This window comes from Leptospira barantonii, assembly GCF_002811925.1.
GTDB lineage: Bacteria > Spirochaetota > Leptospiria > Leptospirales > Leptospiraceae > Leptospira > Leptospira barantonii.
Window position 1 is genome coordinate 154,795 of record NZ_NPDS01000009.1, and the last position, 55,695, is coordinate 210,489.

The 55,695-nt window shown below is 45.1% G+C and carries 48 protein-coding genes and 1 pseudogene (1 of these 49 only partly in view); 27 read left to right on the forward strand and 22 right to left on the reverse strand.

Annotated elements, in window-relative coordinates; translation table 11 throughout:
* The 4 genes from CH367_RS18580 to CH367_RS18595 all read left to right on the forward strand — a co-directional run.
* Window positions 1-214: the 3' portion of a hypothetical protein gene (locus CH367_RS18580; RefSeq protein WP_100763990.1), read on the forward strand. 875 nt of this gene lie to the left of the window's left edge; only the last 214 of its 1,089 coding nucleotides appear in the window; the start codon falls outside the window, past its left edge; the stop codon is at window positions 212-214.
* Window positions 205-717 carry a chemotaxis protein CheX gene (locus CH367_RS18585; RefSeq protein ID WP_100764044.1) on the forward strand — a complete coding sequence of 171 codons (513 nt, stop codon included), beginning with the start codon at window positions 205-207 and terminating at the stop codon, window positions 715-717. The genes CH367_RS18580 and CH367_RS18585 overlap by 10 nt, the downstream gene beginning before the upstream one ends.
* 91 nt (window positions 718-808) lie before the next feature.
* Entirely contained in the window at window positions 809-1,849 is a 1,041-nt protein-coding gene (locus CH367_RS18590; protein ID WP_100763991.1) for an alpha/beta hydrolase family protein, read from the forward strand.
* A gap of 305 nt (window positions 1,850-2,154) precedes the next feature.
* Window positions 2,155-3,657, forward strand: coding sequence for a DUF342 domain-containing protein (locus tag CH367_RS18595; protein ID WP_100763992.1), 1,503 nt, complete (start codon window positions 2,155-2,157; stop codon window positions 3,655-3,657).
* A gap of 192 nt (window positions 3,658-3,849) precedes the next feature.
* On the opposite strand, the gene mtnA is transcribed toward CH367_RS18595, so the two are convergent.
* Window positions 3,850-4,938, reverse strand: a complete 1,089-nt coding sequence (gene mtnA, locus CH367_RS18600; protein ID WP_100764045.1) for an S-methyl-5-thioribose-1-phosphate isomerase — start codon at window positions 4,936-4,938, stop codon at window positions 3,850-3,852.
* 109 nt (window positions 4,939-5,047) lie between these two features.
* On the opposite strand from mtnA, the gene CH367_RS18605 reads away from it, so the two are divergent.
* The gene (locus CH367_RS18605) at window positions 5,048-6,082 is read left to right on the forward strand and encodes a rhomboid family intramembrane serine protease (protein WP_100763993.1); all 1,035 of its coding nucleotides are present in this window, start codon (window positions 5,048-5,050) and stop codon (window positions 6,080-6,082) included.
* A gap of 150 nt (window positions 6,083-6,232) precedes the next feature.
* Window positions 6,233-6,700, forward strand: a complete 468-nt coding sequence (locus tag CH367_RS18610) for an LIC11177 family protein (protein ID WP_100764046.1) — start codon at window positions 6,233-6,235, stop codon at window positions 6,698-6,700.
* Window positions 6,701-6,857: 157 nt separating this feature from the next.
* Here the strand turns inward: CH367_RS18610 and CH367_RS18615 are convergent, their stop codons facing one another.
* From CH367_RS18615 to CH367_RS18625, 3 genes are all read right to left on the reverse strand, one after another.
* Complete coding sequence (locus CH367_RS18615; protein ID WP_100763994.1) at window positions 6,858-7,850, reverse strand: HpcH/HpaI aldolase/citrate lyase family protein; 993 nt, start codon at window positions 7,848-7,850, stop codon at window positions 6,858-6,860.
* Between the two features lie 103 nt (window positions 7,851-7,953).
* Window positions 7,954-8,889 (reverse strand): ornithine carbamoyltransferase, encoded by a 936-nt coding sequence (locus CH367_RS18620; protein ID WP_100763995.1) that lies wholly within the window; start codon window positions 8,887-8,889, stop codon window positions 7,954-7,956.
* Window positions 8,890-9,116: 227 nt separating this feature from the next.
* Window positions 9,117-9,437, reverse strand: a complete 321-nt coding sequence (locus CH367_RS18625) for a hypothetical protein (protein WP_100763996.1) — start codon at window positions 9,435-9,437, stop codon at window positions 9,117-9,119.
* Between the two features lie 149 nt (window positions 9,438-9,586).
* Between CH367_RS18625 and CH367_RS18630 the strand changes: the two genes are divergently transcribed.
* Window positions 9,587-11,194: a peptide chain release factor 3 gene (locus CH367_RS18630; RefSeq protein ID WP_244284632.1), complete on the forward strand. Its 1,608-nt coding sequence runs from the start codon at window positions 9,587-9,589 to the stop codon at window positions 11,192-11,194.
* 333 nt (window positions 11,195-11,527) lie between these two features.
* Here CH367_RS18630 and CH367_RS18635 read toward each other — a convergent pair whose 3' ends face one another.
* A complete protein-coding gene (locus CH367_RS18635; RefSeq protein WP_100763998.1) occupies window positions 11,528-13,618 on the reverse strand; it encodes a (Fe-S)-binding protein in 2,091 nt (696 codons plus the stop codon).
* Between the two features lie 331 nt (window positions 13,619-13,949).
* Between CH367_RS18635 and mqnC the strand changes: the two genes are divergently transcribed.
* Window positions 13,950-15,050 carry a cyclic dehypoxanthinyl futalosine synthase gene (mqnC, locus tag CH367_RS18640; protein ID WP_100763999.1) on the forward strand — a complete coding sequence of 367 codons (1,101 nt, stop codon included), beginning with the start codon at window positions 13,950-13,952 and terminating at the stop codon, window positions 15,048-15,050.
* A gap of 51 nt (window positions 15,051-15,101) precedes the next feature.
* Window positions 15,102-15,467 (forward strand): LIC11299 family lipoprotein, encoded by a 366-nt coding sequence (locus CH367_RS18645; protein ID WP_100764000.1) that lies wholly within the window; start codon window positions 15,102-15,104, stop codon window positions 15,465-15,467.
* Here CH367_RS18645 and CH367_RS18650 read toward each other — a convergent pair.
* The 3 genes from CH367_RS18650 to CH367_RS18660 all read right to left on the reverse strand — a co-directional run bounded on the left by CH367_RS18650 (window position 15,454) and on the right by CH367_RS18660 (window position 18,408).
* Window positions 15,454-16,686, reverse strand: a complete 1,233-nt coding sequence (locus CH367_RS18650) for a sensor domain-containing diguanylate cyclase (RefSeq protein ID WP_100764047.1) — start codon at window positions 16,684-16,686, stop codon at window positions 15,454-15,456. The two genes, CH367_RS18645 and CH367_RS18650, sit on opposite strands and share 14 nt — an antisense overlap.
* A 128-nt stretch (window positions 16,687-16,814) precedes the next feature.
* Window positions 16,815-17,654, reverse strand: a complete 840-nt coding sequence (locus CH367_RS18655; RefSeq protein ID WP_100764001.1) for a GerMN domain-containing protein — start codon at window positions 17,652-17,654, stop codon at window positions 16,815-16,817.
* Window positions 17,655-17,697: 43 nt separating this feature from the next.
* A complete protein-coding gene (locus CH367_RS18660) occupies window positions 17,698-18,408 on the reverse strand; it encodes an HAD family hydrolase (RefSeq protein ID WP_100764048.1) in 711 nt (236 codons plus the stop codon).
* 58 nt (window positions 18,409-18,466) lie between these two features.
* Here CH367_RS18660 and CH367_RS18665 point away from each other — a divergent pair, with 58 nt between their 5' ends.
* Genes CH367_RS18665 through CH367_RS18675 form a run of 3 tightly spaced genes read left to right on the forward strand, consistent with a single transcriptional unit; the run spans window position 18,467 to window position 21,534 of the window.
* Window positions 18,467-19,726 carry a KamA family radical SAM protein gene (locus CH367_RS18665; RefSeq protein WP_100764002.1) on the forward strand — a complete coding sequence of 420 codons (1,260 nt, stop codon included), beginning with the start codon at window positions 18,467-18,469 and terminating at the stop codon, window positions 19,724-19,726.
* On the forward strand, window positions 19,723-20,808 hold the full coding sequence (locus CH367_RS18670) for a D-alanine--D-alanine ligase family protein (protein ID WP_100764003.1): 1,086 nt from the start codon (window positions 19,723-19,725) through the stop codon (window positions 20,806-20,808). Before CH367_RS18665 ends, CH367_RS18670 begins: the two co-directional genes overlap by 4 nt.
* 9 nt (window positions 20,809-20,817) lie before the next feature.
* Window positions 20,818-21,534 carry an iron-containing redox enzyme family protein gene (locus CH367_RS18675; RefSeq protein WP_100764004.1) on the forward strand — a complete coding sequence of 239 codons (717 nt, stop codon included), beginning with the start codon at window positions 20,818-20,820 and terminating at the stop codon, window positions 21,532-21,534.
* Here CH367_RS18675 and CH367_RS18680 read toward each other — a convergent pair.
* The 4 genes from CH367_RS18680 to bfr all read right to left on the reverse strand — a co-directional run bounded on the left by CH367_RS18680 (window position 21,511) and on the right by bfr (window position 24,960).
* The gene (locus CH367_RS18680; protein WP_100764005.1) at window positions 21,511-21,855 is read right to left on the reverse strand and encodes a DCC1-like thiol-disulfide oxidoreductase family protein; all 345 of its coding nucleotides are present in this window, start codon (window positions 21,853-21,855) and stop codon (window positions 21,511-21,513) included. The genes CH367_RS18675 and CH367_RS18680 overlap by 24 nt on opposite strands.
* Before the next feature lie 250 nt (window positions 21,856-22,105).
* On the reverse strand, window positions 22,106-23,230 hold the full coding sequence (locus tag CH367_RS18690; protein ID WP_100764007.1) for an acetylglutamate kinase: 1,125 nt from the start codon (window positions 23,228-23,230) through the stop codon (window positions 22,106-22,108).
* Between the two features lie 15 nt (window positions 23,231-23,245).
* A complete protein-coding gene (locus CH367_RS18695) occupies window positions 23,246-24,496 on the reverse strand; it encodes a THUMP domain-containing class I SAM-dependent RNA methyltransferase (RefSeq protein ID WP_100764008.1) in 1,251 nt (416 codons plus the stop codon).
* Window positions 24,493-24,960 carry a bacterioferritin gene (gene bfr, locus CH367_RS18700; protein ID WP_100764009.1) on the reverse strand — a complete coding sequence of 156 codons (468 nt, stop codon included), beginning with the start codon at window positions 24,958-24,960 and terminating at the stop codon, window positions 24,493-24,495. The genes CH367_RS18695 and bfr overlap by 4 nt, the downstream gene beginning before the upstream one ends.
* 146 nt (window positions 24,961-25,106) lie before the next feature.
* On the opposite strand from bfr, the gene CH367_RS18705 reads away from it, so the two are divergent.
* From CH367_RS18705 to CH367_RS18725, 6 genes and pseudogenes are all read left to right on the forward strand, one after another.
* Window positions 25,107-26,225 (forward strand): thiolase family protein, encoded by a 1,119-nt coding sequence (locus CH367_RS18705; RefSeq protein ID WP_100764010.1) that lies wholly within the window; start codon window positions 25,107-25,109, stop codon window positions 26,223-26,225.
* 14 nt (window positions 26,226-26,239) lie between these two features.
* Window positions 26,240-27,271: a glycosyltransferase family 9 protein gene (locus CH367_RS18710; protein WP_100764011.1), complete on the forward strand. Its 1,032-nt coding sequence runs from the start codon at window positions 26,240-26,242 to the stop codon at window positions 27,269-27,271.
* Complete coding sequence (locus CH367_RS18715) at window positions 27,268-28,560, forward strand: aminopeptidase P N-terminal domain-containing protein (protein WP_100764012.1); 1,293 nt, start codon at window positions 27,268-27,270, stop codon at window positions 28,558-28,560. Before CH367_RS18710 ends, CH367_RS18715 begins: the two co-directional genes overlap by 4 nt.
* Window positions 28,561-28,754: 194 nt before the next feature.
* A pseudogene (locus CH367_RS18720) lies at window positions 28,755-30,827 on the forward strand (SpoIIE family protein phosphatase); the annotation flags it as partial.
* A gap of 264 nt (window positions 30,828-31,091) precedes the next feature.
* Complete coding sequence (locus CH367_RS21095) at window positions 31,092-31,304, forward strand: tetratricopeptide repeat protein (protein ID WP_341865111.1); 213 nt, start codon at window positions 31,092-31,094, stop codon at window positions 31,302-31,304.
* A gap of 264 nt (window positions 31,305-31,568) precedes the next feature.
* Window positions 31,569-34,178: a SpoIIE family protein phosphatase gene (locus tag CH367_RS18725; RefSeq protein WP_100764050.1), complete on the forward strand. Its 2,610-nt coding sequence runs from the start codon at window positions 31,569-31,571 to the stop codon at window positions 34,176-34,178.
* 42 nt (window positions 34,179-34,220) lie between these two features.
* On the opposite strand, the gene CH367_RS18730 is transcribed toward CH367_RS18725, so the two are convergent.
* The 9 genes from CH367_RS18730 to CH367_RS18770 all read right to left on the reverse strand — a co-directional run bounded on the left by CH367_RS18730 (window position 34,221) and on the right by CH367_RS18770 (window position 45,722).
* Window positions 34,221-35,402: a M20 metallopeptidase family protein gene (locus tag CH367_RS18730; protein ID WP_100764013.1), complete on the reverse strand. Its 1,182-nt coding sequence runs from the start codon at window positions 35,400-35,402 to the stop codon at window positions 34,221-34,223.
* A gap of 55 nt (window positions 35,403-35,457) precedes the next feature.
* Window positions 35,458-37,032 (reverse strand): FAD-dependent thymidylate synthase, encoded by a 1,575-nt coding sequence (locus CH367_RS18735; protein WP_100764014.1) that lies wholly within the window; start codon window positions 37,030-37,032, stop codon window positions 35,458-35,460.
* 94 nt (window positions 37,033-37,126) lie between these two features.
* The gene (locus CH367_RS18740) at window positions 37,127-37,387 is read right to left on the reverse strand and encodes a type II toxin-antitoxin system RelE family toxin (protein ID WP_100764015.1); all 261 of its coding nucleotides are present in this window, start codon (window positions 37,385-37,387) and stop codon (window positions 37,127-37,129) included.
* The gene (locus tag CH367_RS18745) at window positions 37,380-37,595 is read right to left on the reverse strand and encodes a hypothetical protein (RefSeq protein WP_100764016.1); all 216 of its coding nucleotides are present in this window, start codon (window positions 37,593-37,595) and stop codon (window positions 37,380-37,382) included. Before CH367_RS18745 ends, CH367_RS18740 begins: the two co-directional genes overlap by 8 nt.
* A 172-nt stretch (window positions 37,596-37,767) precedes the next feature.
* Window positions 37,768-41,100, reverse strand: coding sequence for an efflux RND transporter permease subunit (locus CH367_RS18750; protein WP_100764017.1), 3,333 nt, complete (start codon window positions 41,098-41,100; stop codon window positions 37,768-37,770).
* Window positions 41,101-41,282: 182 nt separating this feature from the next.
* Window positions 41,283-42,596 carry an MptA/MptB family glycosyltransferase gene (locus CH367_RS18755; protein WP_244284633.1) on the reverse strand — a complete coding sequence of 438 codons (1,314 nt, stop codon included), beginning with the start codon at window positions 42,594-42,596 and terminating at the stop codon, window positions 41,283-41,285.
* Window positions 42,597-42,745: 149 nt separating this feature from the next.
* Complete coding sequence (locus CH367_RS18760; protein WP_100764019.1) at window positions 42,746-43,456, reverse strand: glycosyltransferase family 2 protein; 711 nt, start codon at window positions 43,454-43,456, stop codon at window positions 42,746-42,748.
* Entirely contained in the window at window positions 43,453-44,811 is a 1,359-nt protein-coding gene (locus CH367_RS18765; RefSeq protein ID WP_165783334.1) for a multiheme c-type cytochrome, read from the reverse strand. The genes CH367_RS18760 and CH367_RS18765 overlap by 4 nt, the downstream gene beginning before the upstream one ends.
* A gap of 26 nt (window positions 44,812-44,837) precedes the next feature.
* Entirely contained in the window at window positions 44,838-45,722 is an 885-nt protein-coding gene (locus CH367_RS18770) for a sulfurtransferase (RefSeq protein WP_100764021.1), read from the reverse strand.
* A 235-nt stretch (window positions 45,723-45,957) separates the two neighbouring features.
* On the opposite strand from CH367_RS18770, the gene CH367_RS18775 reads away from it, so the two are divergent.
* From CH367_RS18775 to arsS, 3 genes are all read left to right on the forward strand, one after another.
* Window positions 45,958-46,452, forward strand: coding sequence for a DUF4395 domain-containing protein (locus tag CH367_RS18775; protein WP_100764022.1), 495 nt, complete (start codon window positions 45,958-45,960; stop codon window positions 46,450-46,452).
* 62 nt (window positions 46,453-46,514) lie between these two features.
* Window positions 46,515-46,853, forward strand: a complete 339-nt coding sequence (locus CH367_RS18780) for an arsenosugar biosynthesis-associated peroxidase-like protein (protein ID WP_100764023.1) — start codon at window positions 46,515-46,517, stop codon at window positions 46,851-46,853.
* 29 nt (window positions 46,854-46,882) lie between these two features.
* Window positions 46,883-47,926, forward strand: a complete 1,044-nt coding sequence (arsS, locus tag CH367_RS18785) for an arsenosugar biosynthesis radical SAM (seleno)protein ArsS (RefSeq protein WP_100764024.1) — start codon at window positions 46,883-46,885, stop codon at window positions 47,924-47,926.
* On the opposite strand, the gene CH367_RS18790 is transcribed toward arsS, so the two are convergent.
* On the reverse strand, window positions 47,875-48,966 hold the full coding sequence (locus CH367_RS18790; RefSeq protein WP_100764025.1) for a DNA-methyltransferase: 1,092 nt from the start codon (window positions 48,964-48,966) through the stop codon (window positions 47,875-47,877). The genes arsS and CH367_RS18790 overlap by 52 nt on opposite strands.
* A gap of 54 nt (window positions 48,967-49,020) precedes the next feature.
* Here CH367_RS18790 and CH367_RS18795 point away from each other — a divergent pair, with 54 nt between their 5' ends.
* From CH367_RS18795 to CH367_RS18820, 6 genes are all read left to right on the forward strand, one after another.
* Window positions 49,021-50,361, forward strand: coding sequence for a glycosyltransferase 87 family protein (locus tag CH367_RS18795; RefSeq protein WP_100764026.1), 1,341 nt, complete (start codon window positions 49,021-49,023; stop codon window positions 50,359-50,361).
* 259 nt (window positions 50,362-50,620) lie between these two features.
* The gene (locus tag CH367_RS18800; RefSeq protein WP_165783335.1) at window positions 50,621-51,169 is read left to right on the forward strand and encodes a helix-turn-helix domain-containing protein; all 549 of its coding nucleotides are present in this window, start codon (window positions 50,621-50,623) and stop codon (window positions 51,167-51,169) included.
* Between the two features lie 189 nt (window positions 51,170-51,358).
* Complete coding sequence (locus tag CH367_RS18805; protein ID WP_100764028.1) at window positions 51,359-52,795, forward strand: rhodanese; 1,437 nt, start codon at window positions 51,359-51,361, stop codon at window positions 52,793-52,795.
* Between the two features lie 98 nt (window positions 52,796-52,893).
* Complete coding sequence (locus CH367_RS18810) at window positions 52,894-53,253, forward strand: hypothetical protein (RefSeq protein WP_100764051.1); 360 nt, start codon at window positions 52,894-52,896, stop codon at window positions 53,251-53,253.
* A 65-nt stretch (window positions 53,254-53,318) separates the two neighbouring features.
* Window positions 53,319-54,266 carry a hypothetical protein gene (locus CH367_RS18815; protein ID WP_100764029.1) on the forward strand — a complete coding sequence of 316 codons (948 nt, stop codon included), beginning with the start codon at window positions 53,319-53,321 and terminating at the stop codon, window positions 54,264-54,266.
* Between the two features lie 158 nt (window positions 54,267-54,424).
* On the forward strand, window positions 54,425-55,695 hold a 1,271-nt coding region (locus CH367_RS18820), incomplete at its 3' end, for a sulfurtransferase (RefSeq protein ID WP_125226146.1).

A 55,695-nucleotide genomic window follows, 5' to 3' on the forward strand; every position in this document is an offset into this window, starting at 1 on the left:
CCGAATCGCATTTTTTATCTCCGCACAAGACTGGGACGTCTTCGGTAAAAATTTAAAGGAATTGATCGAATCCCTGCAAAAGGAAAGCCATCGAGTGGATCTCAACTTGGGAGTTTCCATTTTGGAAGAGAGTAGGGAAGAATGGGTTTCCAACGCGAGAAAGGCCCTCGCTTTATCGATCGAACAAGGACCGAATCGGTATATCTGTCTGTGAGCATCGATCCATTACTCGACGAAAAATTTATCCTTACGATCTCTCAGATCTTTCCGGAATATTTGGATAAGACCCTGAACGTCACCGCGATCCGGGAAGCGTTCGGTCCTTCCAAAAACGAAGGGCTTTGTTACGAGAACTGCACGATGGTCGAGTTCAAGGGAGAAATCGAAGGAAAGTTATTTCTTGCGATGGACGGCTATACGAAATTGAAATTGCTTCCGATGGTCGCTCGATCGTTTCATATCGATCCGACGGTGAGAGCGGACGCTCCTTCGATTCTGATGGAATTCGCGAATCAGATCTGCGGTCTTTTGATCTCCGAGATGAGACTCGGAAGATTCGAAACGGATCTTCTTCCGCCGGAGATTTTAAATCACAAACTCATACCGATCGATCTTGAATCGTATAGGCAGTATATTCTGATTTATTTCGTAAAGGATTCCCACGCAAAACAATATCTGGGAAGGGTCTATCTCATCCTATTGATGAAAAAATTTTAGAACGTAGAATCTTTTCGAATCTCGGATCTTCAAAAAATCACGAACCGGATAAAAATGTGGTAGAGATTTTTACCGGACTTTAAAAAATTTCATGCCGATGAATTCCTTCGACGTATTGCGCGGATTACCCTTTTTGATCGACTTTTCCGGAGTTAAAAAACCGAAACAAGCGCGCATAACGGAGATCCTTCTCCACTTACCGAACTCCGTTTCCTTAAGAACGAAAATTCTGGACCAAGGAAAAAATCCTTCGGCTCCGATCGTTTATCTACAACACGGAATGAGCTTTAAGGGAATCGACGATCCGAGAATTCTCGCACTCGGAAACAACCTCGCGAATCGAGGTTTTAAGGTTTATCTCCCCGAACTTCCCGAGGTGAAGGGATTGTTGATCCGTTCCGAAACCGTTTCGAATATACGATCCGCATTCTTACGAATTCATTCCTTGGAAAAAAAATCGGTGTCTTATGTTTCCGCGAGTTTTTCGGCGGGGATGGGCTTTGTCGCATTAGCAAACTCGGAATGTCAGGACGCACTTTCCTCGGCGCTTTTGATCGGCGGTTATTCCAACTTCGGAAAGACGTTCCCGTTCGTATTGAAGAATTACGAAATAGAAAGTTACGCGGTGAACGTGATGTTATACAACTACGTTCATCTGATTCGATCCAAGCCCGAAGGTTTAAAGGAATATTTTTTCGAATCCGCATTGGACAACGGATTGTGGAGAGAAGGGGACGCACTTCGAGGTCCGAAAATTCTTTCCTCATTGGGGGAAGACGATCGTGCCTTTGTTACCCGCTTCTTGGAAAGTTCCGATTTTAGAATGGAAGCCTCGCTCTCGATCAAGTCGGCCGTGGGAGAACCCTTTGTGGAAGAGACTTCTCCCGAATTCTTCGCAAATCGTTTTACAAAACCCTGTTTTTTACTTCACGGAGACGATGATCCGGTGATATCACCTCAAGAATCCAAGGATCTACGCGACTTAATTCTGAAGAATGGAAATCGGAATGTTCCCTTTTTAGAAACAAGCCTGTTGACTCATGGGGATCATCTTCCGTTTTACACCCGTTTGACGGAGATTCTTCCCATGGCCGAGTTTTGGGGAGATTATATTTTTTCCGCAAACCCCTGATTTTCACCGTGGTTTTTTCTTATAAGGTTCGTCTATTACCAGCCGAAACCGGCTTTGATCTTTTTGTTTCTACCGAAAGTCGGTTCTGCGACGGTTCAAAAAACGAGCAAGTTTTGTGAGGAAATTCCTAGCCGAGCTTGTTGATTCAGATGAGAGCCTATTTTTTTATTTATAATTCAGCGTATTATAAGTAAAAAAAAGTTTCATTTCAAGGGAACCTTATATACTACATTAAGTTCCTTCTCTTTAAGTCGAAGTTAAAAAGAGAAATGGACTTTGGTCTATGACTGAAAGATTGAAATATTATGAATGCGAACGACGAATCTATGAATACACCCACACCAGAATCTCAAATCTCTCCCGTTTCCGTTGAATCCGCTATTACCATAGGCGTATCACCGGATCAACTCTCCGCGATCATGACCGTCAGACCATACAATCTGAAAGGGGAAACCGTATCCAAGGATAAACTTTGGAGCATCATTCTCGATTGGGGCATTCACAGAGAACGGATGTTAGTCGAAGAGGTCCGAAGAGTTCTTATGCTTTTGGACGAAGCCGGTAAAAGAGGGGACTTCACTCCGATCAAGGTGGAAGTCGCAAAGGGTGTGGCCCCGACTCCCGGTGAAAACGGTTGGGTTCGTTTTTATCACCCGATGGCTAAGAGAGTAAAACTACTCGAAGACGGTAGAGCCGACTTCAGAAACATAGATCGTTATATCAACGTAAAGATCGGAGAGAAACTCGCGACTAAGTTCGAGGGAATTCCGGGCGAACCCGGCTTTGACGTATTCGGAAATATCATTCCCGCTCCGGCAATCAAACGTCCGAAACTCGTGATCGGAAAAAATATCGATGAAAGAACCGGTCTTGAAGAAGGAAAAGAACTTCAGGAATACTTCGCATCCAGCAACGGTGTGATCTTTGTCACCGAAACTTCGATCAACGTTTCGCCTGAACTTCAAATCGCGGGGAACGTAGGACTTGCAACGGGGAACATTCAGTTTGAAGGAAACGTAATCGTTCGAGGAGATATCGAGCCGGGTTCCATCGTGGAATGTACCGGTTCTCTTGTGATCTACGGAAATCTCGAAAGCAATACGGTGAAGGTCGGGCAGGATCTGATCGTTCACGGCGGAATCAAAGGAGCCGGAACCGATATCATTCAAGTTACGGGAAGAATTCAGGCGAAGTTTATCGAGAACGCCCATCTGGAAACGGAAGGTGATATCATCATCGAAGGTGCGATTCTAAATTCGAATGTGGATACGTTGGGTTCCGTGATTCTCAGCGGATCGAACGGCAACTTGGTTTCCAGCAAGGTAAGAACCAATGAAGGAGTTTCGGTCGTTTCCTTGGGTTCGAGCGCGGAGTTGGACGTTACGATTGAACTCGGATTTCATTTTAAGAATGATCGTTCCTTTCAAGAGATCAGCAGAAAGATTCAGATGGGTGAAAAGGAGATGGAAAAGATCCTCCCTAAGATCCAGCAAATCAAACACATGGTTCAACGTTCCCGAGGAAATCTTCCGGAAGACAAGAAGGCCGCGTTTAAGGCGGTGTTCGAGGACTATAACAAGAAATTAAAGATTTTGAATATGCTAAAATTCAAACAAGATACTTTGAAAAGTGCGCGTTTCAATCCGGGTTCGGTTCGTTTGGCCGTTCAAAAAGGAGCGTTTCCGGGTGCGGTGATCCACTACAGAAGACAGATCGAGAAGATTACCAAGTTTCAATCTTCCTTTATGATGGTCTTTGAACCCGGGCAAGACAAGGCGATGATGGTGGCTCTTCAAACGCCGAAGTGATTTGTTGTTTGAAATTGTGGGAGCTCCTACAAGATTCGGAGAACGATTTCGCTTGAAGGTATAATCGTTTTGTGATATAGGAATTTATCGCTCGTCGGCCACCACCCACCCCTCCACCCAAATCAGGGTGGGGCTCTTTGATTTACCGTAAGACCGCGGGAACTCCCACAAAGTCCCGAGACCAAATTCTACTTAACTAAAAATTCTTCTTAGATTCTCTTCCGTAACCGGAGAAACGATTCCTTTCTCCGTGATGATCCCCGTAATCAAGGAAGCTGGGGTTACGTCAAAGGAAGGATTGAGTGCCTTCATTCCCAACGGAGCGATCACACCTTCGCTCAAGAAAGGTTTACCGTCCGCATTCTTTAAAAAACCGAAAGACGTTACTTCTTCTTCCTTTCTCATTTCGATCGGGATATGACTTCCATCCGGGATTCTAAAATCCATACTCTTTTCCGTGGCCGCCACATAAAAAGGAACTCCATGGTGTTTTGCAACGATCGCAAGAGGATAGGTTCCGATCTTGTTCGCGGTATCACCGTTGGAAGCGATTCGGTCCGCGCCCACTACAACCGCGTCGATCTTTCTGGAAGACATGACCCAACCAGCCATGTTATCCGTGATGAGATAAGCGGGAATTCCTTCTTCCTTCAATTCCCAAGCGGTAAGACGGGCTCCTTGCAAGTAAGGTCTTGTTTCGTCCGCGAACACAGTCAAAGAATGTCCGGCGTCTCGGAGCGATCGTATAACACCTAACGCGGTTCCGTGTCCCGCGGTAGCGAGCGCACCCGTATTACAATGAGTGATGATGTTTAAGGAAGAAGGGGACTTCGGAAACAAGGACAAAGCGTTTTTAGAAAGAGTGAGATTGTTTCCCAGATCTTCTTCGAGCATGAAAAGAGCGAAATCTTCCGCTCCCTTTTGCAGATCCGACAAGCTAAAGGAAGAATAATCGGCTTCGGGAAAACGAGAACTGAACTCTTCGATTGCAAGTCTTAGGTTGACCGCGGTCGGTCTCGATTCTAAAAGTTCTTCGAGTTTTTTTTTCAGTTCGATCAACGTCGGTTTGGAAGAAAGTCCGTTCAAATACAAAGTGATTCCGAACGCGCCGGTGATCGCGATGGCGGGAGCGCCTCGTACGACCATTTCCCGAATCGCAAAAATACAATCTTCCATTGTTATAGCATGAATGTACGAAGTCGTGCCGGGCAGAACTCTTTGATCCAAAAGAATGAGTTCCTTGTTTTTCCAAAGAATTGGTTTTAATCCTGATTCCTGCATTTTTTTTCTTCCCGGCTCTAAAGGATGAGGCCTGATTTTTCGATTTAAAGAATGTGATTGAAAAATCATTCTCCTTCTCCCGGAGAATGAGGAAACCCGGGGTGAATTTTTGCCCCGGCTTTGCCTGCTTGACTCTCTGACCACAGTTCGTATTCTATCCAATATGGCAAAAAGAAAATACCGAAACGGATTATCGCTTTTCGGTTATTCCATTTTTCATCCGATCAATCTTATCTTAGTCGCAAACGTCCTCATTTATATTCTTCAGCTTTTTGCCGGCGGAACGGGAATCTTGGAATACTACTTCGCGTTAACCCCATCCCGCGTTTTTCACGGTTACTATTGGCAGATTTTTTCGTACGGATTTTTACACGAGGCGTACGGAACGCCCTTCATTCATCTTTTTTTCAACATGTATGTTTTCGTAATGTTCGGCGGTTTGATTTGTAAATACATTCCGGCTTGGAAGTTTACGATCGTATATGCGACGTCCGTCTTAGTGGGCGGCGTCACCGTTTTACTCGCGCCCTTGTTCGTGGACGTTTTGGGAATTCATTATCCGATGGACCTTTTTCAGACGACCACTCTCGGAGCGAGCGGAGGAGTTACGGGGATTCTCGTCCTTTTCGGAATCCTGTTTCCCGAAACCGAAGTCTTTCTTATCTTTTTTAGAATGAAGGCCCGTTATGCGGCTTGGATCTTTGTGGGCGGCGGATTTATCGCGGATATCATTTCGGTTTATTATTTCCATTCTCCCTTTGTAGTAAGCAACTCCTGCCATTTGGGCGGAGCGCTCGGAGCGACTCTGGTCGCGCCTTGGATCTTAAAGAGGAATTTTTTAGACTCCGGAAAGATTTTTCCAAAGCCGGAAACCGACGAAAGTGTTTTGTCGAAACCGCAAAGCCGTTCTTTGACGGAGGATTTGGATTCTCAAACGAGAAAGAACCGGGATCTGTTAGGCGAACTTTCAAAGAAGAATTCCTTTTCGGATAAGGAAACATTTCTGACTCCTTTGCAACAAACGAACGTAAATTTATGTCCTCCGCCGACGTTTCAACCAGAGGATCCTTTCTGTCTGCGTTGTGAGTGGCTTCCGAATTGTTCCTTACGCAAGCTCAGAATGGATCAGGAATCCGGGAATTAATTCTTTCCAAGATCCTTTTTTGCGGAACAGGATTAAAAGATACTTTTTTTCCAATAAAATCCGTCTTATAAAGTGTTAGTACTAGACGGGAGAACCAATTCTTCCGATAAGAAATTATAGATAGAACGAATTTAAAGATAGGGTGTGATCGTGACTCAGAATAAAAAGAGCGCTTTGTTTGATATCTTAAAACGCGAAAAACTCGAGAAGCTGTTAAAGAAGAATCCTTCTCCGGTAGCGAACGCGTCTAAAGAAAATTCTCAAGCTCAAACACCCGCGCCGGATTCCGGTTCCGAAAAAACTTCGAACAAAAAAGAATCCCAGGGTTCCAAAATCTATAAGGCCATGGACGAGGTGAAACTCGACATCCGTTATTATTTTTTAGAGGACGAATACAGGGAAAAAGTCGCTTCGATTTACATCAAAAATGAACTTCAGTTGGACCGACTCGGAATCGAACCGAGAAAGTATCTCGATTACGCTCGAGAAAGTTTTGATCGATACAAACAACTCGATAAGAAGATGCCTCTCGAACCGATGAACAAAAAGTCCTGGGAACACGTGGAAAAGAGTTTGAACGAACTCATCACAAAACTTTTAGAGAAGTTCGTTAAGTAACCTTAAGGTTGAATTCTTTCTCGCCGCCACCTTCCGCCGGGCATAACGGTGGAATCGTCCCTGATAACCTTCGAAAAAATCGAACGAATCAGTAACCAATAAAAAAGCCGCAATCTCTTGCGGCTTTTTTAATACTTTAGAAAATTCTAAACTAAGATTAGCTGAAGAATCTTTTGTTTGCTTCTTCGGAAATCGCGATTCCCGTAAGTTTCGCTTTTTGGATGATTTCCCAGAAGTATCTGTAAGTCGCACGGTCGTGAAGATCGCCCGCGTATTGGATCGGTCCCCATTCCGCGTTTTGCGCTTGGATGAGAATTTCAGCCGCAGTCTGAACTTCGCTGTAATCCGGAGCCATCGCGTCGAGGATCGCTTGGATCTGAGTTGGGTAGATGGACCACATTCTCAAGAAACCGAAATCGTCATGGGCGCGTTTTGCGTCCTTGTAAGTTTGATATTGATTTTTAAGATCGAGTGTTACGTTGTGCGCAGGGATCACTCCGTTTGCAAGAGCCGCCGCTACGAGGTTCGCTTTTCCTCTTCTTAAAAGTTCGTGGTCGAACTGACCAGGGCTTTTCATACAAGAAGCGGGAATCGCTCCGTGGTGTCCCGAGATGAAGTCCATTAAACCGAAGTCAAGAACTTGCAACCAAGGAAGAGCCGCGATCTTTTCGATTTCTTGAAGAGCTCCGTTGGTTTCGATCAATACGTGAATCGGAATTTCTCTTTTGAGTCCCGCTTTTTGAACCGCTTTTTGGATATAAGTGATCATTTCCTCAACCTGAGCCGCGCGTGTAGGTTTTGGAATGGTGATGTATGCGATTTTTTCTCCGGCGCCAGGAACGATGATGTCTACGTCTTGTTTCCAGAATGCGTTTGTATAGTCGTGAATTCTCACGCCGCTCATTTTGTGTTTGTTGAGCTCGCTGTTTTGAAGACGAACGATCAGTTCCGCGTGTTCTTTTTCTTTCCCGGTTTGTGCTCCGTCTTCGCAGTCCATAGTGATGTCGAAAAGACCGCCGAGTTTGTTCTGGAGTTCTAATGCTTTTGTGATTAGCTTTTCGGATCCTGCAAAGTGCTCACAGGCAGGAATGATAGGGAAAGGCTTTTCTCCTTCGAAGAGCGCCTCTCTTGGATGAGTCAATTTAGACATAGAGATACCTTTTATTCTTATTTCGAGCCTGCAAGTGAGGGTGAAAAGGCTCTAAATACAGGTTTCGAAAGAAGGGGCCTCTGGTAAACCGATTTTCCTGAGATCAAGCCTCAAGAAGTTTTAGAATGACCGCTTTTTGAGCGTCCAAACGGTTCTCGGCTTGTTGGAAGATGATGGATTTCGCGCTGAGAACCACGTCCCTTGTGATCTCGTAACCCGCATGGATCGGCATATCGTGCATCACTTTCGCGTTTGTTTTTTCCATCAGGGAAGAATTGATCTGATACGGCATCATCAGTTCCATTCTTTGTTTTTTCTTATCCGCGTACGAAGGATCGTTGAAGAATTCCATATCCAACCAAGTGTCCGTGTAGACGTAGTCCGCGTCTTTGACGGCCTTTTCCAGGTTGTTTTCCCAAGCGAGAGTACCTTTGGACTTCGCTCTTTCCACGGTGGGCTCGTGTATGTTTTCTTTTTCCGCAATCGGAGTCGCAAGAGTCAGATGAATTCCAAGAGCCGCGGTGATTCCGATGAGAGAATTGACTACGTTGTTGTGAACTCCGACGTAGGTAAGTCTTACTTGGTTCAAAGGACGATCTGGTTTATCGAGTGCGATCGTCATTACGTCCGCCAGAGATTGACAAGGATGAAACATATTGTCGCAACCGTTGATGACGGGAACCTGAGAACCGTTCTTCATTGAAAGAAGATCCTCGTGTTTTTTCAAACGGGCCATGATGACGGAAACGTTTCTGGAAAGATATCTCGCTTCCAGATCGATATCGGAAAGTTGAAAGTTAGACGCCATCCAATCCAAATAGATTCCATGTCCTCCCATTTCGGTCATCGCGACCTCGAAGGAAACTCTGGTTCTTGTGGAGGTTTTCTGAAAGAGCATCGCCAAGGAACGACCGCTGAGATGACCCGCGTAGTTGACGCGATTCTTCTTTACATGGATCGCAAAATGAAGCAGATCCAAAATCTCGGAATCCGACCAATCTTCCCAGGAAATGAGATGTTTCACGTTACTTTCAGACATACAACTGTATGTACAGAAAACAAAATGGAACCTGTTTCGTAAATGAAAATAGCTAAGCGCCGAATCGTAGGAAGGTGTTGCTCGAGTTAAAAAATAGGGGCTTGGAAGCCCCATAAAGGTTCATGGTTTTTCGGGGACAAATGCGGTGGAGAAGCTCATCGAACTCAGCGACGTCGCTTCCTATGGGGCGCGACGTCAGGAACAAATTCGAGAAGAGAAAGAAAGAATTAGGACGCGAGTTCTAACGCGATGAGCAAGTCCGGAAATCTGGTTTTTTGGGTGAATAGAATTCCGAGGATAAATCCTTTTCCGTCGGGACGAGCCACCTGTCTTTGAAGACTTCCTTGAAAACGAAACTGAAGATTCAAACCGGGAGAATCGATCTGACCGCTCACGGGAGAACCTTGGAGGAGGTTCAATTCTTCGGCGGAAGAAATCGTAATTCCTTCTTCCTTGAGTTTTAAGATCTCGAACGAATCGCTCAGTCCGTCTATTTGTAATTTTAATCTTTGAAGATCTTTTGATGGGCTAAGGGGAATCCCTTCCATACGTTCACCTGTTCTTTGAATATGGGAAGAATGTAGCGTATTCCTATTACATTCGATTTACCCGAACAATACGAACGGGTAAAAAGCTCGGTTTAATTGCTGACAGTCGGCTTCGGAAAGAAAACTTGGAAAGTGGGCGGAACAAAGCAGTGAGCGAGACAGTAACACAAAAACCGAATCAATCCATCGAGGAAGAAACTCGAAGAAGGAGAACCTTCGCGATCATCGCTCACCCAGACGCCGGAAAAACGACTCTTACCGAAAAGCTTCTTTTATACGGAGGTGCGATCCAACTCGCGGGAGCCGTTAAGGCGCGTAAGAATCGTAAGGCCGCAACCTCCGACTGGATGGAGATGGAAAAGGAAAAAGGAATTTCCATCACTTCCGCCGCGCTTCAGTTCGAATACAGTGGACATGTTCTCAATTTATTGGATACTCCCGGTCACGAAGATTTTTCCGAAGATACGTATCGTACATTGATCGCGGCCGATACCGCGGTGATGGTACTCGACGCGGGGAAAGGTGTGGAACCTCAGACGATCAAACTCTTTAAGGTTTGTCGCGATCGTGGAATTCCGATCGTAACGTTCATCAACAAGATGGACAGACCTACAAAAAATCTTTTTGTTCTTTTGGATGAGATCGAAAAAGTTCTCGGGATTTCTGCGGTGCCTATGGTGTGGCCGATCGGAACCGGTGTGGATTTTAGCGGAGTGTATTCCCGCAAAGATAAATCCATTCTTACCTATGATAAAACTCCGGGCGGAAGTCAGAAGTCTTCCTTTCAAACCTCGGGCGTCAACGATCCCGAACTCGATTCTCGTTTTGAAGACTGGGTCATCAAATCCTTTCGGGAAGAATTGGAACTCGTAGAAGGTGGGATTTCGGAATTCAGTCAGGAAGATTTTTTAGAATCGAAAATCACTCCGGTCTTTTTCGGTTCCGCGGTGAACAACTTCGGAATTCAATTGTTTCTCGACGAATTTATTAAGATCGCTCCGCCTCCGTTATTCTTTCCTTTGAAAGACGGTTCCCGTTTGGATCCGATCACAACTCCGTTCAGCGGATTTATCTTTAAGGTTCAGGCGAACATGAACCGTCAACACCGGGATAGAATCGCGTTCTTGCGCGTAACCTCGGGCAAGTTTGAAAGAGGGCTTAACGTGCTTCACGGAAGACTCGGCAAGTCCGTAAAACTTTCTTCTTCCTTCGCATTTTTCGGTCAAGATCGGAACACCGTGGACGAGGCGTATCCGGGCGATATCATCGGTCTCGTCAATCCGGGAACGTATGCGATCGGTGATATCGTCGCGACTTCCAAGGTTCCCGATCTCAAAGGACTTCCGGTGTTTGCGCCCGAGTTGTTCGCTACGATTTCCTCGTCCGATACGGCGAGTATGAAAAGTTTTCGAAAGGGAATCGATCAGCTTGCGGAAGAGGGGATTCTCCATTTATTTTCATCTCAGACGATCGGTGGTGGTTTGGCGATCATCGGCGCGATGGGTCAACTTCAGTTCGAGGTTTTTCGAAGAAGACTTTTGGACGAATACAACGCGCCTTCTAATATTACGATTCTTCCCTACGCGATCTCTTGTTGGATCGGGCAAGAGGATTTGGCGAAGGTTCCTTCCTCCGCAAACCTGGTTACGGACCGGGGCGGAAGGGCGGCGCTTTTGTTTGATACCGAATGGGACAAGGGATACTTTCAAAAGAAGAATCCGGAAATAACCCTTTTGGATTATCCACCGAGCTCATAAGCGCGATCGATTGCAAAGAATCTTCTTTTTACTTTTTTAAAAAAGTCGTCGGTGCGTAAGAATCTGATCCTTTTCGGAGTCTTACATTTTGTATTTGCACCAGATGTCTTTGAGGCGGAGAGACTTTTTTAGTCACTTCGCCTGTTTTTTTGTACGGACGTCGGTCGCGTCGATTCCGATCGGAACCGCCTTCATTTTCAGGTTTGAATGTTAAAAAAGAATAAAAAAGCCGGGCATAAATCCCGGCTTTTTTTGTGATTCCTTCAAAGCGGCGGTTTTGGTAACCGCCTACTTGGAAAGAATCTACTTTAGGTAATTCTAAATTAGAATTTGTTACTGTAGATTGTCCGCAACCAATTCCGCGATGTCTTTTACCTTTACTTCTTCGATCTTTCCTTCGTGTTTTACCCCGTCGGTAATCATGGTCACGCAGAAAGGACAAGCCGTTGCGATTGTAGTCGCTCCTGTATCCAGAAGTTGTTTGGTTCTCTTGACGTTGACACGGTCGTTGTTTTGTTCTTCCATCCACATCTGAGCTCCACCGGCTCCACAACAAAGACCCTTTGTGTGGTGATCGGAAGGCTCTGCGAGTTTTCCACCGGCAACTTTTTTAACCACGTCTCTCGGGTTTTCGTAGTTGTCATTGTAACGGCCGATGTAGCAAGAATCGTGATACGTGTATTTTCCGGAAGAAGCGTCTTCGGCGGTTTTAACGTCGAGTTTTTTGTCCTTAACAAGTTCGTTGATGAATTCGGAGTGGTGAACCACTTCGAAGTTTCCGCCGAACTGAGGATATTCGTTTTTGATCGTATTGTAGCAGTGTGGACAAGCGGTTACGACTTTTTTCACGTTGTATCCGTTCATCGTGTCTACGTTGGATTGTGCGAGAGTTTGGTAGAGATATTCGTTACCACCTCTTCTTGCGGAGTCTCCGGAACAGTTTTCTTCGGTTCCGAGGATACCGAACTTCACGTCCGCCTTCTGGAGAATTTTTACGAAAGACTTAGCGATGCTTTTGTTTCTTTCGTCGAAAGCGCCCGCACATCCGACCCAATAAAGAACGTCCACGTTGGAATCTTCAGCCATGGTCTTAACACCAAGACCGTCCGCCCAATCCGCTCTTGTGTGAGCTCCAACTCCCCAAGGGTTCGAGTTGTTTTCCATGTTTACGAAAGCGTTTTGTAATTCCACAGGGAACTTAGATTCCGCGAGAACCAAGTGTCTTCTCATTTCCATGATCGCGTTCACCTGGTTGTTTCCGACCGGGCAGGCTTCCACACAAGCGTAACAAGTAGTACAACCCCAGAGAGCTTCTTCGGAAAGACCTTCGTAGCTGTTGATGACTCCGGTGTCGAGGGCCGCAACTTTTTCAGCCGCCGCGCCTGCGTCGGTTTCTTCCCCTCTGATCTTAGCGACTTCCGGCATTTTGTCGAGAAGTGCGTGTTTCAGATCCGCGATGATCATCTTAGGGTTCAGAACCTTTCCGGTTCTGTTCGCAGGACACTGAACTTGGCAACGACCACATTCGATACAAGACATACCGTCGAGAAGGTTCGGCCAAGGAAAGTCTTCCACGCGGTTTACACCCCAGACTACATTCTCATCTTCCAAATTGATTTTGGAAAGAGCGCCTTTCGGAGTATCGGATTGTAGGAAGTAGTTAAACGGAGCGAAGATCAAGTGCGCGTGTTTGGAAGTCGGCACATAAAGCATAAATGCGAAAACGGAAAGAATGTGAACCCACCACATGATTTGAACGACCACGTCCGCAGTGGAATATTCCACACCGATGGATTTCCAAACCGCGCCGATTCCGGCCGCAAGAAAGGAAGCTGTTTCGGTAGGGCTATCGTAAACCGCTCCGACCGCTTTTGCACCTTCACCCAAAAGAGTGGAGATCATCAGAATGGAAATCATGGAAATCACGATCGCGGAAGCCGGAGAATGAACGTCCAACCCGTTTGCTTTTTGAATCCATCTTCTCCAAGCGAAGAAACCGAGACCGGTTAAAACGAGAAGGGAAACAACTTGAACGATGGACTCGTAAAGATGTCCCGCGTGTTCTCCGAATAAGAAACCTACTAAGGAGAATTTATACGGATCATCCATTCCGTATCCTGCGATACCGGCGATCATCTGGCTTGTCGTGTGGATGGTATACACGATAAAACCGTAGAAGATAAACGCGTGCATGATACCGCGAAGAGGTTCTTTGAAGTTCTTCTTTTGAAGAATCACGTTCTGAATAAAACTATTGATTCGGAACGCCCAGTTCGGGTTCTCTAAAAAGTTTTCGGTTCCAGCGGCTTTTCTCGCGCTGAAAATCAAGTTGAGGCGATAAAGAATCGCACGGATAAAAACTACATTCGCGACTACGAATAAGATTGTGAAGATTAGATGAAAGGCGATTTGCGAAATTGCCATATGGATGAGTTACCCTTTCTTTTGGATTGGTGAATGATTTACAGCGTAGGAATCGAGAAGCTCCCTGTCGAGGAATTTTCAAATCAAGGGTCAAAGGTAGAACGATCGTTCTTGAGATTGAAACTCAACGATGAGACGAGTTGAGACAACTCGGTGTTTGTATCGGAATGTAGGATCTACTACATTCTTCCTAAAAAAGGAGCTTGCATCTATTTGAGACAAAGTCTCTTTTAGATAAGAATCTTCAATTAAAAAGAAGATGCAAAATAAAGAATCAGTCCAAAGATTGAAGGGTGATCTTTTTAAAGTTCGCAACTCATAAGGAGTAACAGTGGCCTCTATCTTTTCATCGCAGCCAACCGACAAGATTTTAGAAAAAGCTTTGGACGGGAATCGGATTTCTCCGGAGGAAGCTCTGGCTCTTTATCGAGACGGGGATCATCTCAAGATCATGGCGGCGGCTCGGACTTTGAGAGAAAAAATTCTCTCCCATCAATACGCAAGTTATACGATGTTTCGAGTCGTGAATTATACGAACTACTGCAACGTAGAATGTAGTTTTTGTTCTTTTATGGACGAGATCGGAAACGGAAAGGGTTACGTTCTTTCCGCAGAAGAAATTTTGGAGAAGATGGATTACGCAGTCGGCGAAGGAGCCGATCAGATGTTCCTCCAAGGCGGGGTTTATCCGGATCTTCCTTTCGATTATTATTTGAACGTGATCAGCTCCGTAAAAAAGAAATACCCGGACATGCATATCCGCGCGTTTTCTCCGGTGGAAATCATCAACCTAGAAAAGATCACCGGACTTCCTTTGAAGGAGGTCCTACAAATTTTGAAACAAACTGGATTGGATTCGGTTCCGGGTGCGGGAGCGGAGATTCTTACGGATAGAATGAGAAACATCATTTCTCCGAAAAAAGCGACCACGGAAGAATGGGTGCGCGCGATGGAAACCTGTCACGAGGCGGGACTTCCGGGAAGCGCGAACATCGTATTCGGTTCCGAAGAAACCCAAGAAGAAGTCATCGAACATTTAAGCGTTGTGCGAAACCTCCAAGACCGAACCGGAGGATTCTTATCCTTTATCCCTTGGACCTTTCAACCGCAGACAAAACGGTTTAAGGTGCGCGCTGTTTCCACGCAAGAATATCTAAAAGTCCTCGGAATCTGCCGGATTTTCCTGGATAATATCCCTCATATCGAAACTTCCGTGATGGTTCTCGGAAAAGGTGTCGGTCAACTGGCGCTCACGAGCGGTGCGGACGATATATCTTCCGTAGTCATAGAGGAGAACGTGCTTCGCTCTTACGGACTCAAAACCGAAAAAGAAGCGATCAAGTTTTTAAAGGAAGGAGCGTTCGTTCCGAAACGAAGGGATCTTCTTTACAACTACGATCGATATAAGAACGAACTCGCACAAACTCTTTGAAGACGGTTTGCCGATTCTGATTTCAAATAAAGAAAGTCTTTAGAGGATAGGATGATCAAAATTATAAACTTCACACTGGTGTTTATGATGGCTCTTGCCGCTTGCACCAAACAGATTCACGAAAGAATTCACATCGATACGGGCGTGACCGTGGAAACCCTGGGACCTCATAAATACAAACTCGTCGCAATCGGAGGGGCTTCCTCAACGTCCGTGGAAGAAAACGATATATTCAAAATGAAGAATACTTCCTGCAACGCGGCCAAGTCGATCGCATCTAGAAAACTGGAAGAGTTGGAACCGGAACAAAAGAACAGACAATTCTTTATGGAAGCGACGAACACGAAATTTATAGACGACGGGGCTTATTGCGAAATCACGTATCACTACGAGCTACCCGTTCCTAAGAAACAGTAGTCGAAGATCCGGAAATCTCTTTCGGAAAATACCGAATGGGTTCGATGAAGGAAACCCGGTTACGACCTTTTTTCTTCGATTCGTAAAGAGCGGAGTCGATGGAATGATAGATATCGTCGAAGCTGAATTCTTCCTCGGGCCCGAAGATACAAGCCCCGATCGAAACGGTGATCTTCACCGGATCTCCGTTTTTAGTCCGATACGAAAGTTCTTTTTCGGCGACATCGGTTCTTAACTTTTCGCAAAGAAGAGAAAGATCGTCCTTCTTAATCGCGTCGAGAAGAATACAAAATTCATCCCCGCCGATCCGAGAACAAATATCGGTCGCTCTGACTCTTTGTTTCATCACGTCCGAGATGGAACGGAGCGCGGAGTCTCCCGCCAAATGTCCGTACGAATCGTTGATTTCCTTTAGATAATCCATATCGAGAATGATCATCGCGAGGGAGAATTTATAACGTTGTGCTCTCTTTAAAAAAAGTTCGAACTGTTCGATCAGATATCTACGATTGTAGAGTCTTGTCAGTTCGTCCACCTTCGAGATCTTTTCGATCTGGATGTTCTTATCCCTAAGTTTGCTCACCGCCTTTTGGAGTTTTTTCTTGGCGCGGTGGTCCATCACTCTCCAAAAATTAATGAGAAGATTTCCGAAAACTCCGGTGAACAGATAGATCAAAACGTTTGCGAAGTCGTGTTGCAATGCCTTCGCGTTACCCGTAAGAGTCGTACACAAAACCAAAGAAAAATAGAAGAGCGCGTTGAAAAAGATCACCGTGGTTCCCGTGAACCAAAGGAGAATATTCCCGCTCACAACCAAGGTTGTGTAAAAATGGAAGTAAAGACCCATTCTTTCCGAATCCAAAAACACGTACGGGAGAATGGAAAACACGATCGTGCCCGAGGAAAGAATGCTATATCGTTCAATTCTCTTGCGAAAAAAACTTTTCCATTTTATAAGTAGAAATGCGAAAAAAGCGGAGAGTCCGACGACCGTTAAACGTGAAAAAACTAAGATCCGATTTTCTTCTCCGAAAGGAGAGGCGCCGTCCGGAACCAAGGCGGAAAGAAAACTGATCCCGATACAGAAGAAAAAGTAGATCACGGTGGCTCTTCGAATATCGGGTTGGTAGATTCTCAAATAATCGTCCGGGAACGGGTTGAAAAAAACTCTCCGAGCCAGGAGTTTTATTTTTTGATTGTTGCCCAATGAGAATCTCATGTGTTTTGCAAAGGATCGGATAGGATCTCGGTTCCTCATTTTAAAAACGGTTCTGTATAAACAATCAGGATTTACAATCCCGGTTCCGACGATTCCCATCGGTTTTGCCGCTACTCGTTGTTTGACGATTAAAAAACGACGATCTTTCTAGGGTTTTTGGTTAGAAGGGTGGGTAACGGCATTCCTTCTCCGCCGAGAGAACGGACGAACTTCCCGTTGATTCGGAGTTGAACTCCTCGAATCGGAAGGTTTTCGATCAGGCTGTATGTAAGCTGGTCGATTCTATCCTTTAGAATTTCCGGCCCCGCGCTTCTTTCCAAATCGCTACTCAACGAGAGTTTGAGAATTCCGTCTTCGATTCTATAATCTGCGTCATAACGTAGATTTTGCGGAATGGAGTTTAAGATTCCTTTTTCCTTTTCCTGCGAAACCGGTCCGGCGATCAGGGAGTTTAACACGAGTTTGACCCGGTCTCCTCCTTTGGAAAGTCTGAGAACCTTTACGAGTCTGGAATGGCTTTTGCTTCCTTTGCCGTAAAACTTTAAGAAGTATAAGGACAATTCTCCCTTTTCGGAAGGAACGGGGGTTGCGGTCGCGGAAGAATGGGATTCGGATTCTTTTTCGGAATGGCCCGAGGAAACCGGCGGTTCCATCACGGGAACGAGATTGTCTTCGTTTAAATCCTCTTCGATCGCATTCGAGTTATCGGACGAGGTTTGTACGTCTCCGTTCTGAAGAAGTTCTCCAAGAATTTCATCCTCGGCCTGATCCATCATTTCTTTATGATTCAGATTTCCCTTCGGGGAAGAAGGGGATTCGACACCCATTTTACCGATGTTTCTGAAACCTTGAAATCCGGAAGCCGAAAGGGAAAATCCGGACCCTGTGCTTTTATCCAAGAGCACTAACGTAAAGATTATTCCGGTGAGAATGAAGATTAGATTTTTTCTTTTTTCGGAATCCGGCACTTTCTCATTTTCGGAAAAAAATGAGATTCTATGCAGGCAAAAACTACAGGATTTCGGTAAGATCGGAAAGGTTTTTGAGCTCTACTTCAAAATCAGGGATTTCTCCGGCGGGTGCGTGTCCGTACGCGCAAAAGGCGAAGGGACAACCGTTTTGGCGAGCGGCTTCGTGATCCGAAAGTCTGTCTCCGATCATGAGAATCTTATCCGGTTCTAAGCCGTAGAGTTTTACGTATTCTTTTAAAATTCCGCCCTTGGTCTTGATTCTTTCGTTATCGAGAACCAGGATCGGATCGAACAAGGAAAGAACTCCCGCGACTTCCAAGATCGTTTCGACATAGGGTCTGCGTCCGTTAGAGGCGGCCAAAATTCGAAACCCCTTTCTGGAAAGCGCTTCGATCGTTTCTTTTACGGCGGGGTAGAATTCTCCCTCGCCGTTGCGGATTCTTTCGCACAAGAAACGCAAAACCGAGTCGGAGATTTCGTCCCTTTGATCCTCTGTGAGTTGGGGTAAAAGATTGAGAAAGATGGTTTTGACCGGTTTCCCGATTTCCACCATGATTCGTTCTCGGGATGGAAGTTCGATCGGGATTCCCGAGGTTTTGGAAAAATTGGAGATCGAGTCTTTATAGACTTCGAGTATGATTTCTTCGGAGGAAAACAAGGTTCCGTCCACGTCGAATGCGAGCGCTTGCAGGGAATCGCCGGAAAATTCAGTCATCGAAAGACAGTTTCTGAAAACGGGTCCTTTTGGCATTTTCTTTTTACCTTTGCTTGATTTTCCTCGGACACGGAGAAAATAGGAAGAACCTCTTATGAAGACTTCGGATTCGAATTCGATCAAGCTCCCATCCAAGGAAGAATGTCTGACCAATCGGTCGAAGTTGTTTTCCTCCTTTGAGTGGAACGATTACAAAGCCCAGCTCCAACATCGGGTTAAGGGTTCCGAACTCGAACGTTACTTCGTATTAACCGAAAGCGAAAAAACCGGAATCGAGGACACGATTCGGCTCAACGTTTCTGCGACACCATATTACATTTCTCTTACGAACCCGGAAGACCCGGACGATCCGATCCGAAAGATGATCATCCCGAGGGAAGCCGAATCCGTTTTTTCTCCGGAAGAATCTCCCGATCCGTTACACGAGGAAAGATTGTCTCCCGTCAAAGGGCTCACTCACATGTATCCGGATCGAGTCCTTCTTTTTACCAATCATGAATGTTCCGTGTATTGCAGACATTGTATGAGAGGTCGTAAGGTCTCCGATTCCAAGGAAAGAATGCTTACGGAAGATTTGGAAGCCGCATTCGAGTATATAGAATCCCGTTCCGAAATTTCCGATGTCGTATTATCGGGAGGAGATCCTTTGAATCTTTCCGATTCCAAAATCGATTGGATTTTGGAAAAACTGGAAAGAATCGATCACGTAAAAATCTGCAGACTCGGAACGAGAAACCCGGTCACTCTTCCTTTTAGAATCACATCCGAACTTTGTAATATAATAGAATCGCACAATACGGATCGGCTTTCTATCTTCTGCAACACTCAGTTCAATCACGCCAAAGAATGTACGTCCGAGGCCAAAGAAGCGATCTTGAAACTTTTGAAGGCCGGGGTCAGCGTCGGAAACCAATGTGTTCTTCTGAAAGGAATCAACGATTCCGGCGAAACTATGTTAGAACTTCATAAAAAACTGTTGGAGCTACGTATCCGCGCTTACTATATGTACGATCCGGAATTGATTCCCGGTTCGAGAGGATTCAGAACCCCTCTTGCAAAAGGAATCGAAATCATCTCTTATATGCGCGGGAAGATCGGAGGAATGGGAATTCCTTCCTTCGTAAACGATCTGCCCGGAGGCGGAGGAAAGATCACGTTGACTCCGGATTGGTATCTCGGTTTTTACAAACCGGAAAGAATGCACGTCTTCCGTTCCGCGTTACGCGGAACCTATCATCTCAGTCCGGAACCTCCCGATTCTACGATGGAGGATTTTTATCCTTCTCTTTCCCCCGAAATCTGGGAAAGAATTTCACCGAACGCATTCGGAGCCGTAGAGAAAAAGTTTTCATGAACCGGAACGACGGTACAGGAAAGGATTTAACGATTCCTACGGTTCTTGTCTACGCGGATCTCCACGAGTTCGAGGGAGAATTTCCCGAAATCTACAAACAAGAATGGGAATCCGCCAAATCCGTGGATGCGATCTTAGAATTGTTAAACGAATTGGGGGAAAAAGCGGAACTTATTTTTACCCCGGAAGAACTTTCCAAAAACGTAATGCGTTATTCCGACTTGGAATTCCGGGAGCGTCCCGTTCTTTTTCATCTGATGGAAGGTTTTCGTTCGAGAAATAGGGAAGCCTTAATTCCTGCGGTCGCGGAAATGTTCGGTTTTCCTCATACCGGATCGGATTCTTACGCACAAAACGTTTCTTTGGACAAAAATCTTACGAGGATCTTTGCCGATTCGATCGGAGTTCCGATCGTTTTAGGATTTCCGATCCGATCTCCAAAAGACTATGAAGTCCCGGAAGGATTCTCCTTTCCCGGTTTTTTAAAACCCGCCGGAGAAGGTTCGAGCCTCGGAGTCGGAGAGGAAAGTGTCGTCATAGACGCAAACGATCTGCGTTTGAAATTGTCCTCAAAGCCGTCCGAATTTTTTCCGTATCTTATGGAAGAATACTTAAAAGGAACTGAATATACGATTTCCGTAATGGGTTCGAAGGTCGTCGGTTATCGAGCGAGTTCCGCGGGCAGATTGGTTCTCAAAGAAGATCTGAAAGTGGAGGATGTCTACGGGGAAAAAACGAAATCGAAAAGTGTTATGCCTGAAACTCTTGTTTTCGATTGTGAAACCGATTTGGAAACGTTCCTTCAGGAACAAAGTCTTCTTCTTTGCAGAACGCTCGAAACCTCTGGACCTGCAAGACTGGATTGGAAAACGGATTCCTTAGGGAATCCTTTCTTTCTGGAAATCAATCTCACTCCGGGTTTGTCTCCGTTTTATTCCACCTTTCCGATTTGTTATCGTCAGAGCTTGGGGGACGAAAAAACCTTGTTTCAAGAGATTTTAAAAATAGCTCGTTCGGATTTTGAAACCGATCGATTCGCTTATTCCAAAAAGAAAACCGGAAATTTATTAACTCGTAAATAAGATCAGAAAATGCAAACCGTGCAGAATCCCAGTGCCTCTCAAACATCCGTTTCTACTTCCACCTCCTTTCGTAATACTTTAGAAGAATCGGTTCGCAATCATCCGGTTCTTACCTCCAATCGTTGGCTTGAACAAAGGGAAAGAAGAATGGAAAAAGAAGACCTTCTTCTTTGGCTCAGACAAGAATACTTCGTAAGCGTGGATTTTGTGAATTGGTTTTTGAATACGGCGGCCGTTTCAGATTCCGTGGAAGCGAAGATCGTTCTGGTTCAGAATATCTGGGAAGAATTGGGAGAGGGTAAGGCCGAGGATTCTCACGTTCGTATCTTGAGTAAATTTCTTTCGGATATGGGCGAAGTCGTGGAAGACGAACATAAACTTCCCGAAACAAAGGCCTATCTCGATCTGATGCAAAAAATCACAAGAACCGATTTTTATTCCGCTTTGGGCGCGCTCGGACCCGCCAACGAATATTTGCTAAAATTAGAATATTCCAGAATGTTTAAGTCTTACAGGGATTTGAAGGAAAGAATGATTCTTCCCGAAGGAAAATTCTTTCAGGTCAATCTGGACGCCGACGAATCCCACGCCGAAAAACTGTTTCGTCTGATCGAAGTCGTTGCCGACACGGATGATAAAAAAAATCGAGTGCTGGAAGGCAATCGTCTTGCTTTGGATGCGAGGCTCGTTTTTTACGAAGGTTTAACGGCTTTTCAAAGACTTTAAAAGATTCATTCCTACCATTCCGAAAATCGGAATCAAGGGAAGATAGAGAAATGGAGCGAGCCATCTGTATCCTTTTAAGGAATGACTGAGTTTTCGAACCGCAAAAAATCCGGGATATCGTCTTCCGTCCGCAATCATCTGCACGTTCCCTTCCGCGACGTTTCTGTTTAAGGTCGGGTGAAGTTCCTTTAATTCTTTTTCGGAAAAATCGTGAAAGGATTTGAATCGGATTTGAGGATTTAAGTTCAGGGTTTGTAGTTTTGCCGCGAGATTTGAGCAAAAGGAACATTCTCCGTCGTATAAAAAAACTAGGGCTTGCAAGTGTATTCACCTTTTTGAATGTGATATTGAAGAGCGTCCGTCGGAGCTACGACGAATTTTCGTGGAAATCGGCCCCACCCGCGTTTGGGTGGTGGGGAGAGGTGGCGGGCAAAATTCACGATAAAATCCTTATCATACAAAAGACCATTCGGCAAGAATAAATCAATCCTGTGGGAACTCCTACGGATCTGCTCGTTTGCCATCTCGCTTCCGAACTCAAGCGCTACTTCCAAACTCAGTGACTCACTTCCTATGGGGCGTTCGTCAGAGCGTTCAAATCCTGCGGAAGATTTCTTAAAAAATCGCAAATACCCGGAATATGATCTTCTTGAACACCGATCCAAAAATAAATCCAGATTCCTTCCTTTTGCATCCCGTCGCAAACCTTCATATACCATTTCGAGATCGTGTTTTCCTTTCTCGCTCTCCAAAATAAAACCGGAAACTTGCGAATCATCTCATCCCAAATATCCCTGCCCACACCTTCCCCTCTCGCAATCTCATCGACCGCGAACTTGGAAAGAAAGGTTCCGAACGGAGTGTTTTTAACGAGCGCACAACCCTTATACTCGGATTCGAGAACGATTCCCGCGAATTGTTGATCCCAAAAATTCTCTTTGAGAGATCTTTGAAACGCCTTCTCGACCAAACGGTTCATCTTATCGAGAGAGACTAGACTAACGTCCTCGATAAAGTCGATCCGATTTTTTCTTCTGAGAAGGGTTCCGCTTCCTTTGATCGTGAATAACTCTTTGAGAAGAGCGGAAGCGGAAGTGATCGCGATTCCGAACTCTTTGTTCTTTACATTTTTATAAAGTTCTAAACAAGATTCCAGAAGAACGGCGTCTTCCGGGTCCGGTTTAACGGAAGAATCCACGTCGAAGATCGAAATTTTATTTCCTTCGGCGTAGATTCCGCCTCTGGAATAAAGATGAACCAATTTGTTCGTGTTCAGAGTGGAACAAAGTTTTGTTAAGAATGAAAAAAGCGCGGGACCTTTTTCCTCGGCCACGAAGACCGGAAGTTTTTTTTCGGCAAGCGCGGACGCGACGGCACCGGCCAAATCCTGAGGATGTCTGAATAATTTTCCGGGAAGAATGGAAGAGGATTCTTCCTTGTTCTGATTTCTATAAAATAGATTGGTGTATGAGATCCCGTCCTTGTCTAAAACGACGACAGGATAAAGATCGAGTTTGTGAAGCAGTTTCAGATTGTAGAGAAGCGCTTCCGCGGATTCCATTAAGGTTCCGGAATCCGCGTAGATGACCGCGAACTTTTCGGGTTCGATCGAACGGAAGAGTTTTAAAAATTGAAACGAATCCTTGGTGTTCTCTGTGACTTCTAAAAGTTTAAGGAGAATTTCCTGATGTTTCATTCTTTTTTGATTCGATTATTTGCCCAGAGTGTAGGCAACTAATTTTCCCTTTAGCTTGCCGATTGTCAGGGATTGTTCCTTATCTTTTTTCAGTTTTAAAAAACCCAAAAGAGAAGTGTCCCCGCAGACCAGAGCCAGAACATTTCCCGTAAAGTGATCCTTGAGTTTTTTTCCCCACGCGATATAGATTTCCTTTGCTTCTTCCTTGGTTCCCAATCTGACTCCGTATGGAGGATTGGTTACGATAAAACCGCCGGAAATTTTTTTCTCGTTTTCGGAAGTGGTCGCGTCGGATTCGAAAAACTCGATGAGATGATCCACTCCCGCGTTTTTCGCGTTGAGTTTTGCAAGTGAGAGAGTTTTTTCTTCGAGATCGGACGCGAAGATCTTCGCGTCGGAACGATTCACATTTTCCCTTAGTGTCGGTTCGCCGAAAAGTTTTTTAAACGGAAGGGAAGAATCCAAACTTCTGTAATTGGTATAACCGCCGTATAAAAGTTTCAGAGCGGCTTCGATCACGACGGTTCCCGAGCCGCAGAACGGATCGTATAACGGTGATTTGGTGTTCCATCCCGAATAACGAACCAATGCGGACGCGAGAATTTCCCGCATCGGAGCTTCTCCCCCGATTCTTCCGTGTCCTCTTTGTTGAAGAGGTCTTGTGTTCAGACCAAGCGAAAGTTTTGCGTGTTCCGAATGAGAACGAAGATACAAAAGAAAGTCCGGTTCGTCTCGGGAAACCTGCGGAGGTTCTTTTCCCTTGGAACGAAAACGATCGAAGATCGCGTCCTTGAGTTTGTATGTCGCATAACGTGAATCTTTCAAAGAATCTTTCGTGGTCGAATCGATTCGAAAGGAATGTTCCGGCCCGAAGATTTTCTCGAACGGAAATTGAAGAGCTTGATCGTAAAGATCTTCGGGGCTTTCCACTCTCCAATACTTTAAGGAAATGCTGATGCCGGATGCGATTCCAGTGGAAAGAATGAATTCCTTGAGAGACTTCGCGGGACCTTGAAAGAAAACTCCGCCCCTGTTTTCGGCGACGATCTTTAAGCCGGCTTCTAAGATTTCCTCTCTCAAAAGACCGGAAAGACCGTCCGGACAAGACGCGTGATACTCGAACGAATCCGGTTTTGAAAAATCCCATTCCGATTTGGACGGTGTTTCATTTTTGGAGTTTCGATCGTTGGAACGGAAATTTCCCTCCGGCTTTTTTACTTTCAACCGAAGGTTTTTTTTAGGTGCGGGTTTTTTAAAGTTCGTCACTCGATTTGTTGTGCAAGATAGTTTTCGACGCCGATCTGACGGATGATCTCTTGTTGAGATTCTATCCAGTCGATATGTTCCTCTTCGGACACGAGAATCTTTTCGAAAAGTTCGCGGGTTCCGTTATCGTTGTTCTTAACCGCGATCGCGATTCCTCGGTTGAATCTTTCCACTGCCGCGTATTCCAGTTCGAGATCCACTTTCAAAATTTCTTCTATGTTTTTTCCAACGCCGATCTTCATGTATCTTTGAAGATCGGGAACTCCGTCCAGATAAAGAATACGATCGATGATCTCGTCCGCGTGTTTCATCTCGTCGATGGATTCGTGTTTCATAAAGTCCGCAAGTTTTTTGAAACCCCAGTTCTTGTTCATCTTCGCGTGAATAAAATATTGATTGATTGCCGTGAGTTCCGCGGAAAGAACTTCGCCAAGAATCTCGAGTACTTCTTTATTGCCTTTCATCGTATTCCCCCTTGTATGCATTCAGTATAAAAATCATTCTTAATTTTGCAAGGATAGTTTACAAACTCGGATGAAAAGTCGTATGATGCGCGTTATTTAATTTTTTTTGATTTTCAATCTCACAATTTTCAAAAACATAGACTCTAATGTCTTCATCGGTTTTTATCGTCGATTCCGAACTCAGCCGTTTCGGAAAGACGGATCTTGATTATCATTCTCTTTCTTATCAAACCGCGCGTCTACTTTTGGAAAGAAATTTTGAGTTTGAACCTCAATTTCTTATTTTCGCGGCGATGGCGCCCGAACGTTACACGGGAGAAATTTTTCTTCCCGCAAGAATCAAGGAAAGTTTAGGACTTAAGAATCTTTTTACGATCCGTACCGAAACCGCTTCTTCTTCCGGCGCAAGCGCGCTTCATACCGCGGCTTATCTTTTACGATCGGGCGCGTTTCAAAGAGGAATCGTGATCGCTACCGAAGTGATGAGCCGTCTTGAAAGGGATCAGAACAATCTTCTTTTGGGAAGTGTGTTGTCGCCACGTCAGAAGGGTTTTGCGATGTCCATGGCGCAGGGCGGAGGAATGATCGCGACGCGTTATCTGCACGAGTACGGTTACGATCGAAAGGATCTTTACGTTCTTTCCAAAAAACTTCACGACAACGGTTTGAAAAACGAAAAGGCCCATATCAGAAAGAATATTACGGAAGAAGAATATTTTAATTCTCCGTTATTCACAAGCCCTCTTTGTCTCTATGATATTTCCCCGCTTTCCGACGGAAGTTGTGCGATTCTTTTGAGTTCCGATAAATCGAAATCATCGAATGCGCTCGAGGTTAAGGGCATCGGTCATGGGATCGGAAATCTTTCTTCTCCTCCGGGAACTTTAAGTTTTCCTTCGAGTGTTTCCGCGTTTTCGGGTGCTTATAAAGATGCGGATTTAAAACCGGAACAAATTCAGATTGCGGAGCTACACGACGCGTTTACTCCTTTTGAATTGATCGGAGCCGAAGACGCGGGACTTTTTCCAAAGGGAAAAGCTCTTCGTTATGTAAGGGAAGGTAAAACACATCCCGACGGACAACTTCCGATCAACGCTTCGGGTGGTTTAAAAACGAGAGGACATCCGGTGGGAGTTTCGGGTCTTGCGCAGATCGCCGAGTTGCAAACTTGGATGTATAAGGAAGATCGTTTTCAAAACGGTCTCGCTCTTTCGATCGGCGGCTTGGGCGTGAATAATTTTGCTACGATTCTTTCCAAAGTTTAGAACGGAATTTGACAGTGAACGAAAAAATACTTCTGATTCAGACCGCATTTTTAGGCGATCTGATTTTAACGACTTCCTTCTTTCGGGAAGTCAAAAAGAAATATCCGAACTCGAATCTTACGGTTGTGGTCAACAAAGGAACCGAGTCCGTACTCGAAGCCAATCCCCATATAGATCGGTTGATTCCTCTGGATAAAAAGGAATTTAAAAAATCGCTCTGGAAATTCTTTTCCTTTTTGTGGAACCTTAGAAAAGAACGTTATACGCTTTGTCTTCTTCCGCATTTTTCGTTTCGTTCAACCTTAATGGGGTTTGCGAGCGGCGCCAAGGTGAGAATCGGTTACGAGTCCGCCGGTTTTTCCTTTTTGCTGACGAAAAAAATTCAGAGACCCATAAAGGGAATGCACGAGGTCGAAAAACTATTCTCTCTCTTGTATAGCAAAGAAGAATATTCTAATATACCAAAACGTCCGGAACTTTTTTGGCGAGAAGAATCCGTTTTCCGAGTTCGAGTTTTGATGAAGGAACACGGTCTCGAAACCGGAAACTATTTTTTGCTCGCACCGAGTTCCGTCTGGGAAACCAAACGTATGCCCGCTTCTAAGTTCAGAAGTTTGGGAGAACGTCTCGCGAAAGAAACGGGTAAGAAGGTGGTTCTCATCGGTTCCAAGGCGGACGTGGATCTTTGCGAGGAAGTGGGTGCGGGTTTCGGTATCAATCTCGCGGGTAAGACCAATCTTCCCGAACTTTCGTTTTTGGTTTCCAAGGCCGCGTTGATGGTCAGCAACGATTCTTCCCCGATCCATTTCGCTTCGGCGTTTAACATTCCCACGTTAGCCGTCTTTGGCGCGACCGTTCCCGATTTCGGTTATACTCCGCTTGCGGATTCTTCCTTTATCTCGGAGATCTCCGGATTGTATTGTCGTCCCTGCGGAATTCACGGAGGAAGGGTTTGTCCGGAAGGACATTTTCGCTGTATGATGGAACAGGACACGGACAAAATGTTCGAAACCGCAGTCCAATTAGAGAAAGGAAATTCAAAATGACTCAGAACGTTTATCAGGAAAGAATCTCGGAAGTTCAAAAAAAACTCAAAGAAGGAGAGGTCCTGATCGTTTTTGCGGCTTCTCATCTGATTCGAAATCGAGACGTTGAGTATAAATTCCGTCAGGACTCGGACTATTACTATCTCACCGGTCTGGATGAATCGGACGGTATTCTAATATTAAAAAATTCTTATAAAGCGATCTTTGTTCTTCCGAAGGACAAGGAAAAAGAGATCTGGACGGGAATCCGGATCGGAAAGGACAAGGCGAAGGAACTTTTAAATCTGGACGAAACATTCGATACGGTCGAATGGGAATCCAAACTCGACGAGATTCTTCTCAATCAACATACTCTATTTCATTTTTTCGGAAGGGATCTCGTTCGCGATACGAAACTGATCGAGTGGATTCATTCCCTCAATCAAAGATCGAGAGAGGGTAAGTTCGGTCCGAGAAGAATCGAATCTCCCGATTTTTTGCATTGGATGAGAATGTTCAAATCTCCTTCCGAGATTTCCGCTTTGCAAGAATCCGCAAGAATCACCGCCCTCGGTCATGAACGATTGATGCGAGAATCGAAACCGGGTATGTTCGAATACGAACTCGAAGCGATCCTTGAATCCGAATATCTAAAACACGGAGCCTGGGGTGGCGGTTACGGACATATCGTCGCGGGTGGAAAGAATGCGACGATTCTTCATTATACGTCTAACAACTGTCAGTTGAACGAAGGAGAACTCGTGCTTGTGGACAGCGGCGCGGAAAAAGGATATTATACCGCGGACGTTACTCGAAATTTTCCCGTGGGCAAAAAATTCTCATCCGAACAAAAGGCTGTCTATGAAGTCGTTTTAAAAGCGCAGAAAGAAGCGGTTGCGGGCACAAAGGAAGGAGTCGAGTTCGTCGCGATTCACAATCAGGCCGTAAAAACGCTCGTAGAAGGTTTAAAGGATCTCGGTCTTTTGGACGGTTCCGTCGATTCCATTTTGGAAAAAGGAACATTCAGAAAGTATTATATGCACAGAACCAGTCATTATCTGGGAATGGACGTCCACGACGTTGGAACGTATTACCAAAACGGTTCTTCCAAAAAACTGGAAAACGGTCAGGTCATTACGATCGAACCCGGTCTTTACTTCGATCCTACGGATCCTGAAATTCCCGAAAAATTTCGCGGGATCGGAATCCGAATCGAAGACGACGTTCTTGTGCAAGGTGCAAGTCCGGTGAATCTGACTTCCATGATTCCCAAAGAGGTGGATGAAATCGAAGCGAGAAAGAACGGATAAACGATTTCTTCCGCGTTAAACGTCTTTTGCGTTTCGATCGTTCTAAAACCGCTTAGAAAAAGATTCCTATTTTATTAAACGACTTGTAAGTTCCCCAAATTTTTCTTTTTTTCCTTGTCGAAACCGGGAGAAACGTTAGTTATATCGTTTCTTGAGGTTTGAAAGAATTGTTCTTCTATTACCTTTCGTTATCATTTATCTTTTTGATTACAAATCCGATTTTTTCGGAATCGATACAAAAGATTTCCACGTTAGACGAAGTGGTCAGTTTGGATTCGACCACCGATCACAACTGGGAGATCGCGCTTGCATCCATCGATCCTGTGTCTTTTTCGCGTTTTTATTTGGAAAGAAAGAAGGACTACGACAAGATTCCTTTTTTGCCTTACAAGGCTCCGGGAGTTTTCAAACTTTCGAACGAATCGATTCAAACGGTAACCATCGTTAAAAAATTCATCGCTCCCAAAGAATGGAAGACAAGCGGCATCGCTGTGCGTCTCGGCACTCTGACCGATAAGGATAGAACGTATTTCAACGGAGTTCTGATCGGTGCGACGGGCGATATGAACTCCGTTTATCCGCAGGCTTACGATAAGATTCGGATTTATCCGATTCCGAATCATTTGATCCGAAAGGGCGAGGCCAACATTCTCGTCATCGAAGTGAAGAAGTTTTTTCAAAAAGAAATCGGAATCGAACAGGATCGAACCGCGATCGGAGACGCTTCCTTGATGCAGAGGGAATTGCTCCGCGCGGAATACGTGAAGATTCTTTTGCTGATGATCTATCTGACAGTCGGCGGTTATTTTCTTTTTCTTTACGTTCGAAGACGTATGGATCGGGAGAATCTTTACTACGGTCTTTTCACGATTCTTCTTGTCGTTTATCAATTTTTGAGAAATCAGATCAAATACGATCTCGGAATCGAATTCATCTATATGAAAAAGTTGGAATATATCATTCTGACGATTTTGGTTCCTATTTTCGCGAATTTTATCCGAGTCTATTTTAAGTATTCCAGAAATCTTCTTTTGAACGTTTTGGACGGGGTTTATGTTTGTTTTACGCTTTTTTATATCGTTTCGAACAACGTAATCCATTATAACTTTCTAAACAAACACGTGGTTCAATACGGTTGGATTCTTTACGTCGGGCTCGTTCTATATTTTTTGATCCGCCGAATGATGACGAAGGATCGGGACGCGCTTCTGATTCTGATCGGAGTGATCGTTACCACTCTCGCCGCTGTTTTGGATACGTTGGGTGCGAGAAACGTGATCGTTTTCCCGAGAATCGTAGGTTATGCGTTTCTCTTTTTTATTCTGAGTATCGCGACCATTCTCGCCAATAAGTTCGTTCGTCTGAACGAAGAGGTGGAAGATCTCAACGAAGACTTGGAAAAGAAAGTGGAACAACGTACGGAAGAATTGAAACTTTCTTTGGAACAGGTCAATCGTCTCAAGATCCAGCAGGACGCGGATTATTTTTTGACTTCCCTTTTGATAAACCCGCTTTCCTCCAATAAGAATACGAGCGAAGTTGTTCAGACCGAGTTCTACACAAAACAGAAAAAATCGTTCGAGTTTAAGAATAAGACCTACGAGATCGGAGGAGACATTCTGATTTCGGGTAACGTGGAATTGAACGGAAAAAAATACGTCGTATTCGTCAACGGTGATGCGATGGGAAAATCCATCCAAGGCGCGGGAGGCGCTCTTGTGATGGGAACCGTATTCAACACCATTCTTACTCGATCGGGAATCCCCGCTCAACGAAACAAAAGTCCCGAGAAATGGTTGGAGGAGGCCTTTCTCGAACTCCAAAAGATTTTCGAATCCTTCGACGGTTCCATGTATATTTCCATCGTCTTGGGTTTGGTGGAGGAGAATTCGGGTCTTCTTTATTACATAAACGCGGAACATCCTTGGACGGTTTTATACAGAGACGGCGTCGCCTCGTATATCGAAGAGGAATTAACCTTGAGAAAGATCGGGATTCCGGAAAACGAACTTCATCTCGCGATCAAAAAATTTCAGATGTTTCCCGGAGATACGATCGTGATCGGTTCGGATGGAAGGGACGATCTTTTGATCGGCAATGCCGAAGATAGAATCATCAACGAGGATCAGAATCAATTCTTAAAAAGAGTCGAGGAGGGTTCCGCGGATCTTCGGGAAGTATATGATAGAATTATAAAGTTCGGCGCCCTCGTGGACGACTTTACTCTTTTGAAGATCACGTATCATCCTGAAAGAGCCGAAACTTCCGGTTCCCGGAAGAGTTCGGATTCTTACGAAGAGATCCTTAGAAAAGGAAGTTCTTATCTTCAGAACAATCGTGTTCGGGAAGGACTCGATCTTTTGGAAAGGGCCCTTGAAATCAATCGAAAGGGTGAGAACGTTCTGAAAATTTTGGGCAGATTTTATCTCAAAGAAAAGGATTACGCGAAATCCGTCGGTTATTGGGAAACCTTAACGGGCATCAATCCGAAATCCGCGGATTATCTCTATCATTCTTCCCTTTGTTATAAGATGTTGAAGTTTTACCAAAAGGCCGCGGAGATCGGCGAAAAGGCGTTTGTCCACGATCCGGATTACGTTCGAAATCTGATCAACCTCGCAGATATATATAAAATTTTGAATATTCAAGATCGTGCGATCAATTTTGTTCGAAAGGCCCTATTGTTGGATCCGGAAAACTCCAAAGCGATTCAGGTAAAAAATTCTCTGGAACCCGGAAACTAAAAACCGACCTCGCATTCTTCCATGTCCGATTAATAAATTTCTGATTGTCCTTAGAGCGGACTCGAAATTTATGACATTAGCGAACCGTTCTATTCCATAAAAACACACCGAACGTTCGTAGATAAATATTTTCTCGCAAATACGACTTTCTGCTTAGCATCGTTTGAGCGGATCTTTAAAGCGAATTTTAAGATGAGTCCTCGAATTTTCTTCGAAGGTTCTAAGGATTCTTTTTTAAGTCGCGTTTTGTGGGGGATAGATAGAATGTCGGGTTTTCGCTTAAAGGTTATTTTTGTTCTTGTTTTACTTTTTTGTTTTTTGACCGCAAGAGAAGTCTCTTCGGAGTCCATTCAAAAAATTGAATCCTTTGAAACAGTGACGAGTTTGAATTCAACCGAACTCCACGGTTGGGAAGTCACCACCGATGAAGTCGATCCGATCGCGTTTTCCAAATCCTATTTGAGCGGTAACAAATCGCAAAACTTTCGAACCGTAAAACATAAGATTCCCGGGGTCTACATTCTGAAAGATTCCGATACGAACACCAAAACCGCATTTCTCATTAAAAAATTCATTGCTCCCAAGTCCTGGTCCGTCGCCGGACTTGCGGTAAGACTCGGAACGATTTCGGATAAGGACGAAACGTATCTGAACGGAGTTCTGATCGGCAAAACGGGAGACTTCAACGAAGCCGATAAACCTCAAGCTTACGATAAGATCCGAGTGTATTCGATTCCCACGGAGCTGATCGTCAAGGGAGGGGAGAATCTTTTGATCATAAAGGTACAGGGATTCTTTTCTAAAAAACTCGGGATCGAACAGGATCGTACCGAAATCGGAAACGCGTTTCTTGTTTATAAGGATTTTTACGACGGAGAATATCTCAAGCTCGGTTTTTTGATCGTGTATTCCACTGTGGGGTTTTTCTTTTTGTTTCTTTATCTGAGAAAAAGATCCAGTAAGGAGAATTTTTATTACGGTTTATTCACGGTTCTTCTCGTGATCTATCAGTTTTTAAGAAACCAGACCAAATACGACATAGGAATCGATCTTATCTATTTAAAGAAAATTGAATATATCGCGGTTGCGTTTTTGATGCCGGTCGCTTATCGGTTTAACCGGTTCTATTTCAAATTTCCGAAGGCCGCGGTTACGAACGTTCTGGACGTGATCTTCATTCTGATCGGATGTTTTTATCTCGTCACGAACGACGTGAATTTATACAGCCAGGTCAACAAACACGTCGTTCAGATGTTGTATCTTCCCTACGTAGGTTATATGCTCTACTATCTCGTAAAACGTCTGATCGAAAAGGAAAAGGATGCGCTTTTGATTTTGATCGCAGTTTTGATCGTCGTGATCGCGTCCACGATCGACGCGCTGACGACCCGAAACGTAATTCTTTTTCCGAGACTTCTCGTTTATGCGTTTTTCGTTTTTATCCTGAGTGTCGCCACCATTCTCGCCAATCGTTACGTAAGTTTGAATAAGGTCGTCGAGGAACTCAACGAGGATCTGGAAAAGAAAGTGATCCAAAGAACGCGAGAATTGAACGATACGTTGACCGAGGTGAAAACTCTAAAGATTCAACAGGACGCGGATTACTTTCTGACCTCGCTGTTGATCAATCCTCTTTCCACGAACCATAACCGAAGTTCCGTGATCAAAACCGACTTTTACACCAAACAGAAAAAATCGTTCGAGTTTAAGAATCGAACCTACGAAATCGGAGGAGACATCAATATTTCCGGGAACATAAAACTCGGAGAAACACGTTATGCGGCGTTTGTAAACGGAGACGCGATGGGTAAGTCCATTCAAGGCGCGGGTGGCGCGCTCGTAATGGGAACGGTGTTCAATTCCATTCTCGCTCGAACGATCAACACCGAATTGAACCTCTTAACTCCTGAGTTGTGGTTGAAACGAGCCTTTCAGGAATTACAAAGTATCTTCGAATCCTTCGACGGATCCATGTATATCTCGGCGATCCTCGGACTTGTGGAAGAGGGAACGGGCAGACTTCTTTTTATCAACGCGGAACATCCGAACGCGGTTTTATACAGGGATAGAAAGGCGAGTTTTATTCAAGACGAATTGGATCTTAGAAAGCTCGGAATTCCCGGCAACGAAACCCTTTTTTCAGTCAAAGAATTTCAAATGGAAAACGGAGACGTATTGATTCTCGGTTCGGACGGAAGGGACGATATTCTTTTGGGAATGGACGGTGATTCCCGAATTTTAAACGAGGACGAGACCGCGTTCTTGAAAAGAGTGGAAGAGGCCGACGGCGATTTAAAAGAAATCCATTCTCATATCGTCAAACAGGGAGAATTGACGGACGATTTTACTCTATTAAAAATTTCGTATATTCCGGTTTTAGCGAACGGTCTTTCTTACGGAGAGGATTATTTCCGAAAGGAATTGAAGACGGCCAAGGAATTTCTAAGAACGAACGAATACACAAAGGCGATCGAGGTTCTGGAGAACGTTCAAAAACTTAGGATTGCGGACGAGGAATCGTTGTGGCTTCTCGGAAAAAGTTATATGAAGGAAAAACAATACGTTCGTGCGGAGAATTGTTTCAAGCGGCTTTTGTTTATCAAACCGGATCAATGCGAATATCTATACTATCTTTCGTATTGTGCTAAGATCAATAAGAACTACGCCGAGGCGGTTGCGATCGGAGAAAAATTATTCTCATTGGAACCGGATCATATCCGAAACCTGATCAATCTCGCTGATCTTTATCGTATGTTGAAGAATTTCAAGTTGGCCGAGGATTTGGTCGATCGCGCGCTTGATATCACACCCGAATACGAACACGCTCTCGCGGTAAAACGGGCGATCGGAAATTCGAGCGCGGGAATCGTTTAGGCCTTAGTATCTTAAGTTTTTAAACAAAGACACGAAATCGGATTAATTTTCTTCGAGATAAATCCGGATCGCTTCCTTCAAAACGCTAAGACCGATCGAAAGAGAATCCTCGTCGATATCGAATTTGGAACTGTGATGAGGGTGAACAAAACCTTTCGCTTCGTTCATGGAACCGACAAAAAAATAACAACCGGGAACCTTCATAAGGAACGCGGAGAAATCCTCTCCGCCCATGGACTTGGTATTCTCTTCGGTCACACTTCCGGAACCTAAAATGTTAAGCGAAGCCTTACGGACTACGTTCGCCATGTGTGAATCGTTGATCGTGGGTTGATTCGTTCTTTCGTAATGGATTGTAACATTGGCTCCGAGAGCGGACGCGATTCCGTTCACGACTCGTTCCAATTTTCCCGGAACTTCTTCGAACATCTTTTTGGAATACGTTCTTACGGTTCCTTTGAGTTCTGCGGTTTCGGGGATCACGTTAAACGCGTTTCCCGCGTGAAAACTTCCCACGGTAACGACGCAGGAATCGAGAGGATCCGTGTTTCTGGAAACGATGGTTTGTAACGCGCTTACGATTTGCGCTCCGACCACGATCGGATCGACCGTATGTTGCGGCATAGCGCCATGACCGCTGATTCCCGAGATTTTGATCGTGAACTCGTCGACTGCGGCCATCATCGGACCGTCTACAACTCCGACCTTACCGACCGGGATATGATTCCACACGTGAAGGGCGAGGGCCGCGTCTACTTTATATTTTTCTAATATTCCTTCCTCGATCATTTTGTCCGCGCCTTGTCCGCCTTCTTCCGCGGGTTGAAACACGAGCAAAACTTTTCCCTTGGGAAGAATGGATTTGATATCCTCTTTGATTTCAGTCGCGAGTCCCATCAGAATGGAAGTGTGCGCGTCGTGACCGCAAGCGTGCATAACGCCGTCGTGAACGGATTTATAATCCTTATGAGATTCTTCGAAGATGGGAAGAGCGTCCATGTCCGCGCGAACGAGCAATGTTTTTCCGGGTTTGCCGGAATCGATCAACGCGACGACGCCGGTTTTGGCGATCTTATCCTGGAAAGAAAGTCCGAGTTGTTTTAAGTGATCGATCACGAACCCCGAGGTTTGATCTTCCTCGTAACGAAGTTCGGGATGTTTGTGGATCTGTCTTCTGTAACGGATGAGTTCTTCGGTTCGGCCCGGATTCACTGTGAGTTTCATAATTCTTGGACCATTCTACCCTTAGGAAGGGTTTTCGGAAAGAATTTTAGAAACTTTAAATGACCCTCGAATACTCGGATAATTCCCGTTTCCACACTTGAGTTCCGCAATAATGATCGCCTTCGGGGCAATACGGTTTGACCTCTCCCTGAAGACGGACCCAGCACGGAGCCTTGATCCATTTCGCGATCTGAGGATGAACCTTCATCACATCGGTGAGTTCGTCTACGGATGCTTGGAAGATTTCTTCCTGAGCGTTGTAGCAGGTTCTGGATCTCCACTTGTGATGAAGATTGAGAAGATCCCCGCTTTCGTAAAAACGAATCGGAAACGCGTTCGGTAAAAGATACGTTCCGTATTCGGGGGAACCGCCTGCGTCGAGAAAACGATTCAGCTTTTCGAAAATTTGATTCAAAGCGGAATCGTATTTTTCTTTCAGTTCCGGATATTTCTGAACCACAAGAGGAGTGATGTAATCCGGTTGGCCCGCGTATTGGGACATGAGAACCGGTCTTCCGCCGGGAACCATTCTGTGTCTTTGATCCTGACTGTCCGCGGTGTGTGAAATTCTTTTTTGAAAAGAATATTGAACGTTAAAAAGCGCTCTTGTGATCGGACTCATTGAACTTTCGTTCAACGTGGAGGTGAGATGTTTATTCTTAGCCGGATTTAAAACAAGATCGATCGCATCTTGATCGTTCAAGGACGATTTAGGAATTCCTAATATAGATCGAACCGATTGTGCGAGAATTTCCGGGCCGTTCGAAGAATGAGAAACGAGTTTGGAATATCTTCCTCCGAGTTCGGCGTCGAATTCTTTTACGAATGCGGATGCGATTTCGGGATGATATTCCCGTTTGCCCGAACCGAACATAGAATCGAAGTATTTATATTCCGTGGTTTCTTCGAGAGGAATCGGATCGTCCATCTCGTCCGCGTACAGAGGATCGATTGCTCGAACCTGATTGACCATTTCCGTAACTACGGCTCTTTGTTCGTCCGGAACGTCATAAGAGTTCATAAGTCTGTAATAACGATGAAGGGTCAGGCCGTTGATGGAATGATAGAGATACGTATACGTTCCGAGCGGTAGCAGATAACGTGCCACTTCCAAACATTTCTTTTTGATCGGAGCCTGCCACTTGTCCGGATAATTCGCGCGGGCCTTGTAGATGTTGAAGTATTCTTCCTGAATGAACGGATGTAAGGTTTCCGTGTATGTGAAGTATGCCTGACTTGCGAAGTCCACAGCGTCGAGGTAGAGTTCCAACAGCTTTCCGCTGAGTTCCGACGGAACGTAGTAGTTCTCTTTTTTGACTTCCACGTATCTTTGGGAAACTTGTTCGGAGTTGTAGAACGGATGAGAATGTAAAAAGGACCAAACGAATTGTCTCGAAACCTTGTCGAGTGTGAAGATGAATTGTGGATGCTGACGCGTCGTAAGATGTCCGGCCTTTTTGGTGGATTTGGCCACGCGGTCGCGGATCTCGATCGACTTTTCCGACGCGGTCATGTCGGAAGGAAGTAGGATTCCCTTGGATGAATAGCAGGTCCTGGCCGTCGCGATTGCGAGATTGAACGGATCCTTGCTATGATCCAGAAGTGAAACGATCGGTTTTTGGGCTAACATCGGGGGTCTCCGGGCGGGACGGACTATGTCCCGTGTAGAACAATCCTGAGGGGAGAAAGTTCGGAGAAAACTCTTTTTTAACTCGGACTTCGCCCTACCTCTCGTAAATTTCCTTTCTGTGTCCGATCGCGATGACATGAACGATGAGTTTTCGATCTACGATATCGTAGATGATTCTATAATCGCCTTTGCGAATGCGAAAACCTTCTCTTCCTTTTAATTTTTTAGATCCGATCGGTCTCGGATTTTGGGCGAGGCCTTGAATGATCTGAATCAAAGAGTCGGCGATGTTTTCGGGAAGTTTGTTGAGTTGCTTTGCGGCGGATTGGGTAAGAAGAATGGAATATTCAGACATCTCGTCTTTTATTCTTTTTACCGGATCTTGCCTTTAAGAAGGATTGGAGCGGAATCGACTTTTCCCGTTTTGCTTTCACTTCGTCGTAAAGTCTAATGTCCTCAAGTTCCTGCAGGCTCTCGAGAATTTTTTTGTATTCCTGAATAGAAAGAACGACTGAAAGTTTTTTTCCTTTTTCATCGGTAATGTATTGAGGTTGGGAGTTCATACGTCTTTGATTGGATTGTATAAAAAATCTAGATCAAGAGAAATTTTTTCTCAGCGAAGAAAAAGAAGTTTGTCGGTCCAATCCTCTAATCGTCTGGCATTGTTTCTCTCTGAACTCTTGTTTTGTTCTTTAAACGCCTTTCGAGATCGGTGATGAACGGACTTTGCTAAACTTATTTCTTCTTTCCTTTTTTTGCCGGAGAAACTTTCTTCTTTTTTCGAACTTCCTTAGAATCCGATTCCGAAGAATCTTTTTCAGTCATGATTTCCTTAGGTTCATCTTGAAAGTGAGAATGTTCCGCGTGCGCATCCAACCATTCGTTGTTGTCATGAGAAAAATTCTGTCCATGATTTCCGAAGGCGCGTTTTTCCAAAAGTTTGCGTTTGGCGGATTTTCTTCTTTCCTGACTTTCATTCAGGTTCAAAAGATATTCCATTACTATTGGAAGTAGAACCCGCGAGAATACGGTCGCGACGATGACTCCGAAGATGACCACAGTTGCGAGAGGTCTTTGTACTTCGGCACCCGCCATCGTAGAAATTGCCATCGGAATAAACCCGACCGCGGCTATGATTTCGGTTGTCATTACCGGACGAAGAGAATGGATTCCTGCGAGATAAACAGCGTCGCTGATCGAGGCTCCCTTTTCCAATTCTTCCCTGAGAGTGGAGGCGTAAACGACCCCGTTCAAAACGGCGATCCCGCTAACCGCGATAAAACCGACTCCCGCAGGAATACTAAACGGAAGACCTCTGAATACAAGACCGATGATTCCTCCCGAAACCGCAAGCGGAACCACAATAAAGACGCCTAACGCGTAGTAGATACTTCCGAACGCGGCCATGAGCATAAAGAAGATGATCGCGAGCGCGATCGGAACGACTAACGTTAGACGCTCCTTTGCTCTTGTGAAGTTCTCGAACTGACCGCCCCAATCGGTTCTATAACCGGGAGGAAGATTTTTTTCGATTTCGGCTGTGGCCTTTTGCGCTTCGTTTACGAAACCGACGAGGTCTCTTCCTCGAATGTTGGTTTCCACCATAATTCTTCGCTTGAGAGATTCTCTGTAAATCGCCGCAGGACCTTCGACGAGTTTGATTTCAGCGACCTGACCGAGAGGCACCGTGGAACCCGTCGATGTAAAGACTGGAATATTCTCCACTTGTTCCAAATCGGTCGCGTCGATTTTCAGACGAACGACAAGATCGAATCGTTTAAAACCTTCGAATACCTTTCCGGTGTTTCTTCCGAGACGAAGCGCTTCCACCGTCGCGAGAATTTCTTCGGCTTGAACTCCGTAACGCGCCATGTTTTCGCGATCGACTTTGATCTCGACAAGAGGAAGACCGAGTACTCTTTGAACGCGTAAGTCTGCAACCCCGGGAACGGTTTTCAACTTGCCCGCGAACTGAGCCGCGATGTCCTTGAGTTTAACAAGATCGTCCCCGTAAATCTTGATGACCACGTCGGCTTTGGAACCGGAAAGAAGTGCGTTGACCCGGTTCTCGATCGGTTGAGACAAACTGATCGTACTCGAAGGAATAAACTTAAGAATTTCATCCTTCATCTTGTTCATGAGTTCGTCCCGATCGTCCGCGCTCGTCCATTCCTTGCGGGGTTTGAGCTTGACCATCGCTTCGCCTTCGTCCGTTCCCACGGGTTCCGCGGCGGATTCTCCCCGACCCATTCTGGAAACCACGCTTACGACTTCCGGAAATCTTTTTAAGACTGCTTCCATATCTGAGTTGGTGTCTCTGGAATAGTTGATCGAAGTGGAAGGAAGGCGTTTGATATCGACCGCGATCTCTCCTTCGTCGATTCTCGGTAAGAATTCGGAACCCAAGGTCGTTCCGATTAACAACGCGAAGACGACGATCCCGATTCCGGCGTAACAAAATTCCTTTTTGCGAGACATTCCGAAATCCAAAAGCTGTTTGTATTTTTCGGTGATGATGTCCCAATACTTGCTGTGATGAAAAACCGGATTCTTAAAAATAATACTCGCGGCGGCAGGAAACGTAGTTAGGGAGAACAAAAGTGCGGCGGCAAGTGCGAGTGCGACCGTGATCGCCATCGGCTTGAACATTCTTCCTTCCACACCTTCCAAACTCATCAGAGGAAGATACACGAGTAGAATAATCGCAACCGAAAACGTTGCCGCGCGACCGACTCGAACGCAAGCGTCCGTGATGATTTCTTCCGCGGCGAGTTCTCTGTCTTCGAGTTTTGTCTGCATCTCGTAGAAAGCGCGTTTCAAAATAAAACCGTGAAGAATCGATTCGAGCATTACGATCGTTCCGTCGACTAACAACCCGAAGTCGAGAGCTCCGAGGGACATCAAGTTTCCCACGATTCCGAACGCGTTCATAAAAATCGTAGCGACGAGCATCGGAATCGGAATCGCCAAAGCGACGAGTAACGCGCCCTTTACCGTACCGAGCGCGAGAATCAAAACGATGACGACGAGCACGGCCGCTTCCGCCAAGTTGGTGAAGATGGTGCTTAACGTTCTTCCGATAAACTCGGAACGATCGTAGAAGGTTTCGATCTTCATACCGGGTGGAAGCCTTTCCCGAATTTCTTCGATTCTTACCTTAACTCTTTTTACGACCTCGAGGGAGTTTTGACCCATGAGCATCATGGCCGTAGCTCCGACCACTTCTCCCTTGGAATCTTTTGTCACGAGACCGAAACGAAGAGCCGGGCCGATTTCAACTTCCGCGATCTGACCGAGTAAAAGAGGAATCCCGTCCCCTGCGGTTGTGACCGCGGTGTTCTTCAGATCCTCGATGGATTTATACTGACTTTCTCCGCGGATGACGATCTGTTCCGCGTTTTTGGAAATATAACCGCCGCCCGTGTTTTGATTCGCGGATTCGAGTTTATCATAAATTTGTGATAGAGTTAGGTTGTGAACCGCGAGTCTTCTCGGATCGATCTTCACCTGATACTGACGCACCTGACCGCCGATGATGTTTACGTCGATGATTCCTTCCACGGACTTCACGTCTCTGGAAAGTTCCCAGTCCATATACGTTCTAAGTTCTTCCGGAGAATGTCTGTCAGACGTTAATACGAACTCGTAGATATCACCGAGACCGGTAGCGATCGGAGAAAGTTCGGGTCTTCCGTAGCCGGGAGGGATGATCGCTTCCGCTTGTTTGATTCTTTCGTTCACGAGTTGTCTCGCGAAGTAGATATCGGTTCCGTCCTTAAAGATTACCGTCACCGAACTCACACCCGTTCTCGAGATCGAACGGATTTCTGTGACGTTCGGAAGTCCGGTGAATTCCATCTCGATTGGATACGTGATGAACTGTTCCACTTCGAGAGGAGAAAGCCCGGGAGAAGTAGTGACCGCGGAAACCTGAACGTTGGTCACGTCGGGGATCGCGTCGATGGAAAGAAAGAATGCGTTGTAGATCCCTACGAGCGTAACCATGAAGGTCAGCACCAACACGAGGGCCCTGTTTTTTATGGAAGTGCGGATCAGTTTATCTATCATGTTTGCGAACGGAGGTCAAAAATCTGTCGATATGGACAGGAAAGCCGTTTTAGGTCCGGGATGAAAGGTTTTTTTGGGAAGAATCTTGAACGAAACAAAGAGAAGATTTTTTTATAAATTCGAAACTTTGTTCGAAGAGAAAGGTCGGGTCGAAACGGAATTTTTCCGGAAGCTGAAAGAGTCTATTCGTTTTGCAAAGAGCGGGATTTGTAATCAATATGCAAAAAAAGGAATAGAACTCCATACTCGAAACACAACCATACCGGAGAATCCCGATACGGAACCGAAGAATACGTCGAATACGAAACGAAGATCAGAAACGACCATACGATCGGATAAACGTTCCCGGAAAAGATCGACGCGAGGAGCAACGGAAGAATGTACCAAGGATGAACGGTTGTAGAAAATAAAAGAAAGATCAAGTAGATCGTTTCGATCGTAGTAAACGACGCTTTTAAGCCGGTCGTATCCCGTTTTTGAAACGAAAAAATGGAAATTGCGACTAACGTGATTGCCCCGCAGAGTTTACCGGCCGCGTAAAAGTTTTCTCCGATCGCGCGCAAAAATTCTCGAAGAACGTAATACGCGCTTCCGTTGAATTCGAAAAGTTGAAAAAAAACGCCTAAACCGTCCGATTCTTGTTTGAGAATTCCTTCTCCCCCAAAAAAAAGTCCAAAGGCGCCTAACGCAATTCCTGCGGAACAGGAAACAAGAACGAAGAATTTTTTGCGTTTCCAAAATACAAAAAGGAAGAATGGAACGAGGATAAGCGGCGTGATCTTTGTCAAAATTCCGCAGAGAAAAAAGAATCCTAATGTTAAGAAGTCCGCAACCCGATCCGATTCCATCCATCGAACCGCAAACTCAACCGTACCTATCAAAAAAAACAAAAGAATCGATTCGGGATGTGCGTTCCCTCCGATCTCCAGAAGAACCAAAGGATTCATCCAATAGATCAAAGAATAAACGAACGGAATGTTTCTCTTTTTAAAAATAGAAAGTAAAAACAACAGAACGCCAAACTCCGATAGAAGAAGAAAACATTTCCAGATCAGAATTCCGATCTTAACGTTTTTCCAAAAAAGCATTCCGGTTGCCGAGATCCAAAATAAAAACTGAAGGATCGGCGGATAAACGGAATAGAATTTTAAAGAATTCATGTCGATTAACAATTCAAAGTAGATCGGTCGGAGCTCCAAAGGCGCGTCCATCCACGAGAATTCTTTTGGTAAAAATGAAAACGGGGAAAGTCCTTGGGTTAAAAGAAGACCGTCCCACAAAAAACGATAGACGTCCTCGGAAAGGATCGGATCGGAAAACAAAAGGATAACTCGGATCAAAAGACCAAAGCCGATCCAAAATCGAAACGGAATATTCAAAATATTGAATTGATTAAAAACACTCGAAAACTTTTGAATTCTTTGGAACGCGTTCGCTCCCTTTAAGACGAGCGAACTTTTTAAAAATCTTTTCGGAAACGATCTTGTGCCGACCAAGATCCAAACATATCCGACAAACGCCGGAACAATAGAAACGAGTAAAAGGGTTAGATTTTTTCTCTCTCCGAAATGTTGAAAGGCGAGGGAAGGAGCGAAAAGAAACGAAAAAACAAAAAAGTAAAAAACGATTCCTGAATATTCCGGTTTCATTTCGTAAATTGAAGTTTGCCGATCGTGTAAAGAATTTTCCAACCGGCCCGAATCGAACCGAGAACGGTTCCGCTCACTTTGGAATATCCGATTCTTTTTTTATAACTCACTCCGACCTCGGCGCAACGTAAACCGTATTTTGCGGCTTTCACCTGCATTTCCACAGTCCATCCGAAATTACGATCCTGCATATTCAATTTTCTTAAAGAATCCGACCGGATCAAACGAAACGGACCCAAATCCGTAAAACGAATTCCGTATAAAATCCGAATTAAAGTAGTGGAAAGCCAGTTTCCGAATTTTTGCACGGGCAACAAGGAGCCCTTCTCGGATTTTCCCAAGGTCCTCGAACCGATCACAAGATCCGCTTGAGAATCAAAAAGTCTTCCGAGTAAAAGAACAAGTTCCGCAGGAGAATCCGAATAATCCGCGTCGAGAAACGCGACCAAATCGGGAGGATTTGCGGATTGGAAAATTCTTTCCAATCCTTTGAGACAGGCCGCGCCGTAACCTCTTTCGCCTTCGTAAAGAACCGTAGCCCCGTGCGAAGATGCAACCAAAGCGGTTTTGTCCTTAGAACCGTTGTCGATTACGATGATTTCCTGAAGATTCAATTCTTCGATCGCATGAAGATCTTTTAAAACGAAGGGAATGGATTTTTCTTCGTTTAACGCCGGTATGACGACGCTGATCGAGAGAGAATTCACAACTTACCTTGTTTAGAAATTTTGAATAGAGTTTCCCGGGACGAAACGACCGTTTTTTTCGTGTTCAAATCGGTTTTGGATTCGTAAAACAGATTCGCAAACGGATAAAAAGATTCGATTCGTTCGAGTTTGGCTCCGATTTCTTTGGAAGCAAGTTTGGAATTCTTTCTCATGTGTTCCGCATTTTCTTTTGTTAAACGAACGTGTTTCATTCTGATAAAACCGAAACGGACGTTTTCAGTTTCCTTCCAGCTCAAACTCAAATCGATCTTTCTTTTTTCACCCGAACGGATTCGATTGTCCGAGACGAGTTTCGCTTCCGGATACCATTCCCAGGTTTGTCCGATCCGAATCGTCTCTCGAGAAACTTCACGACCGGATTCGTTGAACAAAATCGCTTCCACAAGAACGTGTCTTTCCGGATCTCCGGTAGGAACGGAATGTCCCGCAAATTTATTCTCCAACTCGAGTTGAACCCGAACGCTACGCGTTGTAAAATCTTTTTCGGACCAAGTCGGTTTCCCGATTTCCAAACCGGTTTTGTAACCTCCGTCCCAATGAGGTTCGAACAATTCGAACTTCTTCGGAACGCCGCCGCCGATAAACGTATGTCTGTGAGAATCGCGTGGACCGTTCGGGAAAGAATTCGGAACGATCTTACGATTTAAGGAAGGCATGTGACAACTAACGCAGTCCTCCTTATCCTTATGAATGCTTTCCTTAAATTCCTCGCCGGTTTTAAAATAACAAACCAGGGAAGAATTGAGTTTATAGTCTTGATTGTGACAGTCGTTGCAACGGGAATGAAGAGCTTCTTTGTCCTTCGTCACCGGATGAGGAGCGTTCGCTCCCGTTGGCCCAACAAGGATCGTGTTTCCGTTCGAATCCGATTTGAGATGACAGGTTCCACAACTGACACCTTCCTTTTCCCAGTTCGCATTAAATTTCGGATTAGAAACAAGAACCGGTTTAAACACGTCTCCTTCTTTGAGGTGCGTCGCGATCTCCTTTCTTTGACCGCTGATAGGAATATGACAGTTCAAACAAAGCCATTGCGGAGAATTAGGTTTGGTCAACTCGGATTGAAACTGTAAGTCGCTGAACGCATTCGCGTGTGTGGAAGTTTCCCATTCTTTATAGTGATCTTCGTGACATTGTCCGCAGTCCTTTGCGGTCAAACCTCCGATTCCGGGAAGGGAATCCCCGACGTTAACCGGTTTTGCCCAGGCCCGACCGGGAAAACGGTCTTCTACTGGGATTTTGTCCGAGGTTTTACCGCATACAAAAACACAAACAACCGTCGTAAAAACGGAAACAAGGATCGTAATTCTTCTATCGAATCTTAGAATATTCAAAAAATATAAAACTCCACGAATCTCCCTTACTTGCGGACAAGAGGAAAATCCTTTTCGTTGCCCGAGGACCATTCCCACATGGAACCCGCGTAATTTTTTGCGTTATAACCCTCGTTTCTAAGAATCGTGGTCACCCAAGCCGAACGGATTCCTCCCGTACAATAGGAGATCACGACGCTGTCTCTGGCGATTCCGAGTTCCTTGATCTTTTCCGAGATTTTTTCTGAGGAAAGAAGGGCGCCGTCCTCGTTTAAAAGATTTTTATAATATAGATGTTTGGCGCCCGGAATATGACCGCCTCTGGATTCTCCGTAAGGGGTTTCTCCCTGAAATTCCCTGTCTTCTCTAGTATCCAAGAACACATAACGTTTATTTTTGAGATTGGATCGGATCTCGAACGAGGTCGCGCTTAAATTGGAATCGAGTTGAATCTTAAAGGAACCGGTTTCTTTCGGTTCGCCCGAATTGGAAACGGGAGCGCCTAACTTCTTTAAGGCGGAATACCCTCCGTCCACGAGAAACGCCGAATGATGGCCCAGGGAACGAAGCATCCATACGATTCTTCCGTCCTCTCCCCAATTGTTTTTGGTTTCGCTTACAACCAAAACGGGACGATTGTTTCGAATTCCGTATGCTTCCAATTTCTTTTTGATCGCTTCTACGGGAAGTAGGTTGCCCTTGTGAGGAAGTTCTGAAACCGAAAATTCTTCCCAAGAAACGAAACGGGAACCCGTGATATGTTCCCGGAAAAATACGGAGCGGGGTCTCGTGTCGAGGACCAGACTTTCGGAAAGAATCGCTCTGGCTTCTCCCGGTGTTAAGATCCAGGATTCGGATTTTTGTGACCAAAGAAACGAAGGAAGGATTAAAATGAATGCAAATAGAATGTTTTTGAGTTTCATCATTTTCATGGACCTTTTCAAGAGGAAGCTCCTCTTCTTATAACTTAGAATAAAAAAGAATCTGGATTCTTTAGGAAAAACATTGAAAAAAATTCAAAAATCCTTCGCAAGTCAAAAATTCAATATAGCAGAAAATTTAATGTTATAGTAAAATAATTAAGTTATTGCAGAAAATAAAGACGATTATTTGGTTGAAAGCGAGGTCTATATAATAGATCTGTCGTTATCCAAGAGGGGGAATCTCATGATTCAAATCGGCAATTTTCCGGATTCGGTCAACGAATACGCGGCCAGATCGGTAGCCGGTCTCGTTTTTATTCTTACGTTAGCAACACTTTGGACCCAATCGGTTTGGTTGAATCTCGCATTGCTCTACGGGTTTACGGCGAGGGTTTTGTACGGACCTAAATTTTCTCTCTTTGCGAAGATCGCAATTCATGGTATCGTACCCTTGCTGAAACTGGGAAATAAAGCGACAGCCGGACCTCCGAAACGATTCGCACAATCCATCGGTTTTTTGTTCAGTTTGACCTCGTTGATCCTTCTGATTTCGGGTCAAATTTTTGCGTTTCAGATCGTGCTCGGAATTCTTTTGTTTTTTGCGGCCTTGGAATCCTTCGTCGGATTTTGTGCCGGATGTTTCGTGTTCGGATATCTGATGCGTTGGGGAATTATCCCGGAAGAAGTATGCGAGAAGTGTAACAATCTCACCTTTGCTCCGAAGAAAAGCGAAGGATAAACAAGAAATTGAATATAAAAAGCTAAATTAGAATTTTCTAAAATTACAAAAAAGGAATTACAATGTCTAAAGAGTCCTACTACGTACCGGAAGATCTCAAAAAATTCGGAAACATCGGAGAGTTTCAGCCCAATCTTGCGAAAAAGTTTTTCGAATATTACGGAGACGTATTCGCGGACGGAGCCTTGACCGCTCGCGAAAAATCCTTAATCGCTTTGGCGGTTTCACACGCGATTCAATGTCCTTATTGTATAGACGCATATACGACCGATACGTTGGAAAAAGGAGTGAGCGAAGCGGGTCTTATGGAAGCGGTTCACGTCGCGGCCGCGATCCGAGGCGGAGCTTCTTTGGTTCATTCCGTTCAGATGATGAATAAGGTCAAAGAACTCGGAATGTAATTCGTCCGAAAGGAGAAAGAACGCATAACGTGAAGTCCTTACAATCCAGAGGAAGCGAACTCGTTTCTCCAGAGAGACAGTTTCAAATTTTGAAGGAAGTATTCTCTCATAAGAATCTTCCTTCCTTTGCGGATCGACTGAAAAGTTCCGGTGTGGGCGACTTACGCCCCGTTCCCACGGAAATTTTTCAGATGAATCTCGGAAAACTCTGCAATCAAACCTGCAAACACTGTCACGTGGATGCCGGACCCGATCGAAAAGAAATCATGAGCAAGGAAACAATGCTTCATTGTTTGAGCGTTCTTGCGACGAGTTCGATTTCGACCGTGGACTTGACTGGCGGCGCTCCGGAGATGAATCCGGAATTTCGATGGCTCGTAACCGAACTCCGTAAACTGAATAAGAAAGTGATGGTTCGTTGTAATCTCACCATTCTTCTTGCGGGAGAAAAATACAGAAGTCTTCCCGAATTCTACGCGGAACAAAAGGTTGAGGTCGTATCCAGTCTTCCTTATTTCGAAAAAAGAAGAACGGATGCGCAAAGGGGAGAAGGGGTTTTCGAGAAGTCCATAGAAGCATTACAAAAGTTGAATTCTATCGGATACGGGGTCCCCGGTTCCGGTTTGGTTTTGAATCTTGTCTACAATCCGGCGGGAGCATTTTTACCCGGATCGCAAACGGATCTTGAAAATGAGTTTAAGAATTCATTGTATAAACAATTTGGAATACAGTTCAATTCCCTTTTTACGATCACGAATATGCCGATTTCCAGATATTTGGAATATCTACAGGAAAGCGGGAATTTGGAAGGTTATCTGGAAAAACTGGTGACCTCTTACAACCCGGTCGCGGCGCAAGGTGTAATGTGCAGAAACACTTTGAGCGTCGGTTACGACGGTTCTCTCTACGATTGTGATTTCAATCAGATGTTGGAAATGAAAGTGGAAGGAAACGTTCAAAACATCCGAGACTACGACGCGAATCTTTTAGAACAAAGAAAAATTCGAGTCTACGAACACTGCTACGGTTGTACTGCCGGTGCGGGCTCGAGTTGCGGAGGAGCAACGGCCTGAAGTAAGGGAGAATATTCCGCTTCGATCATTCCCGTTTCGTTTCTAAAAAGTTTTGTGATTCTTTCCAGATCTAAGAATTTTTCCTGTTTCGTTACGACCCGAGTTTGCAGGTTTTGATTGAAATGAAGAAACGGTTTTCCTTCTTTTTCCCTCGTATCGACGAAAAGATCGTGAGCGTGTTTTCTTTTATCTACGAGTCCGTTGAGTTCGTCCTTCAAAGAGGAAAAGTTTTCGAAAGAAGTTTGAAGCAAACTCGAATCCAAATCGAACCCGACGGAGTTTCTGCAATTGCCTATGGCCGCGAGCGTCGTCGTTCCGGTTCCGAGAAACGGATCGACGACCAAGTCTCCTTTTAAGGAATACATCAGTATGATTCTGTTGGCGAGTTCGAAAGGAAATGCGGCGCTTCTTTCTCTTCCTGCGAGGGAATTTAAGCCCTGTTTTTTTCCTTTAAAATCCCAAACGTCCGTGAACCAGGAATTTCTTTCCTCCCAGAAGAACGCACTTTCCGCCCTGGAGAGTTTATCCGATTTGGTCGCGAACTTTCGTTTATTATTTTTTCTGAATATTAGAATGTGTTCATGTTCTAGAGTTACATACGCTCCCGCAGGAAGCATTCCCGAACCGAGAAACTTATTCGGGGCGTTTGTCTGTTTTCTCCAAAGGATTCCGGGAAGGCTTTGGAACCCGATCGAATTGCAACTTCTGAGAATTCTCGCATGATTCATAAAAATTTGAAAGCCGAGGGAAGTGTTTCTGGTCGCGTCTCCGATATTGACGACGAGAAAACCTCCATCCTTCAAAACGCGAAAGGATTCTTTCCAAACTCGATCGAGTTCAAGATGCATTCTTTCGTAGGAATCGTTCGGATCGTTTTGAAAGTTTGCGCGGATCTGCGGAGAAAAACCGAAAAAGAGTTCGTCCCACATTTCGATCATGGGATAGGGGGGAGAAGTCAAAACGAGATTCACCGATTCCGATTCCAGAGGAAAGGTTTCCCTGGAATCTCTACGTTCTATTTTGTGAATCGTTCGCTTCATAATCTATACAATAGGATCCGAATGTCCTGGTTCTCTGTCCACTCAAAACGATCGTTGAAACGGAAACCTTTCCGATTTCATTTTGAGACGATCGCGGGAATCCTTTCTTGGATCTTTTATATCGTTTTGTTTTTGTATTGGGGTAGGACCTCGGGTAAAACGAATCTGATTCTTTTTCTGGGAATTTATTCACTACTTCTTGCGATTTCGTTTTATCCTTTATGGGCGGGTGCGGGCAAGAAAGAAGGAACTTCTCGGTCGGAACGCAGATTGAAAGCCTCCGGGATCTGGTTTTGGGGTTTTATGTTTCGCATAACGTGTGTATTTATCTTTCCGGTTTGGGAAGACGACTGGGCTCGGTTTCTTTGGGACGGTTTCGTGACCTTGGAAACGGGAACTCCATACGGAAAACCTCCTTCTCTCTTTTTTTCCGAACCGAACCTTCCTTCTTGGAGCGCAGAAATTTTAAGTAGAATCAACCATCCCGACGTTCCTACGATCTACGGTCCCGTTCTGGAAGTTTTGTTTTTCGCGTCTTCGTTTTGTTTTCCGGGTTCCTTGGTTGGATTAAAAATATTCTATCTCGGTATCGAAACAGGCTTTTGGTATTTTTTACAAAAACACATTCCAAAAAAAGAATTTAGAATTCTATATTGGTGTCCTCTTCTTGTGATCGAAACGTTTGCACAAGCGCATCCCGATTTTTTGGGTTTGCTTTTGATCGCGGGCGCGTCCGTTTTTCATTCCGGGAAAAAGAATCTTCTTTCCGCGGTTTTGTTGGGGCTTGCCTGCGGAGTAAAAACGTTCGGATGGATTCTACTTCCGTTCTTTATCATTGGGAAGAATCGAATCCGTTTTCTTTTCGGATTCGTTTTCGCGTTCACGATGCCCTATCTTTTCTTTTGGTTGCAGGGGGGAGTGGGGGGAGACGGACTTCTTGCGTTTCTGAAAGGATGGGAGTTTAACGCTTCCTTATATTCCGTATTTAAGGTACTGTTCGCGACCTTGAATTTAGAGTCTTCGTTGTGGGCCGGGGTTTTGTCCTTGGGGCTCTGGGGAATATTCGGAATTTGGAATATTCTTTCCTACAAAAACGGAAACGCAAAAGCGATCTCGAGTTGTTTTCTTTGGTTTTTTATATTCTCGCCGGTGGTCAATTCCTGGTATTTGCTTTGGGCGCTCTTTCACTGGGTGAAATATCCGATTCTTCCCGGAGTCATTTTTGTATGGGTTGTTCCGCTTTCCTACATAGCCGGGAGAACGTTATCCGCGGAAGGATCGGGTTTACAGCTCTATGAAAACCCGATTTCCGTACGGTTTTTAGAGTATTCTCTGGTCTTCTTGGGACTCTTTGCCCAAAATATTTGGAAAAAAGACCAAAATCTTATTCAATAAATCCAATATATGTATCAGTTGTGTATGTTATATTGAAATATATATTGACTTTCTAATATCTTGGATAAACTTTTCAACTGGTGGGTCCCAATGGGATCTGCCCTAACTCTAACTTTCTCTGAAAAAGACCCTATTCTATCCCGGGATTCCCGGGTTTTTTTTAGAATCGACAGGTGGTGTTCCATTGCAAACGATTATGGCTCGTAGTTTAGAAAATCAGAATATATCAAATCCACCCGAAAAAGCGCCGGATGATTTTTTGACCAGTTTTCTGGGTGATAAGATTCGAAAGCGCAGATTGGAACTCGGTCTTTCCATGGAAAAGGTAGCGCAGATCGCTCAAGTAAGTCGGGGAATGCTCGGTCTCATCGAGACCGGTAAAACGACTCCGAGTATCGCGATTCTCTGGAAGTTATCGAAGGCGTTACGAACTCAGGTTGCGGAATTCTTACCCGATTTCTCGTTACATGGGCCTAAAATCCTTAGAAAGGAAGAATCTAAAATTCTCACCTTACACAAGGATAAGCTCAGTGCTCGCGTTTTGCATCAGGACTCGGAGAATCGAATGGAATTTTTGGAAGTCACTCTGGCTCCCGGAAGTTTTCCTCTTCCGGTCTGGTTTCAAAAGCAAAAGATACAAACGGTTTCTTTGGTTCAAGGCGAGGTCGGTTTTGTTTTTTCCGGAAAGAAGAATCTACTTTCTCCGGGCGACACGGCCGTTTTTCTCGCACAAGATCTCCAAGAAATTTTCAATCCTTCCACATCCAAAGCCGTTCTGTTTTGGATTAGCTCCACTGCTAATTTATAAATCCGCCGCGTTAGTCGCTCCTTGCAAATTATATTGAACAGCTTGCAAATAAGTTGTTCAATATAATAAAAATTATTTCCGTTAAAACAGAATTACGTTGAGATTCAAACCAACGTTTCGATTGTTGGGTTAAATCCTTTGGGAACTAGAAACCCCGCAGGAAAGAAAACTAACGTAAGGAAAATAACCATGAATCGCAAACTTGGATTATTCGGAATAGTGCTGGCTGTCGCGGGGTTTCTCGGAACCTGTAAGCCATCCGAAGGTAAGAACGATAACAACATTCTGCTCGCGCTCGCGGCGATTGCGGCTAACGGAGTGAAGGTCAACACTGCGGCGGAACTCGCGGTCGAGTCGAACGATAACTACGACAAAAACGAATACGGTTTAGTGACCGCAACCACGATCAAACGCTGGAGAAGCGATTGGGCGAATCAAAAACCGGCGTCGATTTCGGGTAACTTGATCATTCTTCAATCGACTCAAGGTTCGGTCGCAGGTCAGGAATTTGTTAAACCGACATCGGGCGTTTATGTTTATTCATGGCCGAACGGCGGTGGAACCGATATCAACTTCAGACAAAAAAGAAACAACGGTCTTTTTGACAACGTTCAAACCGGTCTTCCCGACGGTGCAAGAACCGATCTGTTCTTAAAGTTATATCGGATCGACTTGTCCAAGGATCTTGTAGTGTTCGCTTCCGGACAGGACACGGGTGCGGGAACAGCCGCGAGTCCAAAGGGTGGAACCTATCAAACTCTCGGAAGAGGTTACTACTGGCTTCGTTATTGGGGCGGGGATTCTAAACACGTTGCGGTGCTCGACGGTCCGATCGATACTCAATTCTCGGCCGCTGAGTTGACAGCATCGGGATCGGAAAGTTTACCTCCGAACGACGGAACCTATTCGGTTAAGAATTTACGAAACGTGGATAACTCCGTTCTCGTTCAACCCGTTGAGAACATCATCAAGATCGTTCGCAATCCGAATTCACACGGCGTAAGCGGTCTTACTTCTTCCGTTTTTATCGCGGACGCGAGACACAACACCACTTCCACGGAAAGAGAATTTGTCGGTACGGCGGATGGAACGGGTGCCAATGAAATCGAATCCGGTAAGAAAGCTCTTACCGAAGGACATCTAAAAGGCGCATTTTTCGCCCCTTGGCTTCAAGTGATCGATCAGACCACGGGAAGATTCAAATCCAAGGCCGCGTTAGCCGCTCTTTGGTCCAATCCCTCCGGTTGGGGACACGCCGAGAACGGTTCCGTAAGCGGTTATCAACAAGGTCAAACATACCTTCACTATTGCAGAACGAACGCAAGATCCATGGTTACGGGACTTTCCACTTTTGTAATATTAGGAAGACCTACCGTATTCTATGAGAATTCGTTCATAGAGTGGAACGGACTTTCGGCGAATCATCCCGATCCGACCAAAAGAACTCTTCCTTCGGGATCTCCGTTCGCAACGGACTCGGTGGATTTAACCGTGAGCACGGGCGGAACGGGCGGCGGACCAACCTTCAACGCGGCGAACGCGGCGAATTACAAAGCGGTGGTCAATCCGAACGCGACAACTTCCCGTCAGACCCTGATCGACGATTGGAACTACAAGATACAATAATCGTTGTTAGGTTATTTTTAGAGAGCGGCGTCCCTTCGAGGACGTCGTTCTTAAAACGTAAAAACAGAAAATCATTCGGAGAAATAAAAGTGAGACAAATCGTAATTTTAACTTTGATATTCGGCTTAACAAGTATTTGGACCGGACCTTCCTTTGCGTCCGGAGGTTTTAGCGGGGGCGGGGTGGCCCAAATTCCGAAAGGAAAGGACCGTGAAAAATACCATCTCGGTAAATCGGTCTACAACCGCGAAATCGAAATTCCAACGGAGGCCGATCCTTCCAAAACACAACCGCAAAAGATCCGTTTGGAATATCTCCAAGGTTCCCTTCCCAACAGCGAAAAACAAAGGGTAAATCTGGAGGAGCTCGCGGGCAAACTCACCCAGGAACAATTGGATTCTCTCGAATATTTCGTGAGCGTTCGTTTTAACGTTAAGTTGGAAGAAAGGAAAGAATGATTTCGGGTTCGTTCCGTTCTTCCGTTTTCAATCAAATTTAGTTTTTATTATATTAGGTATTTAGAATGAATTATAAGATTCTATGGGGAGCCTTGTTGTTCTCTGCCGTTTCGGCTTTGAATGCACAACAGGCATGGTCTCCGTACGAAAGACAGCTTTGGGTGAGAACGATTTTTATACACTCGGAATACGATTCCGCGTTTCTTGCAAACACAAAGGCGAATTACGACGATAACATTCGGATCAACACCGGAAACATCGTGCTTGAATACGGTATCACGGATCGGCTTACGATCGATTTCGGAACCGGCTTCGGCAAATTGGGAAGGGCAAAACTCGTGGATCGTTACGGAGGTCTGATGCAGATTCCCGAAAACGCGGATAAGTACGGCTACTTGGATACAAGACTCGGAATCCGTTATAAGATCGTCGACGAATTCGATCATGACAAGTGGTGGATTCCCACGATTTCGGTGCGTGCGGGTGCGATCAAAAAAGGGGATTACGATCGTAATCCTCAATCGCTCGGAGACGGTGCAAGCGGCGGAGAACTCAACGTTTACCTCGCGAAAGATTTCGACTTTCACGGACTGGGCGCGTTAGGCGAACTCAGCTATCGGAAACGGGAGAACCCTGTTCCCGAGGACATTCTTTATTACTCTGGAATCTACTTAAGATTTTTTGAAAGTTTCTTTTTTACGGTCGGAGCGAGAGGACAAAAAGGACAAGGCGGTTACGCGTTTGCGGACCCGAGACAGGCTCCTCCTTTGAACTATCTCAACCTTACGGTTCCCGATACGATTCCGGGCGTCAATCTATACGACCTCTGGGTTCAAAACGAACGTCCCGCTTGGGGAAGAAGGGAAGACTATCATAACGCGGAAGCGTCCCTGGGATATACGGATTCGTACGGAAATTTTTACAACCTGTATTATTCCCAGACATACGCGGGTTACAACACCGCAAAACTGCAAACGATCGGGTTTATCGTAAATTTCCCGTTCAACTTATAGGAGAGACGAAAGTGAGAATTCTAAAAATATTTTATTCTATATTTATAATATTGTTTGTTTTGTTCGGGTGTAAGGGGAAGACCAGCAATTACGATTTTATACCGGCGGCCCTAAAGATTCATCTTCCGATTATTTTAAAAGTCAATACCGCGGAGGAGTTGGCAAGTCCCTCCGCGGAAGATTACAATCAAAACGATTTCGGTTTGGTGACTTATACAACGATCAATCGTTGGACTCAGGATTGGCAGAACCGAAAACCCGCGGGTGTGTACGGAAAGTTATTCATCTTTCAAGTGCAAACGAGCGGGGTTCCTTCGGGTCAATATATCTTTCCGAAGGCGGGGAGCGGAGTAAACGTGTATCTTTTATCGGATGCGGATGCGATCTTCGGACAAACTCGAAACAACGGTGTAATCGACACCGAAACGATGGTTCCTCAAGGATCGCAGATCGATTCTTTCCTAAAAAAATACGGAATCGATCTCCAAACGGATCTTGTGGTTTTTGCGGCCGATACTCCGACCGCTTCCAACGTACAACAATCTCTTCGCGGTTGGTATGCTCTCCGGTATTGGGGAGCGCCCGCAAAGAGTTTAGCGATTTTGAATGGAGCCGTATCGTATCACGCATCGCTTGGAAATTTCTTTACGACCGTTTCCGTTTCCGCAATCAATCCGAGCGGAGGCAAAGGGGTGCAGACTCTTTTGACGGACAATACGATCTTACAGGCAACGATCGCGGACGTACTTCATATCGTACGAGAGGGGAATACGAATTTTTTGAAAGTGACTCCGATTCCGAGCAAGGGAATTTTTATAGTCGATGCAAGATCGACTGCGGAATACGGTGGAACGGCTTCAAGCACGGCGGGACCTTCCGGAAAAACCTGCGCGACTCCACCTTGCGTGACTCCGATCGAAGGTCATATCAAAGGTGCGGTGAACATTCCGTTTGCGAATTTGCTCGTCGATACTACGGTGAGTTTTCAATTTAAAACAAAGGCTCAGATCAAAAACGTTTTCGACACTGCGGGATATCAAAACGGACAAACCGTGGTTACGTATTGCAGGACCAACGTCCGATCTACGATCACTGGATTCGCGGCCATATCCATCATCGGAGTTCCGACCCGTTATTACGATGGATCTTGGATAGAATGGGGTTCGCTCGCAACGGACAATCGCAACATCAGCGACGATCAAAAATGGTCGAACCTAGGCGCCGTATCTCCGTGGAGAACCAACCTCAGCGCGGTTACGGATAACTTGACTTTGAATCCGGATGCGAACGTGGCAAAGTATAGTTTTACAACGGCTCAGTCCTTTTCGAGAGGTTCCAGTCAATTGATCGACGAGGATAAAACCTATCTTATCACGACCAGTGGTTCGAGTTCCGGAAGCGGGGGCGCCGGTGGGGGTTCGAGCTCGGG

Excerpts from the sequence above, each read along its gene's own strand:
- CH367_RS18675 (WP_100764004.1), top strand. The coding sequence starts at position 20,818 with ATGCAAACCGTGCAGAATCCCAGTGCCTCTCAAACATCCGTTTCTACT.
- CH367_RS18735 (WP_100764014.1), bottom strand. The coding sequence starts at position 37,032 with ATGTTAGCCCAAAAACCGATCGTTTCACTTCTGGATCATAGCAAGGAT.
- CH367_RS18650 (WP_100764047.1), bottom strand. The coding sequence starts at position 16,686 with ATGAGATTCTCATTGGGCAACAATCAAAAAATAAAACTCCTGGCTCGG.
- CH367_RS18780 (WP_100764023.1), top strand. The coding sequence starts at position 46,515 with ATGTCTAAAGAGTCCTACTACGTACCGGAAGATCTCAAAAAATTCGGA.
- CH367_RS18670 (WP_100764003.1), top strand. The coding sequence starts at position 19,723 with ATGAACCGGAACGACGGTACAGGAAAGGATTTAACGATTCCTACGGTT.
- CH367_RS18775 (WP_100764022.1), top strand. The coding sequence starts at position 45,958 with ATGATTCAAATCGGCAATTTTCCGGATTCGGTCAACGAATACGCGGCC.
- CH367_RS18590 (WP_100763991.1), top strand. The coding sequence starts at position 809 with ATGCCGATGAATTCCTTCGACGTATTGCGCGGATTACCCTTTTTGATC.
- CH367_RS18705 (WP_100764010.1), top strand. The coding sequence starts at position 25,107 with ATGTCTTCATCGGTTTTTATCGTCGATTCCGAACTCAGCCGTTTCGGA.
- CH367_RS18725 (WP_100764050.1), top strand. The coding sequence starts at position 31,569 with ATGTCGGGTTTTCGCTTAAAGGTTATTTTTGTTCTTGTTTTACTTTTT.
- CH367_RS18750 (WP_100764017.1), bottom strand. The coding sequence starts at position 41,100 with ATGATAGATAAACTGATCCGCACTTCCATAAAAAACAGGGCCCTCGTG.
- CH367_RS18595 (WP_100763992.1), top strand. The coding sequence starts at position 2,155 with ATGAATGCGAACGACGAATCTATGAATACACCCACACCAGAATCTCAA.
- CH367_RS18615 (WP_100763994.1), bottom strand. The coding sequence starts at position 7,850 with ATGTCTAAATTGACTCATCCAAGAGAGGCGCTCTTCGAAGGAGAAAAG.
- mtnA (WP_100764045.1), bottom strand. The coding sequence starts at position 4,938 with ATGCAGGAATCAGGATTAAAACCAATTCTTTGGAAAAACAAGGAACTC.
- CH367_RS21095 (WP_341865111.1), top strand. The coding sequence starts at position 31,092 with ATGTTGAAGTTTTACCAAAAGGCCGCGGAGATCGGCGAAAAGGCGTTT.
- CH367_RS18815 (WP_100764029.1), top strand. The coding sequence starts at position 53,319 with ATGAATTATAAGATTCTATGGGGAGCCTTGTTGTTCTCTGCCGTTTCG.
- CH367_RS18625 (WP_100763996.1), bottom strand. The coding sequence starts at position 9,437 with ATGGAAGGGATTCCCCTTAGCCCATCAAAAGATCTTCAAAGATTAAAA.
- CH367_RS18645 (WP_100764000.1), top strand. The coding sequence starts at position 15,102 with ATGATCAAAATTATAAACTTCACACTGGTGTTTATGATGGCTCTTGCC.
- CH367_RS18635 (WP_100763998.1), bottom strand. The coding sequence starts at position 13,618 with ATGGCAATTTCGCAAATCGCCTTTCATCTAATCTTCACAATCTTATTC.
- CH367_RS18690 (WP_100764007.1), bottom strand. The coding sequence starts at position 23,230 with ATGAAACATCAGGAAATTCTCCTTAAACTTTTAGAAGTCACAGAGAAC.
- bfr (WP_100764009.1), bottom strand. The coding sequence starts at position 24,960 with ATGAAAGGCAATAAAGAAGTACTCGAGATTCTTGGCGAAGTTCTTTCC.
- CH367_RS18805 (WP_100764028.1), top strand. The coding sequence starts at position 51,359 with ATGAATCGCAAACTTGGATTATTCGGAATAGTGCTGGCTGTCGCGGGG.
- CH367_RS18790 (WP_100764025.1), bottom strand. The coding sequence starts at position 48,966 with ATGAAGCGAACGATTCACAAAATAGAACGTAGAGATTCCAGGGAAACC.
- CH367_RS18715 (WP_100764012.1), top strand. The coding sequence starts at position 27,268 with ATGACTCAGAACGTTTATCAGGAAAGAATCTCGGAAGTTCAAAAAAAA.
- CH367_RS18770 (WP_100764021.1), bottom strand. The coding sequence starts at position 45,722 with ATGAAAATGATGAAACTCAAAAACATTCTATTTGCATTCATTTTAATC.
- CH367_RS18665 (WP_100764002.1), top strand. The coding sequence starts at position 18,467 with ATGAAGACTTCGGATTCGAATTCGATCAAGCTCCCATCCAAGGAAGAA.
- CH367_RS18745 (WP_100764016.1), bottom strand. The coding sequence starts at position 37,595 with ATGAACTCCCAACCTCAATACATTACCGATGAAAAAGGAAAAAAACTT.
- CH367_RS18730 (WP_100764013.1), bottom strand. The coding sequence starts at position 35,402 with ATGAAACTCACAGTGAATCCGGGCCGAACCGAAGAACTCATCCGTTAC.
- CH367_RS18660 (WP_100764048.1), bottom strand. The coding sequence starts at position 18,408 with ATGCCAAAAGGACCCGTTTTCAGAAACTGTCTTTCGATGACTGAATTT.
- CH367_RS18740 (WP_100764015.1), bottom strand. The coding sequence starts at position 37,387 with ATGTCTGAATATTCCATTCTTCTTACCCAATCCGCCGCAAAGCAACTC.
- CH367_RS18620 (WP_100763995.1), bottom strand. The coding sequence starts at position 8,889 with ATGTCTGAAAGTAACGTGAAACATCTCATTTCCTGGGAAGATTGGTCG.